Origin of the sequence: Streptomyces aurantiaciflavus (assembly GCF_049808595.1) — a bacterium.
GTDB lineage: Bacteria > Actinomycetota > Actinomycetes > Streptomycetales > Streptomycetaceae > Streptomyces.
The window spans coordinates 227,902-283,313 of sequence record NZ_JBNCAQ010000004.1 but is presented as its reverse complement, the minus strand read 5'-3'; the positions used below and the strand labels follow the sequence as shown (position 1 = coordinate 283,313).

Annotated in this window: 55 protein-coding genes (1 of these 55 running past the window's edge); 37 read left to right on the top strand and 18 right to left on the bottom strand. The window is 71.5% G+C overall.

Annotated elements, in window-relative coordinates; translation table 11 throughout:
• The first annotated feature begins 6 nt into the window (after positions 1-6).
• Positions 7-2,493 (top strand): galactose oxidase early set domain-containing protein, encoded by a 2,487-nt coding sequence (locus ACPT94_RS06280; RefSeq protein WP_425245301.1) that lies wholly within the window; start codon positions 7-9, stop codon positions 2,491-2,493.
• A gap of 2 nt (positions 2,494-2,495) precedes the next feature.
• On the opposite strand, the gene ACPT94_RS06275 is transcribed toward ACPT94_RS06280, so the two are convergent.
• The 4 genes from ACPT94_RS06275 to trhA all read right to left on the bottom strand — a co-directional run bounded on the left by ACPT94_RS06275 (position 2,496) and on the right by trhA (position 6,305).
• Positions 2,496-3,227: a Mut7-C RNAse domain-containing protein gene (locus tag ACPT94_RS06275; protein WP_425245300.1), complete on the bottom strand. Its 732-nt coding sequence runs from the start codon at positions 3,225-3,227 to the stop codon at positions 2,496-2,498.
• Between the two features lie 33 nt (positions 3,228-3,260).
• Positions 3,261-3,896: a TetR/AcrR family transcriptional regulator gene (locus tag ACPT94_RS06270; RefSeq protein ID WP_489686581.1), complete on the bottom strand. Its 636-nt coding sequence runs from the start codon at positions 3,894-3,896 to the stop codon at positions 3,261-3,263.
• 11 nt (positions 3,897-3,907) lie between these two features.
• The gene (locus tag ACPT94_RS06265; protein ID WP_425245298.1) at positions 3,908-5,467 is read right to left on the bottom strand and encodes an MFS transporter; all 1,560 of its coding nucleotides are present in this window, start codon (positions 5,465-5,467) and stop codon (positions 3,908-3,910) included.
• A gap of 124 nt (positions 5,468-5,591) precedes the next feature.
• Complete coding sequence (gene trhA, locus ACPT94_RS06260; RefSeq protein WP_360350749.1) at positions 5,592-6,305, bottom strand: PAQR family membrane homeostasis protein TrhA; 714 nt, start codon at positions 6,303-6,305, stop codon at positions 5,592-5,594.
• Positions 6,306-6,595: 290 nt separating this feature from the next.
• Between trhA and ACPT94_RS06255 the strand changes: the two genes are divergently transcribed.
• Positions 6,596-8,419, top strand: coding sequence for a phosphoenolpyruvate carboxykinase (GTP) (locus tag ACPT94_RS06255; protein WP_425245297.1), 1,824 nt, complete (start codon positions 6,596-6,598; stop codon positions 8,417-8,419).
• A gap of 132 nt (positions 8,420-8,551) precedes the next feature.
• Here the strand turns inward: ACPT94_RS06255 and ACPT94_RS06250 are convergent, their stop codons facing one another.
• Entirely contained in the window at positions 8,552-9,064 is a 513-nt protein-coding gene (locus ACPT94_RS06250; protein WP_360350744.1) for a GtrA family protein, read from the bottom strand.
• A gap of 148 nt (positions 9,065-9,212) precedes the next feature.
• Here ACPT94_RS06250 and ACPT94_RS06245 point away from each other — a divergent pair, with 148 nt between their 5' ends.
• Positions 9,213-10,211, top strand: a complete 999-nt coding sequence (locus ACPT94_RS06245; protein WP_360350741.1) for a glycosyltransferase family 2 protein — start codon at positions 9,213-9,215, stop codon at positions 10,209-10,211.
• 11 nt (positions 10,212-10,222) lie between these two features.
• On the opposite strand, the gene ACPT94_RS06240 is transcribed toward ACPT94_RS06245, so the two are convergent.
• The 4 genes from ACPT94_RS06240 to ACPT94_RS06225 form a co-directional block, all read right to left on the bottom strand.
• Positions 10,223-11,500: a glycosyltransferase 87 family protein gene (locus ACPT94_RS06240; protein WP_425245296.1), complete on the bottom strand. Its 1,278-nt coding sequence runs from the start codon at positions 11,498-11,500 to the stop codon at positions 10,223-10,225.
• The gene (locus tag ACPT94_RS06235; RefSeq protein ID WP_360350736.1) at positions 11,497-12,171 is read right to left on the bottom strand and encodes a tetratricopeptide repeat protein; all 675 of its coding nucleotides are present in this window, start codon (positions 12,169-12,171) and stop codon (positions 11,497-11,499) included. Before ACPT94_RS06235 ends, ACPT94_RS06240 begins: the two co-directional genes overlap by 4 nt.
• A gap of 233 nt (positions 12,172-12,404) precedes the next feature.
• Positions 12,405-12,830, bottom strand: coding sequence for an SCO4983 family protein (locus tag ACPT94_RS06230; protein WP_360350733.1), 426 nt, complete (start codon positions 12,828-12,830; stop codon positions 12,405-12,407).
• A gap of 103 nt (positions 12,831-12,933) precedes the next feature.
• The gene (locus ACPT94_RS06225) at positions 12,934-14,145 is read right to left on the bottom strand and encodes a pyridoxal phosphate-dependent aminotransferase (RefSeq protein WP_360350730.1); all 1,212 of its coding nucleotides are present in this window, start codon (positions 14,143-14,145) and stop codon (positions 12,934-12,936) included.
• Positions 14,146-15,016: 871 nt separating this feature from the next.
• Here ACPT94_RS06225 and ACPT94_RS06220 point away from each other — a divergent pair.
• A complete protein-coding gene (locus ACPT94_RS06220) occupies positions 15,017-15,889 on the top strand; it encodes a trypsin-like serine peptidase (protein WP_425245295.1) in 873 nt (290 codons plus the stop codon).
• Between the two features lie 22 nt (positions 15,890-15,911).
• On the opposite strand, the gene ACPT94_RS06215 is transcribed toward ACPT94_RS06220, so the two are convergent.
• Entirely contained in the window at positions 15,912-17,537 is a 1,626-nt protein-coding gene (locus ACPT94_RS06215) for an N-acyl-D-amino-acid deacylase family protein (protein WP_425245294.1), read from the bottom strand.
• Between the two features lie 85 nt (positions 17,538-17,622).
• On the bottom strand, positions 17,623-18,888 hold the full coding sequence (locus ACPT94_RS06210) for an amino acid deaminase (protein WP_360350722.1): 1,266 nt from the start codon (positions 18,886-18,888) through the stop codon (positions 17,623-17,625).
• 133 nt (positions 18,889-19,021) lie between these two features.
• Here ACPT94_RS06210 and ACPT94_RS06205 point away from each other — a divergent pair, with 133 nt between their 5' ends.
• From ACPT94_RS06205 to ACPT94_RS06190, 4 genes are all read left to right on the top strand, one after another.
• Positions 19,022-20,089, top strand: coding sequence for a sugar kinase (locus ACPT94_RS06205; protein WP_360350719.1), 1,068 nt, complete (start codon positions 19,022-19,024; stop codon positions 20,087-20,089).
• The gene (locus ACPT94_RS06200) at positions 20,086-20,850 is read left to right on the top strand and encodes an IclR family transcriptional regulator (RefSeq protein ID WP_360350716.1); all 765 of its coding nucleotides are present in this window, start codon (positions 20,086-20,088) and stop codon (positions 20,848-20,850) included. The genes ACPT94_RS06205 and ACPT94_RS06200 overlap by 4 nt, the downstream gene beginning before the upstream one ends.
• Positions 20,847-21,257 (top strand): RidA family protein, encoded by a 411-nt coding sequence (locus ACPT94_RS06195; RefSeq protein ID WP_360350713.1) that lies wholly within the window; start codon positions 20,847-20,849, stop codon positions 21,255-21,257. Before ACPT94_RS06200 ends, ACPT94_RS06195 begins: the two co-directional genes overlap by 4 nt.
• 95 nt (positions 21,258-21,352) lie before the next feature.
• Complete coding sequence (locus tag ACPT94_RS06190; protein ID WP_360350710.1) at positions 21,353-22,648, top strand: serine/threonine-protein kinase; 1,296 nt, start codon at positions 21,353-21,355, stop codon at positions 22,646-22,648.
• A gap of 55 nt (positions 22,649-22,703) precedes the next feature.
• Here ACPT94_RS06190 and ACPT94_RS06185 read toward each other — a convergent pair whose 3' ends face one another.
• Complete coding sequence (locus ACPT94_RS06185) at positions 22,704-24,737, bottom strand: serine/threonine protein kinase (RefSeq protein ID WP_425245293.1); 2,034 nt, start codon at positions 24,735-24,737, stop codon at positions 22,704-22,706.
• 359 nt (positions 24,738-25,096) lie between these two features.
• Here ACPT94_RS06185 and ACPT94_RS06180 point away from each other — a divergent pair, with 359 nt between their 5' ends.
• On the top strand, positions 25,097-25,696 hold the full coding sequence (locus tag ACPT94_RS06180) for a hypothetical protein (protein ID WP_360350705.1): 600 nt from the start codon (positions 25,097-25,099) through the stop codon (positions 25,694-25,696).
• 3 nt (positions 25,697-25,699) lie between these two features.
• On the opposite strand, the gene ACPT94_RS06175 is transcribed toward ACPT94_RS06180, so the two are convergent.
• Positions 25,700-27,070, bottom strand: a complete 1,371-nt coding sequence (locus tag ACPT94_RS06175; protein ID WP_425245292.1) for a M14 family metallopeptidase — start codon at positions 27,068-27,070, stop codon at positions 25,700-25,702.
• Between the two features lie 542 nt (positions 27,071-27,612).
• Between ACPT94_RS06175 and ACPT94_RS06170 the strand changes: the two genes are divergently transcribed.
• From ACPT94_RS06170 to ACPT94_RS06145, 6 genes are all read left to right on the top strand, one after another.
• A complete protein-coding gene (locus tag ACPT94_RS06170; protein WP_425245290.1) occupies positions 27,613-30,657 on the top strand; it encodes a LuxR C-terminal-related transcriptional regulator in 3,045 nt (1,014 codons plus the stop codon).
• Positions 30,654-30,785 carry a hypothetical protein gene (locus ACPT94_RS06165; protein WP_425245289.1) on the top strand — a complete coding sequence of 44 codons (132 nt, stop codon included), beginning with the start codon at positions 30,654-30,656 and terminating at the stop codon, positions 30,783-30,785. The genes ACPT94_RS06170 and ACPT94_RS06165 overlap by 4 nt, the downstream gene beginning before the upstream one ends.
• Positions 30,786-30,858: 73 nt before the next feature.
• Complete coding sequence (locus ACPT94_RS06160) at positions 30,859-31,770, top strand: anti-sigma factor RsbA family regulatory protein (protein WP_425245288.1); 912 nt, start codon at positions 30,859-30,861, stop codon at positions 31,768-31,770.
• 94 nt (positions 31,771-31,864) lie between these two features.
• Positions 31,865-32,347, top strand: a complete 483-nt coding sequence (locus ACPT94_RS06155) for an ATP-binding protein (protein ID WP_360348871.1) — start codon at positions 31,865-31,867, stop codon at positions 32,345-32,347.
• Between the two features lie 189 nt (positions 32,348-32,536).
• Complete coding sequence (locus tag ACPT94_RS06150; protein WP_425245287.1) at positions 32,537-33,862, top strand: Nramp family divalent metal transporter; 1,326 nt, start codon at positions 32,537-32,539, stop codon at positions 33,860-33,862.
• Positions 33,863-34,010: 148 nt separating this feature from the next.
• Positions 34,011-34,595 carry an isochorismatase family protein gene (locus ACPT94_RS06145; RefSeq protein ID WP_425245286.1) on the top strand — a complete coding sequence of 195 codons (585 nt, stop codon included), beginning with the start codon at positions 34,011-34,013 and terminating at the stop codon, positions 34,593-34,595.
• A gap of 28 nt (positions 34,596-34,623) precedes the next feature.
• Here ACPT94_RS06145 and ACPT94_RS06140 read toward each other — a convergent pair whose 3' ends face one another.
• Together ACPT94_RS06140 and ACPT94_RS06135 are read right to left on the bottom strand one after the other, a co-directional pair.
• Positions 34,624-35,898 (bottom strand): hypothetical protein, encoded by a 1,275-nt coding sequence (locus ACPT94_RS06140; RefSeq protein ID WP_425245285.1) that lies wholly within the window; start codon positions 35,896-35,898, stop codon positions 34,624-34,626.
• 113 nt (positions 35,899-36,011) lie between these two features.
• Entirely contained in the window at positions 36,012-36,521 is a 510-nt protein-coding gene (locus ACPT94_RS06135) for a SigE family RNA polymerase sigma factor (protein ID WP_360348859.1), read from the bottom strand.
• Between the two features lie 139 nt (positions 36,522-36,660).
• Between ACPT94_RS06135 and ACPT94_RS06130 the strand changes: the two genes are divergently transcribed.
• On the top strand, positions 36,661-37,038 hold the full coding sequence (locus ACPT94_RS06130) for a hypothetical protein (RefSeq protein WP_360348856.1): 378 nt from the start codon (positions 36,661-36,663) through the stop codon (positions 37,036-37,038).
• Between the two features lie 407 nt (positions 37,039-37,445).
• Positions 37,446-37,991: an LppU/SCO3897 family protein gene (locus ACPT94_RS06125; protein ID WP_425245284.1), complete on the top strand. Its 546-nt coding sequence runs from the start codon at positions 37,446-37,448 to the stop codon at positions 37,989-37,991.
• Positions 37,992-38,097: 106 nt separating this feature from the next.
• Here ACPT94_RS06125 and ACPT94_RS06120 read toward each other — a convergent pair whose 3' ends face one another.
• Complete coding sequence (locus ACPT94_RS06120; RefSeq protein WP_425245283.1) at positions 38,098-39,786, bottom strand: chitinase; 1,689 nt, start codon at positions 39,784-39,786, stop codon at positions 38,098-38,100.
• 239 nt (positions 39,787-40,025) lie between these two features.
• Here ACPT94_RS06120 and ACPT94_RS06115 point away from each other — a divergent pair, with 239 nt between their 5' ends.
• The 16 genes from ACPT94_RS06115 (at position 40,026) to ACPT94_RS06040 (ending at position 52,300) form a co-directional block, all read left to right on the top strand.
• The gene (locus ACPT94_RS06115) at positions 40,026-40,913 is read left to right on the top strand and encodes a hypothetical protein (RefSeq protein ID WP_360348847.1); all 888 of its coding nucleotides are present in this window, start codon (positions 40,026-40,028) and stop codon (positions 40,911-40,913) included.
• 66 nt (positions 40,914-40,979) lie between these two features.
• Positions 40,980-41,687 (top strand): Flp pilus assembly protein CpaB, encoded by a 708-nt coding sequence (cpaB, locus tag ACPT94_RS06110; protein ID WP_360348844.1) that lies wholly within the window; start codon positions 40,980-40,982, stop codon positions 41,685-41,687.
• Between the two features lie 13 nt (positions 41,688-41,700).
• Positions 41,701-42,951 (top strand): CpaE/TadZ family protein, encoded by a 1,251-nt coding sequence (locus ACPT94_RS06105; protein WP_360348841.1) that lies wholly within the window; start codon positions 41,701-41,703, stop codon positions 42,949-42,951.
• 89 nt (positions 42,952-43,040) lie between these two features.
• Entirely contained in the window at positions 43,041-43,364 is a 324-nt protein-coding gene (locus ACPT94_RS06100; protein ID WP_360348895.1) for a pilus assembly protein, read from the top strand.
• A complete protein-coding gene (locus tag ACPT94_RS06095) occupies positions 43,364-43,720 on the top strand; it encodes a TadE/TadG family type IV pilus assembly protein (protein WP_360348838.1) in 357 nt (118 codons plus the stop codon). The genes ACPT94_RS06100 and ACPT94_RS06095 overlap by 1 nt, the downstream gene beginning before the upstream one ends.
• 10 nt (positions 43,721-43,730) lie before the next feature.
• On the top strand, positions 43,731-45,068 hold the full coding sequence (locus tag ACPT94_RS06090) for a TadA family conjugal transfer-associated ATPase (RefSeq protein WP_360348835.1): 1,338 nt from the start codon (positions 43,731-43,733) through the stop codon (positions 45,066-45,068).
• A 145-nt stretch (positions 45,069-45,213) separates the two neighbouring features.
• On the top strand, positions 45,214-46,158 hold the full coding sequence (locus tag ACPT94_RS06085; RefSeq protein WP_360348832.1) for a type II secretion system F family protein: 945 nt from the start codon (positions 45,214-45,216) through the stop codon (positions 46,156-46,158).
• A gap of 17 nt (positions 46,159-46,175) precedes the next feature.
• On the top strand, positions 46,176-47,063 hold the full coding sequence (locus ACPT94_RS06080; protein WP_360348829.1) for a DUF5936 domain-containing protein: 888 nt from the start codon (positions 46,176-46,178) through the stop codon (positions 47,061-47,063).
• Positions 47,064-47,110: 47 nt separating this feature from the next.
• Entirely contained in the window at positions 47,111-48,592 is a 1,482-nt protein-coding gene (locus ACPT94_RS06075) for a sensor histidine kinase (RefSeq protein WP_425245328.1), read from the top strand.
• On the top strand, positions 48,589-49,344 hold the full coding sequence (locus ACPT94_RS06070) for a response regulator (protein ID WP_425245282.1): 756 nt from the start codon (positions 48,589-48,591) through the stop codon (positions 49,342-49,344). The genes ACPT94_RS06075 and ACPT94_RS06070 overlap by 4 nt, the downstream gene beginning before the upstream one ends.
• Positions 49,345-49,458: 114 nt before the next feature.
• Positions 49,459-49,665, top strand: a complete 207-nt coding sequence (locus ACPT94_RS06065; protein WP_360348820.1) for a hypothetical protein — start codon at positions 49,459-49,461, stop codon at positions 49,663-49,665.
• Positions 49,662-50,258: a pilus assembly protein TadG-related protein gene (locus ACPT94_RS06060; RefSeq protein WP_360348892.1), complete on the top strand. Its 597-nt coding sequence runs from the start codon at positions 49,662-49,664 to the stop codon at positions 50,256-50,258. Before ACPT94_RS06065 ends, ACPT94_RS06060 begins: the two co-directional genes overlap by 4 nt.
• 34 nt (positions 50,259-50,292) lie before the next feature.
• Entirely contained in the window at positions 50,293-50,880 is a 588-nt protein-coding gene (locus tag ACPT94_RS06055) for a hypothetical protein (RefSeq protein WP_360348817.1), read from the top strand.
• An 8-nt stretch (positions 50,881-50,888) separates the two neighbouring features.
• A complete protein-coding gene (locus tag ACPT94_RS06050; protein WP_360348814.1) occupies positions 50,889-51,509 on the top strand; it encodes an OmpA family protein in 621 nt (206 codons plus the stop codon).
• Between the two features lie 120 nt (positions 51,510-51,629).
• Complete coding sequence (locus ACPT94_RS06045) at positions 51,630-51,917, top strand: Arc family DNA-binding protein (RefSeq protein WP_360348811.1); 288 nt, start codon at positions 51,630-51,632, stop codon at positions 51,915-51,917.
• Positions 51,908-52,300 (top strand): PIN domain-containing protein, encoded by a 393-nt coding sequence (locus tag ACPT94_RS06040; RefSeq protein WP_425245281.1) that lies wholly within the window; start codon positions 51,908-51,910, stop codon positions 52,298-52,300. The genes ACPT94_RS06045 and ACPT94_RS06040 overlap by 10 nt, the downstream gene beginning before the upstream one ends.
• 139 nt (positions 52,301-52,439) lie before the next feature.
• Here the strand turns inward: ACPT94_RS06040 and ACPT94_RS06035 are convergent, their stop codons facing one another.
• The gene (locus tag ACPT94_RS06035; RefSeq protein WP_425245280.1) at positions 52,440-52,718 is read right to left on the bottom strand and encodes a GntR family transcriptional regulator; all 279 of its coding nucleotides are present in this window, start codon (positions 52,716-52,718) and stop codon (positions 52,440-52,442) included.
• Between the two features lie 161 nt (positions 52,719-52,879).
• Between ACPT94_RS06035 and ACPT94_RS06030 the strand changes: the two genes are divergently transcribed.
• The 3 genes from ACPT94_RS06030 to ACPT94_RS06020 all read left to right on the top strand — a co-directional run bounded on the left by ACPT94_RS06030 (position 52,880) and on the right by ACPT94_RS06020 (position 54,410).
• Complete coding sequence (locus tag ACPT94_RS06030) at positions 52,880-53,125, top strand: hypothetical protein (protein ID WP_360348802.1); 246 nt, start codon at positions 52,880-52,882, stop codon at positions 53,123-53,125.
• Positions 53,122-53,340 carry a hypothetical protein gene (locus ACPT94_RS06025; protein ID WP_425245279.1) on the top strand — a complete coding sequence of 73 codons (219 nt, stop codon included), beginning with the start codon at positions 53,122-53,124 and terminating at the stop codon, positions 53,338-53,340. Before ACPT94_RS06030 ends, ACPT94_RS06025 begins: the two co-directional genes overlap by 4 nt.
• Positions 53,341-54,110: 770 nt before the next feature.
• Positions 54,111-54,410 (top strand): hypothetical protein, encoded by a 300-nt coding sequence (locus ACPT94_RS06020; RefSeq protein ID WP_425245278.1) that lies wholly within the window; start codon positions 54,111-54,113, stop codon positions 54,408-54,410.
• A gap of 76 nt (positions 54,411-54,486) precedes the next feature.
• Here ACPT94_RS06020 and ACPT94_RS06015 read toward each other — a convergent pair whose 3' ends face one another.
• Complete coding sequence (locus ACPT94_RS06015) at positions 54,487-54,846, bottom strand: DUF192 domain-containing protein (RefSeq protein ID WP_425245277.1); 360 nt, start codon at positions 54,844-54,846, stop codon at positions 54,487-54,489.
• A 74-nt stretch (positions 54,847-54,920) separates the two neighbouring features.
• On the opposite strand from ACPT94_RS06015, the gene ACPT94_RS06010 reads away from it, so the two are divergent.
• On the top strand, positions 54,921-55,412 hold the 5' portion of the coding sequence (locus ACPT94_RS06010; protein WP_425245276.1) for a dihydrofolate reductase family protein. It continues 72 nt past the right edge of the window; the window shows 492 of its 564 coding nt (coding positions 1-492); the start codon lies at positions 54,921-54,923; the stop codon falls past the right edge of the window.

Genomic DNA, 55,412 nt, shown 5'->3' with positions numbered 1-55,412 from the left:
CTCACCATGTACCGAGCCCGAAGACCAGCACGGCGGCCTCTGCTGCCGCGCGGGAGAACACCGCGTCTGCTGCTGACAGCCCTCATGCTCTTCGCCGCCGCCCTCGGGCTCAGCCCGCTGGGCGCCCAACCCGCCACCGCCGCCGCCAATCTGGTGAAGAACCCGGGCCTGGAGATCCTCGACGGGCCCTCCCAGTTCCCCCAGTGCTTCGAGAAGTCGGGCTGGGGCGACAACGACCACACCTTCACCGTCACCGGCGACGCCCACAGCGGCAGCCGAGCCGTCCGTATCGAGCTGACGCGGCGCGGCGACGGCGACCGCAAGACGATGATGCTGGAGAACTCCTGCGCCCCGCAGGTCACTCCGGACCACCAGTACGACCTGTCGTTCTGGTACAAGTCCACGACGCCGAACGTGGCCTTCACCCTCTTCCGGCACGACACCCAGCTGGGCTGGGTCTACTGGACCGACCTCAAGACGCTGGAACCGTCGGCCGGCTGGACCCGCACCGAGGTCCGCACCCCGGTCATCCCGCCCCACACCGACCAGGTGACCTGGGGCGGCGCCCTCTACGGGGTGGGCGCCCTCACCACCGACGACTACGCCATGACGGACGCCACCGTCCCCTCCGGCCCCGACCCCTGCGCCACGGGCGGCACGGGACCGCAGTGCAAGGGCGAGTGGACCGTGCAGACCGCCCGGATGCCCGTGCGGGCGATGCACTCGGTGCTGCTGCGCACCGGCAAGGTCCTGCTGATCGCCGGCTCCGGCAACAACCTCGACATGTTCGAGGCCGGCACCTTCAAGACCTCGCTGTACGACCCCGTCACCGGCGGCTACACCGACATCCCGACGCCGGAGGACTTCTTCTGCGCCGGACACGTCCAGCTCCCCGACGGCCGTGTCCTGGTCGTGGGCGGCAACAAGGACTACGCCGCACCCGACGGCAGCGTCGGCTACAAGGGCCTGCGGACGAGCTACGTCTTCGACCCGGCGCAGAACAAGTACATCAAGGTCAACGACATGCTGGCGGGCCACTGGTACCCGTCGGCGACCGCGATGGGCAACGGCGACGTCATCTCGCTGGGCGGCCTCGCCGAGGACTCCTCGGGCACCGTCGTCAACGAGCACTTCTCCTACGCCCAGAACAAGTGGCTTCCGCTCGGCGAGGCCAAGCAGGCCTGGTCGTTCTGGGGCCTGTACCCGTCGATGATCCTGCTCCAGGACGGCCGCCTCTTCTACACCGGCAGCCATGTCTTCGGCAACGGTCTGCCCGGAACCGGCGCCTCCGTCTACGACTACGACGCCGGGACCATCGCCGAGGTGCCGGGCCTGCGCAAGAAGGACGAGCGGGACCAGTCCATGTCGGTGCTGCTGCCGCCGGCCCAGGACCAGAAGGTGATCACCATCGGCGGCGGCAACCACACCGTCTCGCCCGACGCGCACCGGCTCGTCGACCTGATCGACATGAAGGCCGGCTCACCGCAGTACGTGCCCGGGCCCGATCTGCCGCAGGGCCACTACAAGGACGGCACTCCGCAGACCGGCGGCCAGGGCAAGGTCTACGTCTCCGCGGTCATCCTCCCGGACGGCAAGGTCCTGGAGACCGGCGGCGCCCTGCACACCTACCGCGAGGACCCGGTCTTCGAGGCGTCGATGTACGACCCGGCGACCAACAGGTTCGAGCCGGGCCTGGCGACCGACCCGGTCCCGCGGACGTACCACTCGTCGTCCCTGCTGCTGCCCGACGGCCGTGTCCTCAGCGTCGGCGACAACCCGGGCGACGGCTCCTTCGACCAGCGCGTGTCCATCTACAAGCCGCCGTACCTGTTCAAGGGCGACCGGCCGCAGATCACCTCGGTGGCCGGCACCACCTGGGCGTACGGCACCACGCAGCGCATCACGGTCGACAAGCCGGTGGTGAAGGCGTCCCTGATCCGCCCGGCCGCCATCACCCACTCCTCCGACCCCAACCAGCGCTACGTCGACCTGCCGATGACGGTCGAGGGCAACACCATCGACCTCAGTCTGACCAGCAACCCGAACCTGGCACCGCCCGGCTGGTACATGCTGTCGGTGGTCGACGCAGGCGGCGTGCCGTCGGTGTCGAAGTGGGTGCGGATCGGCGCGGACGGCCAGGTCGCGGCGGCCCGGGTCCAGGCGTTCGCGGACGATCTCAAGGAGGTCCCCGCGAGCGAGACGAGCACGGTCAGCCCGGAGAGCAGCGCCCGCAGCGACCACCGCAACCACCAGGGCCACAAGGGCATGAAGATGCCCGCCGGCTTCGACGGCTGCGACCACTCCTACGGCGCCATCAGCCAGTGCGTGCCGTGGACCTTCCCGAAGAAGGCGAAACAGGTCGCCGAGCGGTGCGACTGGCTCCAGAAGCAGGGCTACGGCACCGGCCTGAAGGTCCACGGCCGTGACCGTCACGGCCTGGACCGGAACAAGGACGGCATCGCCTGCGGAAGGGGTGACGTGCGGAAGGAGTAGGGCTAACGCTCGCCCGTGAACTCCGCCAGGGCGCGCTCCACGATGGCCTCCAGCTGTTCGTGGTGCGCGCCCTTCCAGTACGCCCGCCCGCACTCCCGGCACTGCGCGAACACGTCGTACGACCGGTGCGTGCCGTGCTTCAACTGGTCGGCGACCTCGTCCTTCGTGGCCTCCTTCAGCAGTCCGTTGCAGGCGGTGCACCGCGTCCACGGGCGCAGCTCGGGCGCGAACCGGTCGAGGACGTCACGGAGTTGGTCGTCGGGGCGGGTGCTGTAGACGAACGCGCCGGCCCACAGCTCGCGGCGGCGCAGCAGGCCGCGGTCACGGCTGAGCATGACCCGCTTCTCGGCCGCGGAGCGGGCGGCGAGCGCGGGATCGCCGATGTCGGTCGACTCGTAGGCCGTGTCCACGCCGAGCAGCCGCAGCCGGCGGGCGAGGGTGCCGAGGTGGACGTCGAGGAGGAAGCGCAGCGGCGCGCCCGCGACCAGCTGGGGGCGGGCGACCGGGCGGACGCTGACCGACTCGCCGTGCGCGGGGATGTGCGAGACCGGCACCTCACGGCCGTCGACGACCAGGGCGCCGACCTCGGTCAGCGGGACGCCGAGCGACTCGACGACATGGCCGAGGGTGGAGACTCCGTCGACGGCGAGCGCGTGGGCGCCCCCGCGCCGGGTGTGCGGGACGAACAGGGCCAGCTCGGGGGCGACTTCCACGTGGATCTCGGGTGTGCTCACCCGGTCAGGATGTCACGGGCGAGGGCTGCGGCCTCAGGAGTTTTTCGGGGTGAGGCCGTGTTCCAGGACGTCCAGGGCCTGGTCCACGAGGCCGCGCAGGTCGCCCTCGCAGCCGTTCTCGGCCCAGTACATGTTGACTTCCATCAGGCCGCCGAGCAGGGACATCGCGTGGACGCGCACCTCAAGGCCCTCCGGGTCGAGGCCGGAGCGCTCGGCGATGGCGCCGCGCAGCAGCCGCGCGGTCTCCGACATGCTCTCGTAGATCCGGGAGCGGACGGCGGGGACCTGGATCGCGAGGTGCGCCCGCATCCGGACCGCCTCGGGGTCCTCCGCCATCAGCGCGTCGATGGCGATGTGCATCACGTGCCGCAGCGATTCCGTCCACGACTCGTCGGCGGGCCGGGAGCGCAACTCCTCGACCATCAGCGGGTCGTACTCGTCCGACAGGACGATGTCCTCCTTGGTCGGGAAGTACCGGAAGACGGTCGACGGCGACACCTCGGCCCGCTCGGCGATCTGCTCGATCGTCGTGGCGTCGTACCCCTGCTCCTTGATCAGCCCGTATGTCGCGGCGCGGATCGCCTCGCGGGTCTTGATCTTCTTGCGTTCGCGAAGTCCCAGCTGAGGGCGGTCGGCGGGGGAGGAGAAGGGGGAGCGTGCGGCCGTCATGGGGTTCATTGTCAGGCATCCTCCACGGCGGCGACCATGTCGGGGGCGGCACGGTCCGGGCGGCGCGCGGGTGTCGCCCTCGGCAGGAAGGCCGCCGCCAGCAGCGCGGAGACCAGGGCGGCGATGCCGCACACCAGCAGGACGACGCCCATGCCGTGGACGTACGCGCTGTCCGCGGAGGCGGCGAGGTGGGCCGCGTGGATCTGCTCGGCGATCAGGTGCGCGGCGACCACGGAGTCACCGGCGGTGTCGGCGGCCTGCGCGGGCACTCCCGTGACATCGAGCCGGTCGCGGAAGACACCGGCGAGCAGGCTGCCCAGCAGGGCGATGCCGATCGCGGCGCCGACCTGGCGCAGCGTCATCAGCAGCCCCGAGCCGCTGCCGGCCCGGTCACGGGGCAGGGTGCCGAGGGCGCCGTCCATCGCCGGCACGACGGAGAAGCCGAAGCCGACGCCGGCGATGGAGAGCCACAGCGCGGTGAAGCCGTAGCCGGAGTCGACCGTCGTACGGCTGCCGAGCAGCGCGGCGAAGGCCAGCACCACCAGGCCGGCGCTCACCACGGCACGCGGACCGAAGCGGGCGACGACCGGCTGCGCGCCCCGCGCGGCGACCATCAGACCGCCCATCATCGGCAGCAGGCGCAGACCGGTGCCGAAGGCGTCGTGGCCGAGGACGGCCTGGAGGTACGGGGGCAGCACGAACAGCAGGCCGGACAGGACGAACATCACCAGGGTCGCGGCGAGCGTGTTGAACAGGAAGCCGCGCTGGGCCAGCAGCGTCATGTCGAGCATGGGGCGTTCGGCCCGCCGCTCGCGCAGCACCAGGGCGGTGAGCAGGACGACGGCCGCGGCGAACGTCCCCAGGACGAGCCCGTCGCCCCAGCCGCGCTCGGGGGCCTCGATGATCGCGTAGATGAGGGCGCCGAGGCCGGTCGCGGTGAGCGCGGTGGACAGGACGTCGACCCTGGGGGAGGCGGGGTCGCTGGTTTCGGGGAGCAGGAAGACGCAGGCCGCGATGCCGATCGCGGCCATCGGGACGTTGACCAGGAAGACCGAGCCCCACCAGAAGTGGTTCAGCAGCCAGCCGCCGATGATCGGGCCGAGCGGCAGGCCGAGCGCGGAGGCGGCGGAGATGACGCCGACGGCCTTGGTGCGCTCGTCGGGGCCGAAGAGCGAGGGCAGCACGGAGAGCGCGAGCGGGGTGACCAGCGCGCCGCCGACGCCCATGAACGCCCGGGCCGCGACGACCCAGTTCACGTCTCCTGCCAGCGCTCCCACCACCGAGCCCGCGAGGAAGATCCCGAGCCCGGTGATCAGCATCCGGCGCCGCCCGAACCGGTCGCCGAGGAGGCCCGAGGGGAGCATCAGCGCCGCGAAGACGACGACGTAGGCGTCCGCCATCCACTGCTGTTCCCCGGTGGTGGCGCCCAGGTCGCGCGCCATCGTCGGCAGCGCCACGTTGAGGATCGTCATGTCGAAGCCGAGCGTGAGCATGCTCGCGACCAGGGCGCCGAGGGCCCACCAGCGGCGGGGGTCGCGCCCCGCCTCGGAAGCGTTCGTGACAGTAACCATGAAGTGAGAGTAGCTCTCAAAATTGAGAGACTGTTAACTGATGGTGGCTCTTGGGGGCGGGAATCGGACATGCAAAAGGGCCACGGCGTGCAGCCGTGGCCCGAAAGGTGGCGGAAAAGTGTCGCTACGCGTGCTGGTACGCCACCAGCGAGATGCCGACGTAGTGGACGACGAACGCGGCGAGGGTGAAGGAGTGGAAGACCTCGTGGAAGCCGAACCAGCGCGGTGACGGGTTCGGCCGCTTGATGCCGTAGATCACGCCGCCCGCGCTGTAGAGGAGACCGCCGACGACCACCAGGACGAGCACGGCGATGCCGCCGGTGCGCATGAAGTCCGGCAGGAAGAAGACGGCCGCCCAGCCCATCGCGATGTAGCAGGGGGTGTAGAGCCAGCGCGGGGCGCCGACCCAGAAGACCCGGAAGGCGATGCCCGCGAGCGCCGCGCCCCAGATGCCCCACAGCAGCCACTGTCCCTTGGTGTCCGGCAGGAGCAGCAGGGTGAGCGGCGTGTAGGTGCCCGCGATGATCAGGAAGATGTTCGCGTGGTCCAGGCGGCGCAGGATGCCGTCCATGCGCGGGGTCCAGTCGCCCCGGTGGTACAGCGCGCTCACGCCGAACAACAGGCAGGCGGTCAGGGCGTAGATACCGCAGGCGATACGGCCTCTGGCGGAGTCGGCCAGCGCGGTGAGCACGAGGCCTGCGATGAGGGCGGCCGGGAACATCCCGAGGTGCAGCCAGCCGCGGAGCTTGGGCTTGACCGGATGCGGCAGGGAGAGCGCGACGGGACCGCGGCCGTCGGCCGGCGTGTCCGTGGGCGCGTCAGGGGCGGACGCAGTCATGCACCAAATCGTACCTACGGAACCGTAAGTTACGCCCCCATCAGGCGAGATGACGGGCGAAGAGTGGCCATCATCTCACGCCCGGCCGTGGTCACGGAGCGGGTCCGGGTGAACACGTGGCGAGCCTCACCCTGCTCATCTGTGACGTCCTCTGGACAGATGCGCTCATGCGTCGGATGATCAAATGAGTGCAGTCGGCACCGGATGAGCGCTCAGCAGCTCGCTGCGAAGTATCCGGGCCGCGGCCCCCACGGGGCAGACAGAACAAAATCCCTCACTTAGGAGCGAACGTGGCGCGCGACATCGCGGCTCCCCCCGTCATCCCCACCCAGCATCAGGAACTGATCTCGTGGGTCAACGAGATCGCCGAACTGACCCAGCCGGACAACGTGGTCTGGTGTGACGGATCCGAGGCCGAGTACGAGCGACTGTGCGAGGAGCTCGTCCAGAAGGGCACCTTCCGGAAACTCGACCCGATCAAGCGCCCCAACTCCTACTACGCGGCCTCCGACCCGACCGACGTCGCTCGCGTCGAGGACCGCACCTTCATCTGCTCCGAGCAGGAGCAGGACGCGGGCCCGACCAACCACTGGAAGGACCCCGCGGAGATGCGGGAGATCTTCACCGGTGAGAAGGGCGTCTTCCGCGGCTCCATGAAGGGCCGGACGATGTACGTCGTCCCGTTCTGCATGGGCCCGCTGGGCTCGGACCTCTCCGCGATCGGCGTGGAGATCACCGACTCCGCCTACGTCGCCGTGTCCATGCGCACCATGACCCGCATGGGACAGCCCGTCCTCGACGAGCTCGGCTCCGACGGCTTCTTCGTGCGTGCCGTGCACACGCTCGGAGCGCCGCTGGAGGAGGGTCAGGAGGACGTCCCCTGGCCGTGCAACAGCACCAAGTACATCTCCCACTTCCCGGAGACCCGGGAGATCTGGTCCTACGGCTCCGGCTACGGCGGCAACGCGCTGCTCGGCAAGAAGTGCTACGCCCTGCGCATCGCCTCCGTCATGGCCCGGGACGAGGGCTGGCTCGCCGAGCACATGCTGGTCCTCAAACTGACGCCCCCGCAGGGCGAGTCCAAGTACGTCGCCGCGGCCTTCCCCAGCGCCTGCGGAAAGACGAACCTCGCCATGCTGGAGCCGACGATCTCCGGCTGGACGGTCGAGACGATCGGCGACGACATCGCCTGGATGCGCTTCGGCGAGGACGGCCGTCTCTACGCCATCAACCCCGAGGCCGGCTTCTTCGGCGTCGCGCCCGGCACCGGTGAGCACACCAACGCCAACGCGATGAAGACGCTGTGGGGCAACTCCGTCTTCACCAACGTCGCCCTCACCGACGACGACGACATCTGGTGGGAGGGCATGACGGAGGAGACCCCGGCCCACCTGACGGACTGGAAGGGCAACGACTGGACGCCCGAGTCCGAGGCCCCGGCCGCCCACCCCAACGCCCGCTTCACCGTCCCCGCCTCGCAGTGCCCGATCATCGCGCCCGAGTGGGAGGACCCCCGGGGCGTGCCGATCTCGGCGATCCTCTTCGGCGGGCGGCGCGCCACCGCCGTACCGCTGGTGACGGAGTCCTTCGACTGGAACCACGGCGTGTTCCTCGGCGCCAACGTGGCCTCCGAGAAGACCGCCGCCGCCGAGGGCAAGGTCGGTGAGCTGCGCCGCGACCCGTTCGCCATGCTGCCGTTCTGCGGCTACAACATGGGCGACTACATGGGCCACTGGATCGACGTCGCCAAGGACAAGGACCCGGCCAAGCTGCCGAAGATCTACTACGTCAACTGGTTCCGCAAGGACGCCGAGGGCAGGTTCGTCTGGCCCGGCTTCGGCGAGAACAGCCGCGTCCTGAAGTGGATCGTGGAACGCCTGGAGGGCAGGGCCGAGGGCGTCGAGACGCCGATCGGCATCCTGCCGACCAAGGACGCCCTCGACACCAACGGCCTCGAACTCGCCGACTCCGACCTGGAGTTCCTGCTCACGGTCGACAAGGGGGTCTGGCGCGAGGAGGCCGCCCTGGTCCCCGAGCACCTCAACACCTTCGGCGACCACACGCCCAAGGAGCTGTGGGACGAGTACCGCGCACTGGTGCAGCGCCTGGGCTGAGCACGCCCCCCAAGACGCCGCGGCCGGCTCCGATCGTGCCCTGACCAGCAACATCGTCACGGTCGGCCGCGGTGACAGCACCACGGACCGGCGAGGCCCCGCACAACGGCGTGTGGGGCCCTGGGCCTGTCGTCACCGCTCCCCGTCCGCCCCGACGGGAGGGATGACGGCAGGCCCTCGCCTGTTCGGGACCTTGTCGCCGGCGGGTCTCGGTTCCGCGAACACCCACAGCCGCAGCAGCGTGAAGCGCAGCGCCGTCGCGGCGGCGTTGGCCACGATCAGCGCGCCGATCTCCACGCGCGGCGCGTCCGACAGGGTCCGGTGCGCCACGGCGAGGGCGCCGCTGCTCAGCGCGAGCCCGGCGACGAAGGCCACCAGCCCCTGGAGGTGGTGCCGGGCGGCCCCCTCCGCGCCCTGCACCCGGAAGGTGAACCGGCGGTTGGCGGCGGTGTTCGCCACAGCGGTGACCAGCAGCGCGACCAGATTGGCGGGCTGGGCGTCGAGCGCGGTCCGCAGCGCCGCGTACAGGCCGAGATAGGCGGCGGTGGACAGCAGCCCGATGACCGCGAAGACCGGCAGCTGCCGGGTGACCCGGGCGCGGCGGGGCGTGCGGGCGTGCCGGACGGGCTCGGTGGGATTCGGCATCGGTTACGGCACCCGGGGTTCGTAGGAGGTGTGTCGGTACGCGGCACGTGTGTCTGTGCGTGCTGAAACAGCCTCAGATTATATGGTAACTGGGTAATTCGGGCGCATTGCTGCGCCCGGCCGTTCCAGAATGAGCTGGGATCGCCGAATGATCGATGTGGACCACGACCCGACCGACCGGATCGAGTCGTCCGTTGAGTTGTCGGTCGTCATTCCGATGTTCAACGAGGAAGAGGCGCTGCCGGCGCTGGTGGAGCGGCTGCGGCCGGTGCTGGACGCGACAGGAGAGGAGTACGAGGTCGTCGCGGTGGACGACGGATCCACGGACGGGACGGCCGAACAGCTGGCGCAGCTGCGGGCCGCCTGGCCACAGCTGCGGCTGGTGCGACTGCGCCGCAACAGCGGACACCAGGCCGCGTTGACCGCGGGCCTGCACAGCGCCCGCGGCGCCTACGCGGTGAGTCTCGACGCCGACCTCCAGGACCCCCCGGAGAAGATCCCCGAGATGCTGGCCCTCGCCCGCTCCCGGCACCTTGACATCGTCTACGGCGTACGCGCCAACCGCTCCAGCGACACCGGCTTCAAGCGCCACACCGCCGGCGCGTACTACTGGCTCATGCGCCGGCTGGTCGGCACCCATGTCTGCGCCCAGGCCGGCGACTTCCGCCTGCTGTCGCGCAACGTCCTCGACGCCCTGAAGGCCCTGCCCGACCAGCCGCAGGTGTACCGGCTCCTCATGCCCTGGTTCGGCTTCCCCAGCGGGGAGGTCACCTACCGCCGCGACCCACGCGTCGCCGGTCGTACCAAGTACCCCCTGCGCAAGATGATCCTGCTGGCGGTCGACAGCATCATCGGCTTCTCCGTCGCCCCGCTGCGGCTGGCCATCTGGCTCGGCGCCCTCGCCTTCTGCGTCTGCCTCGGGATGCTCGTGTACACCCTCGGCGTGCACGCGGCGGGGGACACCGCCCCCGGCTGGACCTCCCTGATCATCGCCGTCCTCTTCGTGGGAGCGGTCCAGCTCCTCTGCCTGGGTGTGGTCGGCGAGTACATCGGCCGCATCTACACCGCCGCCCAGCGACGCCCGACCTACTTCGTCGCCGACGACAGCGGCATGGCCATCGCGAGGCAGGCCCGCAAGACGCTGTGACGGAGGGGCCGTCACGTCCTGGCCGGCTCGGCCGTGTTCCCGTCGGCGGCCCGCCGGCCGGGCACGGCCGGCGCCTGCGGTCCGCGGCGCAGCTCACCGGCGGTCGTCCGCAGCAGGGACAGCAGCGCGAGCAGCATCAGCGCACTGTGCGCCGGCATCGACAGATACGGCGCCAGGCTCGCGGAGACGCACTTCAGGTAGCTGCCGAACGAGGCGAGCTGCACCAGCACCGGCACGTACCAGAGCCGCCGGGGCAGTGCGAACGCCGTGATCACGGTGAGCACGTCCGCGACGTAGAAGTACCGCTCGTGCATCGAGGGCAGCAGGAACGGCACCACGACCGCGGAGCAGGCGGCCAGCAGCACGATCCGGGTGTCCGTCAGTCCCGGCACCCCGGGACCGCAGTCCGGCGCGCCGGTCCGGCCGCGCCGCAGGAACCAAACGGCCAGTCCGGTCAGGAGCGACACGATCGCCGCCGCGACCAGCACGCCCGCGGTGCGGACGCCGTCGGTCTCACCGGGCACTGACACGAACTCGTAGAGGGACGGCGCCTGGAGGGACAGGAGCTTGTACGTGTCCGTCTGCCGGGCGTAGACCGTCAGCAGCGGCCACGGGTCGGCGCCGAGCAGGAGGGCCGGGACGTCGAGGGCGAGGTACGCCCCCGGAACGGCGAGCAGGCACCGCCACGGCACCCGTCCCACCAGCACCAGGACGAGCAGGAAGGGGAAGAGGAAAACGGCCTGGAACTTGACCGCCAGCGCGATCCCGAAGAAGGCGCACGCCCACCACGACCGCCGGCGCAGCACATGGTGGATCCCACCGGCCAGGAAGGCAGCGTAGATGCTGTCGCACTGTCCCCACCATCCGCTGTTGGTGACGACGGTGGGCAGGAAGAGCACCACCGCGGCCGCGCCGAGGGCCGCCCAGGAGGGCGTGGGCCGGAGCCGGGACACGATCCGGAAGGTGTAGTACGCCAGCACCAGGTCGAACAGGATCGAGACGCACTTGATGCCCGTCAGCGCCGGCAGCGGCAGATAGGTCAGCGCGGACAGCACGTAGAGGTAGGGGACGTTGTAGTCCGAGAAGCCGGGCTCGGCGAGGGCGCGGAACCCGCCCTGGCTCGCGATGTGGCGGTACCAGGGGTCGAGAAAGGTGAGGTAGTCCCCCGACTCGTCGGGCATCAGGAGGACGCGCGTCGAAAGGGCTGCCACCACCGTGGTGTACACGGTCAGCGCCATCACCGTCGGATCGGCCGTGGGCCGGCGTGGGGCCTCGGTGCTCGACGTCATCTGGTGCTCCCTGCCGGGCTCGATTCGGGTGAGGGGTCGCGTGAGAGGTCGGGTGAAGGGTCGCGTGGGGGATTCAGGGAATCCCGGAAGGATTCCGGCACGAGAGAACGCAGCGAGGGATCGCCCGCGACGGCACGGCGGTATTCGTCCGCGGCCTCCTCGTCGCGGTCCTTCCGCGCCCAGATGTCTCCGAGATGCAGATGTGCCGTGTTCGCTTGTGGATCGATGCCGAGGGTGCGTTCCAGGAGCCCCATGGCGCGGTCGGGATCGCTCGATTTCAGCAGGATCGCCTCGTTGAAGAGAGCCGACTCGAATGACGGGTCGATCTTCAGGGACTTCTCATAGGCCGAAAGGGCTTCGTCCGTGCGGCCGTCCTCGTGCGCGATGACTCCCAGGTTGTACCAGGCGAACTTGTTCCGCGGGTCCAGTTCCAGCACGCGCCGGTAGGTTTGGACAGCCCCCTTGGAATCGCGGTTCTGCTGCTGCAGAATGCCGGCCTGCAGGAGTACGTCGACATTCTCGGGCTTCTGGTCCGCCGAGTTCTCGGCTGCCGCCGTCCGCGCCTCGGATTCCGGGGCCGCCGCCGAGGCGGAATGAATCGCCCACGCCATCGTTCCGGTGGCTGCCGCGGCCGCACCGGAGAGCACCACCAACAATCGCCTACGTTTCACCGTGTCACGTTACGAAGCCGTGTCGACGGCGTCGCCGCTCGGCGGGCACGCGAGATACGCGGTCCACCTGAATGCACGCACGGAAACCACCTGAATGCACGCAGGGAAATGCCCGAATGTATGCAGGGAAATACGCGGATGTGCGCAGGGAAAGGAGAGAAAAAATGGCGCCCGGTCCGCGCGTCGCTGCGGGTGCACGCGGACCGGGGCCGTTCACGGGACCCCGGCAGGGGTCAGCCGGCGGCGGTCAGTTCCTGCTCCGCCAGCGCGGCGGCGTGCGCGTCCATGCGCTCCGCCGTCAGGATCGCCGCGGCCGTGTCCGCGCGGGACGCCGCGACGACGAGCGCGCGGCCCGCCAGGGTGTGCGCCCGCTCGTGGAGGGCCGCCGGCGGCGGCTCGGTCCGGTCGGCGGCCGGGGTCGTACGGACCGGCGTCCGCCCTCCCCGCAGCCGGGCCACCTGCTGCGCGAGCCGTTCGGCCGCGGTGTCCAGATCGGTGGACGGTGCCAGCGCGCGCAACTCGTCGGTGACGGCGAGCAGCGCCGCGAGATGCCCCGCGAGCTGGATGTCCAGCTCCTCCTCGCGGGACCGGTGGGGGAAGTCGGAGGTGGTGCCGGCCATCGTGCTGTGGACCGACTTGGTACGGATCGGTTCGTACATGAGGATGGCCTCCCGTGCTCTGACAGGAAGCCATCCTAGCTTGGATTTCGTCTAAAGTTGAGCGGATCGCAAATCCGGACCGGTCCATCACCGGCCGTGAGCGTCAGGGCTGGCTGTAGCCGTCCAGGAAGCGCGCGATCCGGCCCATCGCGTCCCGCAGGTCCGTCACCGTCGGCAGCGTCACCACCCGGAAGTGGTCCGGTTCCGGCCAGTTGAAGCCGGTGCCCTGCACGACCATGATCTTCTCCCGCCGCAGCAGGTCCAGGACCATCCGCCGGTCGTCCTTGATCTTGAACACCGTCGGGTCGAGACGCGGGAAGAGGTACAGCGCACCCTTCGGCCGGACGCAGGTCACACCCGGGATCCGCGTCAGCAGCTCGTACGCCGTGTCCATCTGCTCCTTGAGCCGCCCGCCGGGCAGCACCAGGTCGTTGATGGACTGCCGTCCGGTGAGCGCGGCCACCACGCCGTGCTGGCCCGGCATGTTCGCGCACAGGCGCATGTTCGCCAGGATCGTCAGACCCTCGATGTAGGAGTCGGCGTGCGCGCGCGGGCCGGAGATGGACATCCAGCCGACCCGGTAGCCCGCCGCCCGGTACGCCTTCGACATGCCGTTGAAGGTGAGGGTGAGCAGGTCGGGGGCGACCTTCGCGGTCGGAGTGTGGGTGGCGCCGTCGTAGAGGATCTTGTCGTAGATCTCGTCCGAGCAGACGAGGAGGTTGTGGCGGCGGGCGATGTCGGTCAGACCCCTGATCATCGCCTCGTCGTAGACCGCGCCCGTCGGGTTGTTCGGGTTGATGATGACGATCGCCTTGGTGCGGTCGGTGACCTTGCGCTCGACGTCGGCGAGGTCCGGCATCCAGTCGGACTGCTCGTCGCAGCGGTAGTGGACGGCCGTGCCGCCGGAGAGGGAGACGGCGGCGGTCCACAGGGGGTAGTCCGGCGCCGGGACGAGGACCTCGTCCCCGTCGTCCAGGAGCCCCTGCATCGCCATCACGATCAGCTCGGAGACGCCGTTGCCGACGAAGACGTGCTCGACGTCGGTCTCGATGCCCAGGGTCTGGTTGTGCATGACCACCGCCCGGCGCGCGGCCAGCAGGCCCTTCGCGTCGCCGTAGCCGTGCGCCGACGAGACGTTGCGGAGGATGTCCTCCAGGATCTCCGGAGGGCACTCGAAGCCGAACGCGGCCGGGTTTCCGGTGTTCAGCTTGAGGATGCGGTGCCCCGCCGCTTCCAGGCGCATCGCCTCCTCGAGAACCGGGCCCCGGATCTCGTAACAGACATTGGCGAGCTTGGTCGACTGGATCACCTGCATGTCTGGGAGCTTAGGGCTCGCCGACGCGTCCCGGGGGGTGTTTTCCGCCACGTGAGACGCCTGCTTTGGGGGGATATCGGCGTCCGCTGTCCCAGGCGCCCCACGGGTATCTACAATCCGCGGCCATGTCCAGGCCAGGTGAGAGTGGGATCCCCCGGGTGCAGCCGAACGTGTACCTCCCGGACGAGGGGGCCGCGCCGGCGTACGAGGCGTACGCGGATCCGGCCGCCGCGCACGGCTGGCAGAACGCGTACGACGAGACGACGAGGTTGCCCCGGGTCACGGAGGCCGGCGCCGACGGTGCGGGGGGTGGCCGTGCGAGCCGTCGGCGCGCGGCTCGCCGGCCGCGCCGCGTGGCGTTCGCCGTGGGGACGGTGGGGGTCGTCTCCGTGGCGGCGGTGATCGCGGGGGTGGCCTTCTCCGGGGGCTCCGACGAGGAACGGCAGGGGCGGCAGGGAGGTGCGCGGCCGGCGTCGGGGGAGCCGGCCGAGTCCACCCCCGCGTCCGTGTCCCCGTCCCCGTCCGTCTCCGCGTCCGGGGGTGCGGACACGGGTCCGGCGCGTGGTGCGTCGTCCGGGGCGACCCCTTCGGCGGGGGCCACGGCGTCCAGGGCGCCCGTGGCCACGTCCTCGGCCGGTCCGCCTCCGAGTTCCGCCCCGGCCGCTGTGAGCTCTGCTCCTGACGCGGGCTCCGGCAAGGGCAACGGCAGGGGGCGTGGACAGGGGGCTTCCAAAGGGCCTCGGTAGGTGAGTGGCGCCGGTGGCCGAAACATGATCCTTGTCCTCCCCTCTACTCGCGTTGAGAATGTGCATGACAAATCAGTGGCGGCCGGAAGATCTCCGGTCGCCTTGTCGTAAGAGGGGACCCCCACATGAGAAAGCCTCTCGTTGCCGCGTTCTTCGCCCTGGCGATCGCCGGGGCCGGCGCGGCGCCCGCGGTCGCGGCGCCCGTGAGCGCGGCTCCCGCGGCGGCGGAGAAGGCGGACGCCCAGGCCGTCTCGCCGAAGCTCCAGGCCGTGACCCTCGCCGGGACGGTCGCGCTCAGCAACTGTTCCGGCTCCGTCGTGCGCTTCCCGAACTCCCTGGACACCGCCCCGGCGCTCGTGCTGACCAACGGGCACTGCCTGGAGACCGGCTTCCCGGCGCCCGGCCAGGTGATCGTCAACCGGGCCTCCAGCCGTACCTTCGGCCTGCTCAACTCCGCCGGCACGCGGGTGGCGACCCTGCGCGCGAACAAGATCGCCTACTCGACGATGACCGACACGGACGCCACGATCTACCAGCTCACCACCACCTACGCCGCGATCCGCAACTCCTACGGCATCAACGCGCTGACCGTGCAGGACACGCACCCCACCGCCGGAACCGCGATCACCGTCGCCTCCGGGTACTGGAAGCGGCTCTACAGCTGCAACATCGACGGATTCGTGTACCGCATGAAGGAGGGCGACTGGACCTGGAAGGACTCGGTCCGTTACACCTCCTCCTGCAACACCATCGGCGGCACCTCCGGCTCGCCCGTCGTCGACCAGGCCACCGGCAAGGTCGTCGCCGTCAACAACACCGGCAACGAGGACGGCGAGAGCTGCACGGTGAACAACCCGTGCGAGGTCGACGCGAGCGGCAACGTCACCGTCCGCCAGGGCATCAACTACGCCCAGGAGACCTACCAGTTCCCGGCCTGCTTCACGACCGGCAACCAGCTCAACCTGAGCGCGAGCGGGTGCGTCCTGCCCAAGCCGTGAGGCGACGCGGAGGGGTGGTCCGTCACACGGGACTGCGACGGACCGCCCGCCCCGCCAGCACGTCCGTCCGCCGCCCGTCCTCGATCACGAAACGGCCGTCGATCAGGACGTGCGGGATGCCGCTGGGGAGCGTGCGCGGGGCGTCGTAGGTGGAGCCCGCCGCGACCGTCCGTGGGTCGAACAGCACCAGGTCCGCGCGGTAGCCCTCCCGGACCAGGCCCCGGTCCGGCAGCCGGAGGCGCGCGGCCGGGCGCCCGGTGAGATGAGCGACGCACTCCTCCAGCGACAGGACCCCCAACTCCCGCACATAGCGGCCGAGGTAGTGCGGGAACGTGCCGTACGCGCGCGGGTGCGGCTTGGCGCCCTGGAGGATCCCGTCCGAGCCGCCCGTGTGGACGCGGTGGCGCATGATCGTGCGGACGTTCTCCTCGTGGCCCACGTGCTGGAGGATCGTCGGGGCCAGCCGGTCCTCCAGGAGCAGGCGACGGGCCGTCGTCCAGGGGGTCTCGCCGCGCAGCGCCGCCGACTGGCGGACCGTACGGCCGACGTGGTCCGCCAGCCGCTGGTCGCCGACGCCCGAGATCTCGATCGTGTCCCAGTCCACCGGCACGCCGTGGCAGCCGTCGGCGCCGGTCACCTCGAGGTCGTGGCGGACGCGTTCCGCCGTCTGCTCGTCGGCGAGGCGGGCGAGGACCGCCTCCGGGCCGCCCTCGCTCGCCCAGCTCGGCAGCAGCGCGACGAGCGTCGTACAGCCGGGGGTGTAGGGGTAGGTGTCGAGGGTGATGTCGGCGCCCGCCGCCAGCGCGTCGTCCAGGAGGGCCAGCAGCTCGGGCGCCCGGCCCTCGTTCACCCCGAAGTTCATGGTGGCGTGGGCGAGATGGAGGGAGCAGCCGGCCTCCCGGGTCAGCTGCACCATCTCCTCGTACGCCTCCAGCGCCCCGGCTCCGTACGAGCGGTGATGCGGGCAGTAGTACCCCCCGTACCGCGCCACCACCCGGCACAGCTCGGTCAGTTCGGCGTCCCCGGCGTACATGCCGGGCGTGTAGGTCAGCCCGGACGACAGGCCGACCGCGCCCTGCTCCATCCCCTCCGCGACCAGGCGCCGCATCCGGTCCAGCTCCCCGGGTGTCGCCTCGCGGTCCTCCCAGCCGACGGCGAGCGCGCGGACCGTGCCCTGGGGGACGAGGTAGGCGGCGTTCACCGCGATCCCCCGGCCCTCGAAACCGAAGTCCAGGCGGTCCAGGTACTCGCCCACCGACCGCCAGTCGAAGTCGATGTCGTCGCCGTGGCCGTTCCACCCGGCGATCGCCCGGCGCACCCCCACCAGGGTGCGGTCGTCGACCGGGGCGTACGACAGGCCGTCCTGGCCCAGGACCTCCAGGGTCACGCCCTGGGCCGCCTTCGCGCTGTGGTCGGGATCGCGCAGGAGGGCGAGGTCGCTGTGGGCGTGCATGTCGACGAAGCCGGGCGAGAGGACGAGCCCCTCGGCATCCAGCTCCCTTGTCGCCGTGGGGCGTTGGCAGCCCGCCGCCGCGGCCTCCTGGACGATCGCGACGATCCTGCCGTCGTCGATCACCACATCGGCGCGGTACGACGGTCCGCCGGTGCCGTCGACGACGTCCGCGTCCCGGATGACGAGGTCTTCCATGCCGGTGCCCCCTTGCCGCCTCCAGGGCGTGTTTCGAAAGTCCCGTGGTCCCGTGGGGCCCTCGAAGCGGCGTTAGAAAACCCCCTTAGAAAAAAGTGCGGATGTAGTCCACGACCGTGCCGTCCGCCCGCACCAGCGGAATCAGCTGCCACTTGTCGAAGGACGTGCACGGATGGGACAGACCCAGGCCGACCCAGTCGCCCACCTCCAGGTCCGCCTCGCCCGTCGTGCGCAGCCAGGCGTGCTGGTCGGACAGGGCGGTGACCGAGACACCGGTGGCGGGACGCTCCGTGCCGTCCCGGCGGATCACCTGGGCGAAGGGCAGATCGAGGTCGTGGGCCGCGTCGCGCTTGCCCGCGTTGACGAAGGCCTGGTCGGGCGCGGGACGGGAGACGACCTGGCTCCACAGCCGGAACGCCGGCTCCAGGGCGCCCTCCTCGGGGACCCGGTTGAAGGGGGTCAGCCTGCGGTAGTGACCGTCGTCGTGCGAGACGTAGGCGCCCGAGCGCAGCAACTTCAGGACCGGGCGGGAGAGTGCGGGGATGTCGGCGAAGACGTCGGCCACCGCGTCGAACCACTCGCTGCCGCCCGCGCTGACCACGATCTCGTCCGCACCGGAGAAGCGCCCCGCCTTGTCGAAGTCGGCGGCGAGGCCGACCAGCCGCCGTAGCCAGGCTCGCACGCGCTCCGGCGACGCCTCCGGAACCGAGGCCTCGTAGCCCGCGACCCCGACCAGCCGCAGGGTCGCCGCCGCGGCCACCGCGTCCGCGACCGCCGCGCACTCCTCCTCCGTACGGACCCCGGTACGGGCCCCCTCGCCGGCGGCGAGCTCGACGACGACGTCCACCGGGCGGGCGGCGCCGTGCAGCGCCGCGTCCATCAGCTCCACCCCGCGCACGGAGTCGACGTAGCAGACGAGGCGGAAGTCCGGGTCGGCGGAGAGCTCCGCCGCGATCCAGCGCAGGGCCGCCGGGTCCACCAGTTCGTTCGCGAGGAAGACGCGCTGGACGCCGAAGGCGCGGGCCACCCGTACCTGGTGCGGGACGGCGAGGGTGATGCCCCAGGCGCCGTGGTCGATCTGCCGCTGGAAGAGCTGGGGCGCCATGGTGGTCTTGCCGTGCGGGGCGAAGGCGAGGCCGTGGCGGGTCGCGTACGTCTCCATGAGCCGGAGGTTGTGTTCCAGGCGCTCGGCGGAGAGGGCGAGGACCGGGGTGGTGAAGCCGTCGGTGAAGAGGTTGCGGCCCTGGGCGGCCAGCTCGCCGACCGTGCGGCCGTCGGCGTCCGGCGGGAGGCCCTTGAAACGGTGGTCGACGCGTTCCTCGGCCAGGCGGGCGAGCGCTTCGCTGCTCATCAAGAGCCTCCTGATCCCAGTCTGTTGCACACTTTGCAACGTCCATTGCGTATGTTGCTGGATGCTGTCTAACATCTCGGCCGACGCGGGGTCAACGAGGCCGCCGCGACCCCACCGAGGAGCTACGACCATCGTGACCGCCACCGGAGCCCGCGACGCTCCTGACGTCGTCGACGTCGTCGCGCTCGGCGAGTCCATGGTCGCCTTCCTGCCCACCCGGCCCGGCCGCCTCGCCGACGTTCCCTCCTTCGACCGGGCCATCGGCGGCGCGGAGTCCAACGTCGCGTGCGCGCTCGCGGCGGCCGGGCATGCGGCGCGGTGGGTCAGCCGGGTGGGAGCCGACGGGTTCGGCGACCACCTGGTCGAGGCGGTCGGCGGTCACGGCGTGGACGTCTCCGCCGTTCGCAGGGACCCCGAGCGACCGACCGGCGTCTACTTCCGCACCGCCGGCGACCGGGCGACCGACGCCCACGAGGTGGCGTACTACCGGGCGGGGTCGGCCGCCTCGGCGATGTCGGCGGACACGGTGGATCTGGCGGCGGTGCACGCGGGTCGTGTCCTGCACCTGTCGGGAATCACGGCGGCGCTGTCCGACGACTGCCTCGCCCTCCTGCGGGAGCTGACCGCGCCCCGGCCCGGGCGGCCGCTCGTCTCCTTCGACGTCAACCACCGGCCGGGGCTGTGGCCCGACGCCGACGGCCCGCGCGTCCTGCTCGACCTGGCCCGCGGCGCCGACATCGTCTTCGTCGGCGCCGACGAGGCACGCGCCGCCTGGGGGCTGCACGGCCCGGCCGCGATCCGGGCCGCGCTGCCCGAGCCGGAGCTCGTGGTCGTGAAGCTGGGCAGGGCCGGAGCCGTCGCGTTCGACAAGGACACGGAGGGCCTCGAGGACGCCGACGGCACCGCCACCGTCGTCCGCGCCCTCCGCGTCGACGTCGTCGCCGCCGTCGGCGCCGGGGACGCCTTCGCCGCCGGGTTCCTCTCCGCCACCCTGCGCGGGCTGCCCGTACGGCAGCGGTTGCGCCACGGCCACCTCATGGCCGCCGCCGCCCTCACCGTCCCCGGCGACCTCGCCGTCCCCCCGTCCCGTGACCACGCCGACCGCCTCGCCGACCTGGACGACGACGCGTGGGGGAGACTTCGACTGGGCCCCGGCTGGACACGAGCCGCAGCGGCCCCGGAGGAGGTACGCACCCCATGAGCCAGACCGTCGACCGCGCCCTGAGCATCCTGCCCCTGCTCGCCGAGGGCCCCGCCGACCTCGGACAGGTCGCCGGCCGCCTCGGCGTCCACAAGTCCACGGCCCTGCGCCTCCTGCGCACCCTCCACGAGCACGGGCTCGTCTACCGGCAGTCCGACCAGCGCTACCGCCTCGGCGCCCGCCTCTTCGCCCTCGCCCAGGAGGCCATGGAGAACCTCGACATCCGCGAGATCGCCCACCCCCACCTCGTCCGCCTCAACGAGCGGTGCGGACACACCGTCCACCTCGCCGTGTACGAGGAGGGCGAGGTCCTCTACATCGACAAGGTGGAGAGCCGCTACCCGGTGCGGATGTACTCGCGGATCGGCAAGCCGGTCGCCCTCACCGTCGCCGCCGTCGCCAAGCTGCTCCTCGCCGATCTGCCCGAGCCCGAGCGGCGGGCGGTCGCCGAGAAGCTCGACTACCCCCTGTACACCGCCCGCTCCACACCCAACGCCCCCGCCTTCCTGCGGGAGTTGGAGAAGGCGCGTGAACAGGGCTGGGCCACCGACCTCGGTGGCCACGAGGAGTCCGTCAACTGCGTCGCCGCACCGATCCGCGGCGCCGACGGCCGGGTGGTCGCCGCGATGTCGGTGTCCGCGCCGAACGTCGTCGTCACCGCCGACGAACTCCTCACCCTGCTCCCGCAGGTGCGCCGCACCGCGGACGACATCAGCGGCGAGTACTCCGGCAGGACACCGATCAAGGAAGCCACCTCATGACCGAGAAGATCGCGCTCACCCCGAAGACCCACACCACCCCACCCGCGAAGTTCTCCCACGGGGTCCGCAAGGGCAACATCCTCCAGGTCGCCGGCCAGGTCGGCTTCCTCCCGGCCGAGGAGGGCAAGTCCCCCACGCCCGCCGGCCCCACCCTGCGCGAGCAGACCCTCCAGACCCTCTCCAACGTCAGGGCGATCCTCGAGGAGGGCGGCGCGAGCTGGGACGACGTGATGATGATCCGCGTCTACCTCACGGACGTCGACCACTTCGCCGAGATGAACGAGATCTACAACGCGTACTTCGCGGAGCAGGCGCTCACCGCCCCGCCCGCCGCCCGCACGACGGTCTACGTCGGCCTTCCCGCCGGGCTCCTCATCGAGATCGACGCCCTCGCCGTGCTCGGCTGAGCGCCTGACGGCCCCTCGACCCCGGCACGCCGAGCACGGGCATACTGTGGGCGCCGCCCTGCCACCCGCAGCCGGGCGGCAGGGGGGAGGGCGTCGTGACCGCCGTGCGGATCGGGCCGTACGTCGTCGAGCGTGAACTCGGGGCCGGTGGGATGGGGACCGTCTACCTGGCGCGGTCGCGCGCCGGACGGCCCGTCGCGGTGAAGGTGGCGCGGCCCGAGCTCGCGGCCGATCCGTCGTTCCGGGCCCGGTTCCGCGCCGAGATCGAGGCGGCCCGCCGGGTCGGCGGTTTCCACACGGCGCCGGTCGTGGACGCCGACCCCGACGGCACCCCGCCCTGGCTGGCCACCGCATACGTGCCCGGTCCCACCCTCGCCGCCCGGCTGGAGGCCGAAGGGCCCATGGGAGAAGGCGAGTTGAGAAGGCTCGGGGCCGCGCTCGCCGAGGCCCTGCAGGCCATCCACGGGTGCGGGCTGGTCCACCGGGACCTGAAGCCGGGCAACATCGTCATGGCCGCCGACGGCCCCCGCGTCCTCGACTTCGGTATCGCGCGGGCCGTGGAGAACACCCGTCTGACGGCCACCGGTCACGCCTTCGGCACGCCCGGCTTCCTCGCTCCCGAGCAGGCCGTGGGCCGGGACGTGACCGGGGCCGCCGACGTCTTCGCCCTCGGCGCGGTCCTGGTCGCGGCCGCCGGCGGCCGGCCGTTCGGGGACGGGACCCCCATGGCCCTCATGTACCGCTCGGTGCACGAGGAGGCGGACGTCACGGCCCTGCCCGCCGCGCTGCGGGACGTGGTGGCCGCCTGCCTCGCCAAGGACCCGGCGGACCGGCCCACCCCCGGCGGCCTCCTGGACCTGCTGACCGCACCCGCACCAGCGGGCGCCCCTCCCGCGTACCCACCCAAGCGGTACGCGCCGCGGCAGGAGCCGTGGGGCGCGGGTCCCCGGCCGGCACCTCCCGAAGGCCCGGCGGGTCCCGGCGGCCCGGCGGATCCCCGAGTCGCGTCCCCGACGCCCGCACCCCCGGCCGTCGCACCTTCCGCTCCCACACCCTCGGCTCCCGCACCCTCCGCTCCCACACCCTCGGCTGCCGAGCGGGCGCGGGCCGACTCGCTGCGTACGTTCACGGTGGCCGACGGCCGCCAGGGCGTGGCCGTGTACGAGACCGGCGTCCTTCTGCAAGTCGGCGAGGTCGAGGTCGAGTTCGCCTGGGGGGAGATCGCCGCCGTGATCACGACCGCCTCGGGCTTCGGCCGGGGTTTCGCCGTGACCGTACGCCCGTACGAAGGGGACGACTGTTCCGTGGACGTCCGCGCCCCCACCCGCCGCATCCGCGACCAATGGCTCGCCCGGCTGGACCTCGTCCTGGCGCGCTATCTCGACGAGTAGCCGGAACTACGGGCGGCCGGGGCCGGGAGTCCGCGGAGCGTGCGCCCGGCCGTTCTCACACCGCGACCAGGCAGACGTATCCCTGACCGCCGTACACGCTCGACGTCCAGTAGCGGGTCGACACCGGACACCTGCCGTTCGAGCCCTCGTGGACGCCGGTGATCTGGAGGATGTACTGGTAGCCGGACGGCACCGTGTCCGCCCCGCAGTTCCACACCCGCAGCAGGTCGAGCCGGATGCCGCCGCCGTCCGTGCCCTGGGCGGGCACGCACTGCCCGATGCGGAACTGGCGTTCCAGACACAGGACGGTGTGGCCCGAGACGCCGCCGTGATGGGACCAGTAGCTTCGGCCCGCCGAGTTGGGGCAGTCGAAGCCCCAGTCCTCGGACGTGGACGTCACCCGCACGAAGGCGTCCGCCGCGTCGCAGTCGACCCGCTTCGGCACCTCGGTGCTCCACTGACCGACGTAACCGGTCCCGTAGGCGTTCAGGCAGTCCCCCGCGCGTACGGCGGTGAACGCCTGCTCCGTCGGGTCCGGGGTGGGGGAGTACACCGAGACGGGTCTGCTCGGCGCGTTCGAGGGCGTGGTGAGGGAGGAGCCGCCCGAACTCTTCGCATCATCGGTCTGCGTGTTCAACCACCAGAGCCCGAACAGGACGATCAACGGCACCGCCCACCAGGCGCTGGAGGACTTCTTCCGCGCCGGCTGCACCGGCTGCGGCGGCTGGGGCGGCGCGGGAGCGGCCGCCGGGATCGCGGCAGGGGCGTGCGCGTCGTTCCGGCCAGGGCGCGGGCGCGTCCCTGCCCTGGCCCGATCGCCCGCGGGGGATCCGGCACTCGCCCGGCCCTGGCCACTCGTAAGGCCCTGGCCCTGCGCCGGGTTGCGGCCACGCGTACGGTCCTGGCCACTCGCCCGTTCTCGGGCGCCCGCACGGGCCGAGGCGGCGCCGGGTCTCCCGGAGTCGCCGGGTGGCGCGGAGCCGCCGGGCGCCGAGGAGGCCGCGGACCGGACCCTGGTGTACGGGCGGGTCGCGTCCGGCGCCGGAACGGGCCGCGTCCGCAGGTCCTGCGTGGGGGTGCTGTCCGGCCCGGCCGGCGGTGAGCTCCCGTCCCGTTCCGCCGGGGCGGAGCCGTCGCCCGCTCGGCCGGACGAACGCCGGGCGGCCGGGGCGGGGGCCGGTCCCGGCGGGTGCGCTTCCAGCAGGGCGCGCCCTTCCGCCTCGTACGACCGGATGAGCCGCAGCCACGGCACGGGCAGCCAGTCCGCGCCGCCGGACGTGCCCTGCCGGGCGGAGACGACCGGGGCCAGCTCGTCGAGCAACTCGGCGGGCCCGGGGCGCCGTTCGGGGGTGTCGCGCAGGCAGGCGGTGACCAGCGGAGCCAGCTCGGGCGGCAGCCCGGCCAGGTCGAGGTCGCCACGCGAGACCTGGGCGAGCAGCCGCAGGGTGTCACCGGTGTCCCGGTACGGCGGGCGGCCGGTGGCGAGGTGGAAGAGGGTGGCGCCGAGGGAGTAGACGTCGGACGCGGCCGTCGACTCCTCGCCGCGGGCCTGCTCCGGAGAGGTGTAGGCGATCGTGCCGAGCGTGAGGGTGGTGCGGGTGATGTCGACGGCGTGCGAGATGCCGAAGTCGATCAGGCGGGGGCCGTCCGGGGGCAGCAGGATGTTCCCCGGCTTGACGTCCCGGTGCACGACCCCGGCGTCGTGGAGCGTGAGCAGCGCCTCCGCCGCCCCGGCCGCCACCCAGGGCACCGCGTCGGGAGGCAGCGGCCCGCAGGCGCTCACCAGCTCGTCGAGCGCCGGAGCGGCGATGAACTCGGTGGCCAGCCGCGGCCGTTCGGCGTCCGGGTCGGCGTCGACGACGTTCGCCGTGCAGACGCCGCCCACCCGCCGGGCCAGGCTCACCTCGCGCGCGAACCGCCTGCGGTCCGCGTCGCTCACCGGCCCCTCGGCGAGCAGCGTCTTGACGGCGACGAGCCGTCCGCCGGGCGACCGCGCGACATGGACGCGTCCCATACCGCCCGCCCCGAGCCGCCCGAGAACGCGGTACGGACCGATGGCGGCCGGGTCCTCGCCCCGGGGAGGCGACACCCGTGTGTTCCGGTCCGGGCCTCGCTCCCCGCCTCCACGCTCCCCCACGCTCGAACAACCTGGTGCGGGAGCATCCCCATCGCCGCCGCTCACGGTCCCCCCGATGTCCCTGACATCCCTGATGCTCGCGCTTCGTGTCCATGCCACACGACGCTTCCCGACGGCACCTGGTTCCCGGCAGGGGCATGGGCAGCAGGGCCGCGACACGGGCGTTGAGGGGCCATTGCGGCACGGGGCCCCACGACGGGCGTTGAGGGGCCATTGCCGCATGGGGCCCCACGACGGCCGATGAGGGCCATTGACGGGCATTGACCGGCCCCACTGTTCTCGGCACAGGATCGTCGACCATACTGCCCGCTGTGGAGCAGCGCATAGGTTCGAGCAGCAAGCCCCTGGAGGGCGCCGGATTCGACCCGGCATTCATCCCCGGGCTCACCTCGCCCGTGACCACCGAGCCGGAGGACGCGAAGGCGGAAGACGCGCAGGCGGAGGATGCGAAGGCGGCGGACGCGAAGGCGGCGGACGACGAGGCGGTCGTCCGGAAGGACGCCGACTCCGACGCCGAACCGGCCGACGCCGACGAGGAGCAGGCGGAGGAGGAGATCCCGGACGGTCCCGTCTTCGAGGCCGCCGACCGCCGGGCGCGGATCGTCGCCGACGCCCGGGGCGTCCGCCTCCGCCTCGACGAGGAGGAGTGCGAGTTCCGCTGGGACGAGATCGGCGCCGTCGAGACCGAGTCCCCGCGCTTCGGCAAGCGGTTCACCATCACGGTGCACACCCCTGACCGCCGTTGGTACCCGATCGAGATCGAGGCGACGGCCAGGGGGCGCTTCAAGGAGTGGGACGAGCAGCTGGACGCGGTGCTGGACGCCTACTTCGAGGACGAAGCCGAGGACGTCGACGACACCAAGGACGCCGACGGCACCGAGAAGGCCGAGGACACCGCGAAGGCCGACTAGGTCCTAGCTGCAGTACTGGGCCTGCTTGCCGATGGACCGGTACATGCAGTCCGCGTTCTCCAGAAGCTGGAGCACCGCGTCCCTGTTCCGGGCGGTCTCCCGCTCGATGACCTCGTCGGGCGGGTAGAACCCACCCCCGGAGGCCGAGCCCGGGTACATCTCGAAGGTGTACGAGAAGATCTTGTGCGTACCCCAGAGATAGTCGTCGATCGACCCGTCCGTGATGTACAGGTCGCTCGCCTGCTCGGGCGTGTAACCGTTGCTCGCGGCCATCGAACGGCCCACTGTCGCGAAGGCGTTGCGGTCGTCCGCCGTCATCCCGGTGGTGGTGTCGGCGGTGGTGTACCCGAAGGGCCACAGCACCAGCTCGCTGTACGTGTGGAAGTCGATCCCGGCCTTGATCTGCTGCTTGCCGCCGACGACCCGGCTGCGCACGAAGTCCGCGACGACCTTCACCTCGGGCGCCGACTCGGCGGCCGCGCCCCGGTAGGTCTCGGAGGACGTCGAGCCGGAGGAGCCGCCGCAGCAGCCCCACCGGTAGGCCCAGTTGCGGTTGAGGTCCGTACCGACGTACGAGGAACCGGAGTTGGGCTGGCGGTTCTTGCGCCACGAACGGTAGGAGCCGGTGGCGACGTCGTACTCGCCGCCGTCCGGGTTGAGGTCCGGGACGATCCAGATCTCGCGGTTGTTCACCATGCTGGTGATGCGGGAGTCGGTGCCGTAGCCGGCGCCCAGCTCGCGGATCAGGTACAGCGCCATCTCCACGGTCAGGTGCTCACGGGCGTGCTGATGGTGTGTGAACAGCACCTCGGGCTCGGCCTCGTCCGTGCCGACGTTGTCGCTGACCTTGATGGCGACGATGTCCCGGCCCTGGTACGACTTGCCGATCACCCGCTTGCTGATGATGCTCGGGTAGGCCGCGATGCGCTGGTCGATCTCCGCGGTCATCTCGGCGTAGTTGTGGTACCGCGAGTCGGCCGACGGGAAGTCGTGCAGCCGCACCTCGCCCTCGGCGGTGCGGTCCGGCGCGGCGCCCACCGGCGCGACCTCGTAGCCCTGCGCGCGCAGCTTCCTGATCTGGTCCGCGCGGCCGGAGACGACGACGGTCTCCTCGTTGGCCTCGTCGACGCTCACGCCGGACGCGGCGATCGCCGTGCGCGACTGGGGCGTGCTGTGGGGGACGTGGATCTCGTACTGGCGGATGTCGTCGACGCCGGCGGCCGCCTTCGGGGCGCTGCCCGCCGCCGCGTTCGTGGCCGTCGCCGAGACCGGTGCCGCGAGGGCGAGGGCCATGAGGGCGGCGAGGGCGGCGGTTCGTCTGCCGCCGCGGGCGCCTGAGCCGCGGGTGCCTGAGCCGCGTATGCGGAGTCGCATGAGAGATCTCCTCGGTTCTCCAGATGTCCGGGGTCGCCGGACGTGTGGGGAGTGGAGCGGGGGGTGGTGCTTTCGTGCGACGTGCTGTCCGCTTGCTGGTGCTGCGCTTGCCATGTCTGCGCGCTTCGCTCGTGCAGCCGCGCTTGCCGTGTCTGTGCGCCTTGCTGTCGCACGCGCGCCTGCCGTGTTCGTGCGCCTTGCTCGTGCCTGCGCACCTGCCGTGTCTGTGCGCCTGCTGTGCCGGGCGTGCGGGGTGCCGCTCATCGTCGGCTCATGACATGGTCAGGTCAAGAGTCGGCGAGGAGTCGGTGGCTGGAATCGTGCGGAACGTGGCCGGGTGGCCGAGGAGTTGCCCGTGGTCGCGGGCGGCCGGGCAGTGTACGCGCGACCGCCGCCTGCGACGCGGACCTCGCCAAAGCTCACCCACGGGTGTGAGGCGGGCGTGCATATATGTACGGCCCGGGGAAGGCTGAGGGTCCGCACAACAAGAGGAGCCGCACCCTCCGGCTGCCTCGACCACACCCCCAGAGGACTGGCTGATCATGGGCGGATCAGCGCCAAGACGGGACTGCCACCTGCCGGTGGAGACGACCAGCTTCGTCGACCGGCGGAGTGAACTGGCCGAAGGGCGCGAGCTGTTGGCCAGGGCCCGGCTGGTCACCCTGACCGGCCCCGGCGGCGTGGGCAAGACGCGCCTGGCCGGGCGGATCGCGGCACGGGTCGCCCGCGCCTTCCCCGACGGCGTGCGCTTCGTCCACCTCTCCGGCCTGCGCGACCCGGCCCTCGTCCCGTTCACCGTCGCCGCCGCGCTCGGCCTGCACGACTACTCCGACCGGCCGGCGCTGGACACCCTGGCGGAACGCCTCCGGGACCGGCGACTGCTCCTCGTCGTCGACAACTGCGAGCACCTGCTGCGGGCCTGCGCCGACCTCGCCGCCGCCCTGCTGCACGGCACCACCGGCGTCCGTCTCCTCACCACCAGCCGCCACCGGCTCGGCCTCACCGAGGAACACCTCCTGGACGTACGGCCCCTGCCCGTCCCCGACCCGGACGGCGACCTCTCCGCCGCCGACGGCTACCCGGCCCTCGCCCTCTTCGCCGACCGCGCCGCCGCCGTAGTCCCCGGCTTCCGGCTCACCGCCGCGAACCGTGCCGCCGTCGCCCGCCTGTGCCGCCGCCTCGACGGCCTTCCGCTCGCCATCGAACTGGCCGCCGTCCGGATGCGGGTCCTGGACGTCGACCAGCTCCTCCAACGCCTCGACGACCGCTACCACCTCCTCACCTCCGGCAGCCCCACGGTCCCGCTCCGCCACCAGACCCTGCGGGCGGCGGTCGACTGGAGCCACGAACTGTGCGACGAGGTCGAGCAGGCGGTGTGGGCCCGGCTGTCGGTCCTGCCGGGCAGCTTCGACCTGGAGACGGCGGAGGCGGTGTGCGGGGACGCGGGCGAGGGGCCGGGCGTGCGGCCCGGGCGGTGTCCCGCCCCCGCCGCCCCTGCCCTTCCCGTCCCCGGGGGCTCCGCCCCCAGCCCCCCGCCCTTCGCCCACTTACGACCCGCCTCGCTGCCCCAAGACGTGCCCGACCGTGCCGAGACCCACCTCTCGCCTGACGGAGTCGGGAGCCACGACGCCCGCTCCTCGGCCGCCCGAGGAAACGGGAACGACGAGGCTCACCTCTCGCCTGACGGAGTCGGGAGCGAGGCCCGCTTCTCGGCCGACCGAGCCGACAGCCGCGAGGCGTGCTTCGCAGCCGACCGGGCCGGGAGCTGCGAGGCCCACCTCTCGGCCCACCGAGTCGGGCGGTGGGTGGGCGAAGGCCTGGGGGTCCAGGGGGCGGAGCCCCCTGGCGGGGTGGCAGGGGCGGAGCCCCTGGCCGGGGTCGAAGAGGCGGAGCCCCTGGAGGTGGGACGGGAAAGGGCGGCGGGGGCGCACCCCACCCCGCCCCTGCACCCGCACGACGTCCTGGAAGCCGTCGCCGGCCTGGTCGACAAGTCCGTCCTCAGCCGCGAGACCGGCCCCGCCGGCACCGTCCGCTACCGCATGCTCGACACCCTCCGGGACTACGGCCTGGAGCGGCTCAAGGCGCGCCCCGGCGAGGCACGCGCCACCCGCATCCGCCTCCGCGACTGGATGCAACAACGGGCCGCCACCTGCGAGCGGGAGTGGTTCGGCCCCGGCCAGCCCGAGATCGTCGCCCGCCTGAGAGCCGATCAGGACAACCTCCGTGCCGCGCTCGACTTCAGCCTCACCGCCCCCGGCGAGGCCCTCGCCGGCCTCCGCCTGGCCGGCACCCTGTGGTTCCACTGGCACGCCTGCGGAGCCCCCCGCGAGGGCCGCTACTGGCTCGACCGTGCCCTCGAGGCCAACCCCGCGCCCACCCGCGAACGCGCCCGCGCCCTGTGGGTCGCGGCCCTCCTCGCCGGCTGCCCGGAGGACCTCACCCGCGGCCGCCGCCGCGCCGAACAGGCCCGCGACCTGGCCCACCGCCTCGGCGACGCGGCCGAGGTGGCCCACGCCGAGTATGTCGTCGGCGTCATCCGCCTCTTCAGCGACGACCTCACCGGCGCCCTGGACCACTTCCGCGCCGGCGTCGACCGCGGCGGCGTCCCCGGCCAGCACCTCAGCCTCATCGGCCTCGACCGCGTCGAACTCGCCTGCGCGCTGTGCTTCCTGGGCCGCGCCGACGAGGCGATCGCGGTCTGCGAGGAGACCCGCCGGCTCTGCGCCGAGCACGGCGAGCGGTGGGTGCTGTCGTACGTCGAACGGATGCTGGCCCTCGCGCACACCGTCAAGGGCGACTGGCGGCAGGCGGAGCGGCACGGCCGGGAGGCGCTGCGCCTGAAACTCGCGGTGCACGACGTCCTCGGCATGGGCCTCACCCTCGACCTGCTGGCCCGGATCGCCGCCGAGCGCGGCGCCCACGACCACGCGGCCCTCCTCCTCGGCGGCGCCGACCGCGCCTGGGCCGACATCGACCGCAGCCGCTGGGGCTCGGCGGCCCTCAACTCCACCCGCCGCGGCAGCGAGGAACGGGCCCGCCGCGCCCTGGGCCGCACCGCCTTCCGCCGGGCCTACGACCGCGGCGCCGCGCTCGCCCTCACGGACCTCGTCGCCCACGCCCTGAGCGACAAGGCCTTACCCCGCTGCCCGGCATCTCCCTCGCGCGAGCCGGACCCGCGCCCGGCGTCCGCGACGCACAGCCCGGCCGACGCGCCCACGGCCCCCGGCCGCGCGCACCCGCCGCACGGACCGGCCGCCGGCTCCCCGCCCCCGCCGCACGGCACGGCCGCGAGCCTCCCGTCCTCGCCGCACGGGCCGTCCGCGAGCCCGCCGTCCGCCCCGCACGCACCGGCCGGCAGCCCCCCACCGCGCAGCTCGTTCATGGCCGGACCACCGGACGCCGTCCGCCTCACCCGCCGCGAGGCCCAGGTCGCCGAACTCGTCGCCGAGGGCCTCGCCAACCAGCAGATCGCCGACCGCCTGGTGATCTCCCGCCGTACCGCCGAGGGCCACGTCGAACGCATCCTCAGCAAGCTCGGCTTCAGCAACCGCAGTCAGATCGCCGCCTGGGTGACAGCCCAACGGTGACACCCCGCAGGACCCGCCCACGCACGCCCGCCGACGCGGACCCGCCCACGCGGGACCCGCCCACGCACCACTCGTCCCCGTACGACCCGTATGACCCGTACGACCCGTACGACCCGTACGACCCCTGAACCGTACGACCCGTACACGCAACCACAAACACATCACCGCGCACCCGACACGCACACCACAGATGGGGGACCAATGACCGCTCAACCCGCCCACACCCCAGGCGCGTTCGACCATCGCATGGCCGCCCCCGCCACGGACGAGGCCTTCCTGGCCGCTGCCCTGCCCTTCCTCGCCGAAGGACTCGCGGCCCCCGACGAGCCGCCGCCCGTGGCCATCGCCGCCCCCGCCAAACTGGACCTCCTGCGCGACGCCCTCGGCGGCGACGCCAAGGAGGTCGGCCTCGTCCCGCACACCGACTGGTACACCGGCTCCGCCGCCAACGCCGTCGCCCGGGCCGCCGGTCACCTGGCCGCGCACGCCGGCCCGGGCGGCCGTATCCACCTCCTCATGGAGCCGGTGTGGAACGGCCGGGCCGGACGCTCGCCGCGTGAGAGCGCCGAATGGATCCGCTACGAGGCCCTCGCGAACCTCCTCTTCGCCCCCACGGCCACCACCGCCCTGTGCGTCTACGACACCCGCACCGCCGGCTCCGTCCTCGTCGCCGCCGCCCGCCGGGCCCACCCCGACACCGGGGTGTACGAGGACCCGGTGCGGCTCGCGGCCGAGCTGGACGCCGTACCGCTGCCCCCGCCCCCGGCGGACGCGCGACAGCTCACCGGGGAGCCCGGGCCGGACACCGTGCGCGTCTGGGCGGCCGGGCGCGGACTGGGCGCCGCCGACGCCGAGCTGTTCGCGGCGGCCGTCACCGAGGCGGCCTCCCTGGGCCGGGTCACCGGCGCCCTGCTGTGGGGCGAGGCCCCCGGCTGCGTCTGCGAACTCACCCTGGCCGACCGCGTCGACGACCCCCTCGCCGGCTTCGTCCCACCGCCCGGCCCCGGACCGGAGCCCGGCCAGGGCCTGTGGTTCGCCCGCCAGGTCTGCGCGTACGTCGACCTCCGCGACGCCCAGGGCGGAGGTACGTCCGTACGTCTCCAGTACGAATGACCCGTAGACCCGGCAGGTATCCCGGGTACCTACAGGTACGGAATCGGGTAGTCCTCCCCGTGTACGGGGAGTACCGGGCGGTCACCCTGAAGTCATGCTGGAACTCTCCGGGGGGCGCCTTTCGGACCCCGACCCTCCGTACGGCGCCTGTCTTCAACCGCCCCTCGGGGCGGGCCACCTGAGCGTCGGGTACGACCCCCGGCCGTCCGCGGTCGGCGAGGCCCGCGCCGAAGTGCGCCGGCAGCTGGAGGGGTGGGGGCTGGCCGACCAGGGCGATCTGGCGGACACGGCCGTCCTGCTCGTCAGCGAGCTGGCCACCAACGCCCTGCTCCACTCCGCGAGCCACTTCCGCCTCACGCTGTCCGCAGCGCACGGCCTCCTGCGCTGCGAGGTGACCGACACCGGCCGCCGCACCCCGCAGGTCCTCCAGGCGGGCTGCGCGGAGAGCGGCCGCGGGATATTCCTGGTCGACGCGCTCGCCCGGCGCTGGGGCTGCCACCAGGACGCGTCGGGCAAGACCGTGTGGTTCGAGCTCGACACGTGCGGATGCGAAGGCTGTGGTCCGCGACAGCCGTAGGAAGCACGGCGGTTCGGGAGCCCGGTCGGCGTACGCCCGCAACCGCGGCCCGGGCCCCGACGGCCCGCCCGGCAGCCGGGGCCCGCTCCTCCGCCCGTAGCAGGGTGTTCGACCAGTACATGAGCACATCGGGTGGAGAACGCGCGGGCCCTCTTGCCGGACCGGCTCCTTTGGGCTTTCTTGACCTTCATGGCGGAAACCACGGGAAACCCCACGGACACCGAGGCATCATCCGGCAGCGACAACTCCTCCCCCCACAAGTCCAGTTGGCGCTACATCGGCCCTGGCATCGTCGTCGCCGCGACCGGCGTCGGCGCCGGCGACCTGGTCGCCACCCTCATCGCCGGCAGCAACTTCGGCTACACGCTGCTGTGGGCGGCGATCCTCGGCTGCCTGGTGAAGATCTCCCTCGCGGAGGCGGCCGGCCGCTGGCACCTGTCCACCGGCCGCACCCTGTTCGACGGCTGGGCGAGCCTGGGCCGCTGGACCACGTACTTCTTCGTCGTCTACGCCGTGATCTGGGGCTTCGTCTACGGCGCCGCGGCGATGTCGTCCAGCGCGCTGCCCCTCCAGGCGCTGTTCCCCGACGTGATGGACCTCAAGTGGTGGGCCGTCGCCTGCGGGGTGGCCGGCCTCGTCTTCGTCTGGTTCAACAAGTACGAGGTCTTCGAGAAGGTCATGACGGTCCTGGTGGGCGTCATGTTCGCGGTGACGGTGTACCTGGCGATCCGGGTCACCCCGAACCTCCCGGACGCCTTCGCCGGCCTCCTGCCCGTCCTCCCCGACGAGAAGGACTCGATCCTCAACACCCTCGGCCTGATCGGCGGCGTCGGCGGCACCATCACCCTCGCGGCCTACGGGTACTGGGTGAACGCCAAGGGCTGGACCAACACCGGCTGGATGAAGGTGATGCGCCTGGACAACCGCGTCGCCTACGCCACCACCGGCATCTTCGTCATCGCGATGCTCTTCGTCGGCGCGGAGCTGCTGCACTCGGCGAACGTGGCCATCGCCGGCGGCGACAAGGGCCTCGTCCAGCTCGGAGACATCCTGGAGGCCGAGTACGGCAGCGCCACCGCCAAGTTCTTCCTCATCGGCTTCTTCGCCACCTCCTACACCTCCCTGATCGGCGTCTGGCACGGCGTGAGCCTGATGTTCGCGGACTTCGTCGCCCGCTATCGCAGCCGAGACGAGACCACCGGCGAGGAGGTCGCCTCCGGCGCACGCGAGCGCTCCTGGCCCTTCCGCGCCTACCTGCTCTGGCTGACCTTCCCGCCGATCGTCCTGCTCTTCCAGGGCCAGCCCTTCCGCCTGATCATCCTCTACGGCGTGCTGGGCGCGGCCTTCCTGCCGTTCCTCGCGGTGACCCTGATCTGGCTCCTCAACTCCGAGCGCACGCCGAGGGAGTGGCGCAACGGATGGGTGAGCAACGGGATGCTCGCGGCTGCGGGGCTGCTGTTCCTGGTGCTGTGCGTGAAGCAGGTCTGGGACCAGCCGTGGTCGGAGTTCTTCTGAGTCCCGGATTCCCTCGGCCCCGGAGCCCCCAGGTCGCTGAGGGCACCGCAGGGCAGGAAGCTTGAGTCGCGCAAGGAATTGATTTTGGCAAGTACCTCTCCTAGGGTGCTGCTCCCCCAGGAGAGCCGCTCGGAGAGGTGCTCGCGCCGTGGCCGTGACCGTGCTGGACGACAGGACCGCGCTCGTGCTGATCGATCTCCAGGCCGGCACGCTCGCCGCTCCCACCCGGCTCTACCCGGCCGCCGACGTGGTGGCCCGCGCCGCCGAACTGGCCGACGCCTTCCGTGCCGCCGGCGCCCCCGTGGTGCTGGTGCGCATGGCCACCTCGTCGGACGGCGCCGACGCGGCACCCGGCCGCAGCGAGGCCGCCCGCCTGGCCGGCGGCCGCTCCCGCCCGTACGACCTGGGGCCCGTCGTCAAGCCGCTCACCGGCCACGACGGGGACGTCCTGGTCACCAAGCGGACGTGGGGCGCCTTCCACGGCACCGACCTCGACCTGCACCTGCGTCGCCGGGGCGTCACGCAGATCGTGCTCGGGGGCATCGCGACCAGCCTCGGCGTCGAGTCGACCGCCCGAGCCGCCCACGAGCACGGCTACCACGTCACGTTCGCGGTCGACGCGATGACCGACATCGACGAGGACGCCCACCGGCACAGCGTCTCGTACCTCTTCCCGCTGATCGGCGAGCCCGGCACGACGAAGGAGATCCTCGACCTGCTGGCCCGCCGCTGAGGGTCGGTCGGTCACCGGGCACCGTCCGTCAGCCCACCCTCAGCCACGTCGGGCTGAGGGCGATCTCGCGCAACTGGGCGATGGTGAGGGCGGGTTCGGGCCGGGTCGCGGCCGTCTCCTGGCTGCCCGAGTTGAAGGCGCTGATCACCACACGCTTGCCGTCCTTGCGCAGCGTGTCGACGGTCCACATCACGACCCCCTCACCGCCCTTCTCGCCCGGCTTCTGGTGCGTCGCGACGCGGGTGCCGTCGGGGAGGGTCTCGGAGCCGGAGCCGTAGAGCTGGTCGGCGACATCGGCCATGTTCGGCTGCACGTTGACCTCCACGAGGCTCTTCCCCCTGCCGTCGTCCACGACGAGATACGCGTACTCCGTCTCCTGGTGGCCGCGCGAGACGACCTTCAGGCCGGCGGGCAGCGAGGTGGCGAGCACCCGCTCGACCACCCTGCCGGAGGCGGCCCGGGGAGCGGCGGACGTCCGGGTCGTCGAAGGCGTCGGCATGCGGCTCTGCTCGGGCAGGGTGTCGATGATCGTCCGCCACTCCGTCGCGGCGGCCAGAGCCTTCAACTGAGCGGGGTTCAAAGGCGGTTCAGGACGACTGACCGGCTGCCCCTTCTCGGCGGGGGCGTTCCACTCGCTCACCCCGACGCGCTGCCCGTCCGGCGTGACCAGGTCCGCGCCCCACGCCTTGGTCTCCTCGCGGCGGTCGGGGTACTCGTAGCCCTGGAAGACCGTGACGACGGACCCGTCGGGCAGTTTCTCGGTCTCGCAGCTGTCGAACGCGGACTGCGCGCCCGCCTCCTTCTTCGGGCACGGCATCACGAGCCTGGCCGGATCGAAGCCGTTGTCGCCCGTCACGGCGCTCAGGTCGATCCGTTCCAGGATCACCGAGACGGCGGCGGCACCCTTGCCGTCGTCGTACACGACGTTCGCGTACGGCGGCAGGTCGCTGTGCGTGCCCCGCCCCTCCTGACTGTGGAACTTCCCCTTGGGAAGCAGCTTCTCGAGCGTCCTGATCACGTCGTCGGCGGAGAAGGACGCCCGCTTGGCGGTCCCGTCCGTGGCGACGGAGGAGGTCTCCTCCGAGGCGCTCCCGTCCGACGGCATCAGCAGCGCCCCGCCCACCCCCACGAGGACGAGGCTCGCCGCGCTCCCCGCGACGGCGAGCCGCCGCAGCCGCAGCCGGCGCCCGTGCGCCTGGTCGGCGGCGGCGAGGGCGGCGCGGTTGGTGTCGAAGGTGCCGCCGGCCTGGCGCAGGGCGGCGGAGAGGCGGTCCTCGAAGGGGTCGTGCTGGTCAACGGGCATGGCACACCACCGTGTTCGGCTCGAAACGAAAGAAGTCGAGGGGACGAGGGGAACGAGGGGAGTCAGGGAGTGAGAGGAAGCCGGGGCAGCGGATCGAGCGGATCCAGCGGATCTCAGGGGCGGGCGTACTCGTCGATGTCCTCGCCCAGCAGCTCCCGCAGCCGTCCGAGGGCCCGTACGCAACGCGTCCGTACGGCGGCGGAGCTGGCGTTCATGGCGCCCGCGGTCTCCTCGATGGACCGGTCCTCCCAGTACCGCAGGACGAGCACGGCCCGGTCCTTGGCGGGCAGCCGGGCGAGGGCCTGGAGCAACGTGAGCCGCAGCGGTACGTCCGTGCCGGCGGTGTCGGCCCGCTCCGGGACGACGTCCACGGCACGCTCACCGCTGCTGCGTCGCCGCTGGTGCGCGAGGAACGTGCGGGTGAGGACGGTCTGCGCGTACCCGGCGGGGTTGTCGGCGCGGGAGACACGCCCCCAACGGAGGTACAGCCTGCCGAGGGTCTCCTGAACCAGATCCTCGGCGAGGTGCGTGTCTCCCGCGGTGAGCAGGCACGCGGACCGGTACAACTGCCCGGTCCGCGCCGCAGCGAACTCCGCGTACTCGTCCGCGCGGGCCTGCCTCATGTGCTCCCCCAGTTCGTGTTGTCCGTCCGCACTGCGCTGTCCTCACCCCATTGATGGGGCGGGGCGGGGGAAATGTTTCAACGAGGACGGAAAGAATGTGCACAGACTCCGTTTCGCCCCGACACACGAGGACCCCCGGATGACCCACCAGCCACCACCCCCGGGCTTCGGCCCACCCCCACCCCAGTACGCCCCCACACCTCACTACGCCCCCACCGCCCCCCAACCCGCCCCTCCGTCCCCCGAGTTCCTGGCGGTCGACAAGAACAACTCGATCGTCGTCGACGCCTCGGGCATCGCCTTCGAGATGTACGGCGTGTCGGCGGACTTCGACTGGCCGGAGATCCGCAGCGTCCACTACAAGGCGAGCCCCAACGGCAAGGCCCTGATGGTGGCGGTGGTCCACCTGGACGGCCAGGTCTACGAGGCGGTGGTGGACGCGAGGCCGCGAGGGCTGCTGCCGGGCTGGTTCGCGCAGTTGGCATGGGTGTTGGGCTACTACCGGCCGATGGGGTAGCGCGAGGGGACCGGCCGGATAGAGTGCTGCACCGGCTTTGGATCACCGACGGAGACTTCGTGAGCACACCACCGCCCCCCTACCAGCCTCCCGCCGGTCACCCGGCACAAGTGCCCACGCCGTACCCGCAGTCCGGCCCGCCGCCTGCGCCGACGCCGTACCCCCAGTCAGGTCCAGCCCCCGCGCCGTACCCGCAGCCCGGCCCGGCACCCACCCCGTACCCCCAGCCCGGCCCGGCGCCTGTGCCCGCCCCCTACCCGCAGGGCGGCCCGGCGCCGATGGGCGCACCGGTGGGCGCACAGATGGGCGCGCCGATGGGCGCCCCACCCGCCCTGGCGTGCCAGATATGCGGGGCCGCACCCGCCGCGTCGGTGACTGTCCGAGGCCATCAGGGCATGATCGTGGTCATGCGCTCCCTGCGGCGGCAGGGCGCGTTCTGCCGCAGCTGCGGGCTGGCCGTCTTCCGTGAGATGCAGGCGAGCACGATGCTGGCGGGCTGGTGGGGCCCGCTGTCGGTGATCATCACCCCGATCACCCTGCTGCTGAACCTCGGCGCCCGGTCCACCCTCCTTCGCCTCCCCGAGCCCACGACCTGGGGCGGACGGCCGCCGCTCGACCCGGGCAAGCCCATCATGAAACGCCCGGCAGGCATCATCGCCCTCGTACCCCTGGTACTGCTCGGCCTGGCCGTCATCGCCCTCCCCCTGCTGATGATCATCGGCTTCACGATGGGCGACGGCAGTACGAAGCCGCTCACCGTCGGCTCGTGCGCCCGCAACGACGGTTCCTGGAGCGACCAGGACCTGAAGACCGTGCCCTGCGGTTCGTCGGACGCGCAGTACCAGGTCTCCGACCCCGGGACGGGGGAGTGCGAGCAGGGCGACTACATCGCCGACCTGAAGTACAGCAAGGACGGCACGACTTCCTTGTGCCTGCATCCGCTGGACGGCTGAACCCGACTGTCCGCCTGACGCGCGCCCTCGGGCGTGGCGGGAAGCCGACGCCTGGTCCCGGGGGCCGCTGGGAACCAGGCGTCGACCACTCACACCCCGCGACGCCTCACGGCAGCGCGTGGACGTGCGGGCCCACCGCGCTCGACCACGCGTTGCCCGCCGTCGCGTCCCAGTTCGTCGACCACGTCATGGCGCCCCGCAGAGCGGGGTACGTCCGCGGCGGCTTGAACGAACCGCAGCCGGTGCCCTTCGTCAGGCAGTCCAGGGCGTTGTTGACGACGGTCGGTGAGACGTATCCGCTGCCCGCGCCCCGCGTCGAGGCCGGCAGGCCGAGGCCCACCTGGGACGGGGACAGGCCGCCTTCCAGTTGGATGCAGGCCAGGGCGGTCAGGAAGTCGACCGAGCCCTGGCTGTAGACCTTGCCGTCGCAGCCCAGCATGGAACCGCTGTTGTAGTACTGCATGTTGACGACGGTCAGGATGTCCTTCACGTTCAGCGCGGTCTGGAAGTACGCGTTCGACGTCGACTGCATGTCGATCGTCTGCGGGGCCATCGTGAGGATCAGCGACGGGCCCGCCTTCGCCGACAGCGCCCGCAGCGCCTGTGTCATGTACGTCGTGTTGAGGCCGTTCTCGAGGTCGATGTCGACGCCGTCGAAGCCGTACGTCTGCATCAGCGCGTACACGGAGTTCGCGAAGTTGGCCGCGGAGGCCGCGTCGTTCACCGTGACCGTGCCGCGCTCGCCGCCGACCGAGACGATGACCTTCTTGCCGGCCGCCTGCTTGGCTTTGACGTCCGCCTTGAACTGGTCGACCGTGTAGCCGTTCAGGCCGGCGGAGTCCAGGTTGAACGTCACCGCGCCCGGTGTGGTCGTCGCGTCCGCGAAGGCCACGGCGATGATGTCGTACTGGGCGGAGACGTCCGAGACGCGCTGCACCGTCGCGCCGTTGTTGAAGTTCTGCCAGTAACCCGTCACGGCGTGCCGGGGCAGTGTGCCCCCGCCGCCACCCGTGGGCGCCGTCGTCGCCGTCACCGCCGCCGACCTCGGCGACTCGCCCGCCGCGTTCGTCGCCGTGACCTGGAAGGAGTACGACGTCGACGCCGCGAGCCCGGTCACCGTGGCGGAGGTGCCGGTCACCGCCGTCACCTTCGTACCGGCGCGGTAGACGGTGTAGCCCGTCGCGGTCGGGGCGGCGTTCCAGGAGAGGGAGACCGAGGAGGAGGTCGTCCCGGAGACCGCCAGGCCCGTCGGCGCGGACGGGATCGTCGGGTCCGGGTCGCCGCCTGAGCCGCCGTCCGGGCCGTACACCGAGACGTCGTCGGCGTAGTACGCGGCCTGGCCGTACCAGCCGTGGGTGTACACGGTCACCGATGTCGTCGAGGAGCCTGTGGTGAAGCTCGTCGACAGCTGTTTCCAGGAGGACGAGTCGGGCGTCCACGTCGACACGTCCGTCGTGCCCGTGCCGGTCACGCCCAGGTAGGTGTAGCCGCCCTGGACCCATGCGCTCAGCGTGTACGTCGAGTTGGGCCTGACGGCCACCGTCTGGGCGCATCTGGCGTTGTCCTGGCCGGCCGGCGTCGCCTTCAGCGCGGCCGTGCCGCCGTGCACGGGGGAGGGGACCGTCGTACCGCTCGACGCCGAGCAGGTCCAGTTGGTCAGGCCGGACTCGAAGCCGGCGTTCTTCGCGTTGTTGAGGTCCGCGGCGGACGCCTGAGCCGCGCCCGCCAGGGACAGGGTGAGGGCGGCGGCCGCCGCTCCCGACCAGAGCCGTATCCATCGTTTGTGTGGGGACATGACAACAAGTTGGTCCAGACCAATTGTGTTGTCAAGGTATCCGCTTGTGGAGGCCCTGTGTGCGTAACCTGCCCTGGTTTGGGCTGACTTGAGCGTAGAGGAGTTGTTGCTCAGCCACGGAAAGTGGTTCTCCGGCCACAGGGGCGTGGATACAGTGCTGAGGTAGTCACGCAATGAAGTCACCTCGGTGCACCGGAGTAACGCCGGTGGGCCGGACCGCGGGAATCGGGGAGCTGCGCGTGCCAACTGCCGTTGCCGTGACCGGCGCCGATCTGGCGCTGCCGCCGCAGGACGAGCGGACCCTGCCCGCCGCCGTCCTCGACGGCCTGGACCGCCGGCCCCTCGACCAGGCCGTCACCGCCGTCCAGACGCTGATCGAGCAGCACGGGCACGTGGTCGTCGTGTACTCGCGGGCCGTCCCCGCGGCCGTCGAACACCGGCTGCACACCATCCGCTCCCTCCTGGAGAGCGACCGCATCGCGTTGTTCCGCCCCGAGTTACCCCCGCTCGGAGTCGCCGTCCTGGCCCGCCAGTTACGCCAGCTCGCCTCCTGCGACCTCAGCCCCGGCGTCCTCGCCTCGGCCGGCCGGCTCCTCACCCACTACATCCACACGGGCGCGCTCCTCGCCTCCGTCGCCCGTCTCGACCGGGTCCCCGTAGGCCTGAAGTCGCACGCCAGGTCATGGGTGCCGGGCAGTCAGTTCGGCGTACTCGCCCATCCGCAGCCCCACCTGGTGAAGGCCGCCCCCGACACCACCCTGCCGGGCCCCGAGTTCGGCACTTGGATGCTGGTCGCCAAAGGGCAGCTCCAGTCCGACTGGGTCACCGCCACCCTCGCCCCCGCCTGGAAGGCCCAGGGCCTGCGCGAGACGGACCTGCCCGCCGAGTCCGCCGACTGGTGGGGAACCGGCAAGCTCATCGAGTTCTGCGCCTACCTGCCCGACCTGTCGGTCCTCTACCAACTGGTCACCTCCGTACGCCAGACCGTCTGCCACTGGTGCGGCATCGACGTCATCGGCGACCGCTGCGTGTTCTGCTCCGCCACCCCGCCGCCCGCCCACGAGACCACCCGCCCCGCGCTCACCGGGGGCGGCCGCCACAGCCGCGCGCTGACCACCGGCGGCTGAACAGGCCCACCGCCCCGCCCGCTTCCGTCCGCCCGCCCCGACCCCCAACGAGGTTGCACGGTTCTCATGAACTCCCGTCAGCGCCGCGGCGTGATCCTCCTGCTCCTGTCGGTTCTGTGCGCCCTCGGCGCCTTCGCCGGCGTCCTCTCCGTCATCGACGACGTGGAGTCCAAGGTCGGCCCCGAGGTCGCCGCGTACCGGCTGAAGGCCGACGTCGCGCCGTACACCCCGCTCACCACGGCCCAGTTCGAGAAGATCGAGATGCCCGAGCGCTGGCTCTCCGAGAACGCGGTGACCGATCTCGCCGCCATCCGCGGCAAGATCGCCGTGACGACCCTCAAGGAGGGGTCGCTGCTGCAGAGCGACATGATCGTCGACCAGCCGGCCCTCCAGCCGGGCCAGCAGGAGGTCGCCATCATGGTCGACGCGGCGACCGGCGTCGCAGGCAAGATCACCCCGGGCTCCTCGGTCAACGTCTACGCCACCTTCGAGGGCGTGAAGGAAGGCGACCCCGACCAGTCGAAGATCATCGTCACCAACGCCCGCGTCCTCGACGTCGGCGAGCTGACCGCCCTCAAACCCGACGCCGACGACCGCGGCCGGGAGCCCACCGACGCGGTCCCCATCACCTTCGCGCTGTCCACCCTCGACGCCCAGCGCATCACCTACGCCGAGTCGTTCGCCAAGCGCGTCCGCCTCGCCCTGGTGGCGCCCGGCACCCCCACCACGGTCCCCGACCAGGACCGTACGTACGAACTCGCCACGGACAAGTGAGAGGCCGCCCGCCATGCCCACGAGGATCCTCCCGGCCGTCGGCGACGCGGACGCGGTCCGCTCCCTCACCACCTTGCTCAGCCAGCTCCCCGACGCCGAACCGGTCACCCCCGTCGCCGACTCCACCCAGCTCGTCGACACCCTCGCACGCCTCGCCGCCGAGTCGGTCGACGAACTGCCCGAGGTCGTGATCGTCCACGAACGCATCGGGCCCGTACCGGCGCTGGAGCTGGTCCGCGAGGTCGCGCTGCGCTTCCCGGCCGTCGGCGTCATCCTCCTCACCACCGACGCGAGCCCCGGCCTCTTCTCCGCCGCCATGGACTCCGGCGCCCGCGGCCTGGTCGCCCTGCCCCTCAACTACGAGGAGCTGGCCAGCCGCGTCCAGGCGGTCGCCCAGTGGTCGGTCGGCGTACGACGCCATCTCGGCCACGGCGGCGACGTGTTCACCGGCGTCGGCGGCACCGTCGTCACCGTCAGCGGCGCCAAGGGAGGCGTCGGCGCCACCCTCACGGCCGTCCAGCTCGCCCTCGCCGCCCAGGCGTCCGGTCGCCCCACCGCCCTGGTCGACATGGACCTCCAGGCCGGTGACATCGCCTCCTACCTGGACGTCCAGTTCCGCCGCTCGGTCGTCGACCTCGCCGCCATCGCCGACATCTCGCCCCGCATCCTCGCCGAGGCCGTCTTCCGCCACGACACCGGCGTGGCCCTCCTCCTCGCCCCCGGCGAGGGCGAACGCGGCGAGGAGGTCACCGACCGCGCCGCCCGGCAGATCGTCAGCGCCCTGCGCTCCCGCTACGAGGTCGTCGTCGTCGACTGCGGCGCCCAGCTCGGCGGCGCCGGCGCGGCGGCGGTGGAGATGGCGGACACCGCCCTGCTGGTGACCACCCCCGACGTCGTCGCCGTCCGCGGCGCCAAACGCACCGTCCGCATGTGGGACCGCCTCCAGATCCGCAAGGCCGAGGAGACCACGGTCGTCGTCAACCGCAACAGCCGCGTCTCCGAGATCCAGCCCGCGCTCATCCAGAAGATCGCCGGCACCGCCATCGCCACGACCGCGATCCCCGCCAACTTCAAGGAACTCCAGGCCGCGGTCGACGCCGGCCGGGTCCACGCCCTCGACGGCAAGGGCACCGTCCGTCAGGCGATGTGGGCGCTCGCCGGCGAGCTGGGCCTGGTGAAGGCACCGGAGGGCGCGGAACGCCGGGGCGGCCGCGCACGGGGCGGCGACCGGGGCCCGGCCGGATTCCGGCGGAGGAGGGACTGACAGTGCCTTCACCAGCCGTACGCGGAGCGCGGCCGAGAGGCGTGCGCGGCGCCCGGGACCGGGGCCAGGTCACCATCGAGTTCCTCGGCATGACCCCGCTGATCATCCTGACCTTGGTGCTGATGTGGCAGTTCGTGCTGCTGGGATACACGTACACGCTCGCGGGGAACGCTGCCGACGAGGCGGTGCGGGCGGCGACGGCGGTTCCGGCGGGGGAGCGGCAGGGGGCGTGCGTACAGGCGGGTCTGGACAAGCTGCCGGACGCGTGGGACGGCCAGGTCGAGTGCGGCACGGCGGGCGGTTACGTCACGGCCGACGTCAGGCTCCAGGTCCCCGTGCTCTTCCCCGGCTCCATCGGCTTCCCCTTCGAGGTCGAGGGCCACGCGGGTGCCGTCGAGGAGGTGAAGGACTGATGCCGTACGACGGCAGGGGCCGCGACCGGGGCCAGGTCGCCCTGGAGTACCTCGGGTTCGTCCCGCTCCTGATCCTCGTCGCGCTGGCGGGCGCGCAGATCGGTCTCATCGCGTACACCGCCCAGCAGGCGGGGACGGCGGCCCGGGCGGGGGCACGCGCCGCCTCGATCGACGAGGACGCCCAGGAGGGCTGCCAGAACGCGGTCAGCGGATGGCTGGCCGACCAGACGCAGTGCTCCGCCGCGTGGGGCGCCGACGAGGTCACGGTCACCGCCAGCATCGCGATCCCGCAGATCGTCCCCGGCTGGGACTTCGGAGACGCCCAGAAGACCGCCACCATGCCGTTAGACCACTGAGGAAGCGCCCATGAGCCTGCGGTCACGCATCAACTCACCCGAAGAGAACGGCAGCCGGGGCGAGGACGGCCACCTGGTCGCCTCCTATCGCGCCAAGCTGCTGGAGGAGATCGACCTCGCGGAGATGAGTTCGCTGGCGGCGGCCGAGCGCCGGGCCCGCCTGGAACGGGTGCTGGGGCACATCATCAGCCGCGAGGGCCCGGTGCTGTCGACCGTGGAGCGCTCCCAGCTGATCCGCAGGGTGGTCGACGAGGCCCTAGGCCTCGGCATCCTGGAACCGCTCCTCGAGGACGCCTCCATCACGGAGATCATGGTGAACGGCCCCGACGCGATCTTCGTCGAACGGGCGGGCCGCGTGGAACAGCTCCCGATCCGCTTCGCCTCCAACGACCAGCTGATGCAGACGATCGAACGCATCGTCTCCACGGTCAACCGCCGCGTGGACGAGACCAACCCGATGGTCGACGCGCGACTGCCCTCGGGCGAACGCGTCAACGTCATCATCCCGCCCCTGTCCCTGACCGGCCCCATCCTCACCATCCGCCGCTTCCCCCGCTCCTTCACCCTCCACGAGCTGATCGGCTTCGGCTCGCTCGACGAGCACATGGTGTACCTGCTGGCGGGCCTGGTGCAGGCGAAGTTCAACGTGATCGTCTCGGGCGCGACGGGCACCGGGAAGACGACCCTCCTGAACGCTCTGTCGGGCCTGATCCCGGAGGGCGAACGCATCATCACCATCGAGGACTCGGCGGAACTCCAGCTCCAGCAGTCGCATGTGATCCGCCTGGAGTCCCGCCCCCCGAACGTGGAGGGCAAGGGCCGCATCACCATCCGCGACCTGGTCCGCAACTCGCTGCGCATGCGCCCGGACCGGATCGTGGTCGGTGAGGTCCGGGGCGGGGAGTCGCTCGACATGCTCCAGGCGATGTCGACGGGCCACGACGGCTCCCTGGCCACGGTCCACGCGAACAGCGCCGAGGACGCGTTGATGCGCCTGCAGACCCTGGCGTCGATGTCGGACGTGGAGATCCCCTTCGTCGCCCTCCACGACCAGATCAACAGCGCGGTGGACGTCATCATCCAGCTCACCCGCTTCGCGGACGGGGTGCGGCGGGTGACGGAGATCGCGTTGCTCGACAGCCACGGCGGAGAGCCGTACCGCCTCGCGACCATCGCCCGCTTCGACGCCCAGCCGATGGCGGCGGACGGCCGTATCCACGGCGCCTTCCAGTACTTCCCGCTCCCACGCCGCACCGCCGACCGCCTCCACATGGCGAGCCAGCCCATCCCCCAGGCCTTCGGAGTGGCCCGCACACTCGACGACCTGACCACCCGGGAAGCCAGGTAGACCCTCGCGGCCAGGACACCCAGGACACCCAGGACACCCAGGACACCCAGGACACCCAGGACAGACAGAACAGCCAGGACAGACGGAAAAGCGAAACGCACGGAAAAGCGGAACAGACGGAAGACAGGACAGGCAGGACACCCCCATGGATCTCCAGAACCTGATCACCCTCACCACCGGCGTGGCCCTGCTGACCTGCGTGCTGGCCGTCGCGGGCCTGCACACCTACGCGCGCGGCCGCGCCCAGCGGGCGGCCCTCGTCGACCGGCTCTCCGCCACCGGCCAACCCGTCCTCACCGGGCGCCGGCGCCGCTTCCGCACCCTCGACCGCCGCCTGCGCCGTACGAACCTCGGCCGCAGACTCGAACTGAAGCTGACGGCGACGGGCCTGGACGTGACACCGGGCGAGTTCTTCGCCTACATGCTGGCGACGGTCGCCGCCCTGTGGCTGATCGGCCAGGCCACCCTGGCCCCCTTCTTCGGCCCCCTGGCCGGCCTCCTCGGCGTCTGGGCGGCCGTCCAGTTCCTCAACTGGCAACGCCAGAAACGCATCGAACGCTTCATCAACCAACTCCCCGAACTGGCCCGCATCCTCGCCAACGCCACCCACGCCGGCCTCGCCCTGCGCACGGCCATCAGCATGGCGGCGGAGGAGCTGGAGGCGCCGGCGGGGGAGGAACTGGCGAAGGTGGCCGACCAGTTGGCGATCGGCCAGTCCTTGGACGACGCGTTGGGGGAGCTGGCGGAGCGGCTGCCGTCGCGGGAGCTGGTCGTGCTGGTGACGACGCTGGTGCTGTCGAACCGGGCCGGCGGGCAGGTGGTGGGGGCCCTGCGCAACCTGACCGAGACGCTCGAGGAACGCAAGGAGACGCGACGTGAGATCCGCACCCAGCTCTCCCAGGTGAGCATGACGTCGTACGCCGTTCCCGCCCTGGGCGTCGGCTCGTTGTTCCTGATGAACGGGGTCAAGGACGGCGCCCTGGACCGTATGACCGGATCCCCGCTCGGCCAGGGGGCGGTCATCATCGCGTTCGCCCTTTACGCCGTCGGGTTCGTCCTCATCCGCCGTATGTCCCGCATCGACGTCTGAGCAGGAGGTATCTGGTGATGGGCCTGCTGCTCGCACTGGTCATGGGCCTCAGCGTCTGGGGCGTCTTCGCCGGCGTCCGCATGTACCGGGCGGACGCGAAACTCCCCGCCGACCTCGCGCTGGCCCTGGAGGTCGGGTCCACCCGCACGGGCGCGATGGACTCACTCGTCGACCGCATGGGCATGCGGTACGCGCCCGCCGTACTGCGGCTGATGGGGCCCAGGCAGGTCGCCAAGTACCGCCGCAGAATCGACCTGGCGGGCAATCCGGGCGGCCTGACGATCGACCGGTACGCGGCCCGCCGGGCGGTGTACGGCGCGCTCGGCGTCGTGGGCGCTCTGGTGTTCGCGCTGCGGGGCGACTGGTTGGTGGCACTGCTGATGCTGGCCTTCGGGGCGTTGTGGACGGAGGTCGGCATCTGGTCGGCGATCCGGGTGCGCAAGGACGTGATCGAGCGGACGCTGCCGGACTTCCTCGACGTCCTGGCGGTGGTGGTCAGCGCGGGCCTGGGCTTCCGCCAGGCACTCGACCGGGTGGCGACGCGGTACGAGGGCCCCTGGGCGGACGAGATCCGCATCACCCTCCGCCAGATGGACCTCGGCGTGAGCCGCCGCCAGGCCTTCGCGGAGCTGCGCCGCCGCAACGACTCCGAGCAGGTCGCCATGTTCGTGACGGCCCTGCAGCAGGGCGAGGAGCTGGGCGCGCCGATCGTCGACACGCTCGTCTCCATCGCCAAGGACATGCGCCGTACGGACGCGCAGAACGCCCGCCGGAAGGCGGCGCGCGCGGTTCCCCGGGCGACCTTGATGATCACCACGTTCATGGTCCCGGCGACGATGCTGCTGCTCGGCGCGGGATTGCTGCTGGGGTCCGGGACGGACTTCGGCACGATCACCGGGAAGTAGGGGCGGGGCGTGTGGCTACGACGGTGGGCACGGCCGGGGTGGCGCGGATGACGGCTGGGATGACGGGGGTGGCGGCGGGCACAGCGGGCACGGCGGGGATGACGGGGGTGGCGGCGGCCACAGCGGGCACGGCGGGGATGACGGGGGTGGCGGCGGGGACTGGGATGGCTGCGGGGACTGGGATGGCTGCGGGGACGACGGGGGTGGTGACGGGGATGACGGGAGGGAGGCGGCTGAGGGCGGCGGTGTTCGGGCGCCGGGCGACATCTCGCGGTCCCGTGACCGGTCCGCCGCTCGCCCTCCAGGTCAACGCCCTCCAGGCGATGTGCCGCCAGGTCTTCGGCTTCCGCCTGGCGATGATCGCGCTCGCCGCCCCGGCGGCCCTGCTGAACGCGTCCCCCGGCCTGGGCGCCCGACTCGTGGGCGCGGCGGTCGTCGTCACCTTCATGGTGTCGTACGCCCTGTTCCGCGACTGGGAACGCTTCGGCCCCCTCCTCCTCCGCCACCCCACGCTCCTGGCGGCGGACACCCTCTTCGGCTCGCTGCTGCTGATCTCGGCGGGCCCGGACACGACCCTCGCCTACGTCAGCGTCTGCACCCCCCTGCTCGCGGGCATCGTCTACGGCTGGCGCGGCGCCGCCTGCTTCGCCTCCCTCCAGTCGCTGATCCTGCTGCTGGTGTACGCGACGACGCAGGAGGCGCAGCCGCTCGAGACACACGCGAGCCTGGCCGAACGGCTGCTGCTGCCGGGCTTCTGCGTCATCACGGGCGCCGTGGGCTCGACACTGCGGGGCCTGACGCTCCGCTTCGGCGAGGCGACGCAGGCCCTGACGACGACCCAGGCCCGCCTGGCCGCCAGGGAGGCCACCGACGCCGAACGGGCCCGCCTGGCCCGCGAGATGCACGACTCGGTGGCCAAGACCCTGCACGGCGTGGCCCTCGCGGCAGAGGCACTGGCCCGCACGGCCAACGCCCCCGACACCCACCCGGAGCGGTTGCGCGAACAGGCGGACCTGGTGGCACGTGCGGCACGGCGGGCGGCGGCGGAGTCGCGGGAGTTACTGAGGGACCTGAGGGCCGAGCCGACGACGGCGAAGGAGATCCTGTCGGAACTCCGGTCCAGTGCAAGGGACTTCGCCCGACGCACGGGACTGCCGACGGAGTACCACTCCGTGGGTACGACGACGGAGGTACGGGTCCCCTCCGGGGTGGCCCGCCACATCCTCACGATCACCGAGGAGGCGATGGAGAACGCCCACCGCCACGCCGACGCCACCCACGTCGACGTACACGCGGGCGTACGCGACGACCGCCTCCACGTCACCGTCCACGACGACGGCAGAGGACTGCCGCCATCCGTGTCCCTGGAACACCTCCGCCGCGCGGGCCACTTCGGCCTGCTGGGAATGGTGGAGCGGGCGGCTTCGATGGACGCGCGGATCGAGATCGGCAGGGGCGAGCGGGATCGGGGCACGCAGGTACGCCTGGAACTCCCTTTGCCCCGTAGGGGATCGGAGGCCACCGAATGACACAGCTGCGGGTTGTGGTCGCCGACGACAACCCGGTGGTCCGCGCCGGTCTGACGGCCCTGCTCTCCGGCCGCGACGACATCTCGGTCGTGGCGGAAGCGGCGAACGGACACGAGGCCTGCGAGGTCACCGCCCGCCACCGCCCCGACGTGGTCCTCCTGGACGTCCGCATGCCCGTCATGGACGGCCTCGCGGCACTCCCGTACCTGGCGAGCATCGCCCCGGTCATGATGCTCACCTACAGCGGCGAGTCGGAGACCGTCCAGGAGGCGCTGCGCCGGGGGGCCGGTGGCTACCTGGTGCACGGCGAGTTCACGGTGGAACAACTGATCGCGGCGGTACGGGACATCGGGGCCGGCCGCGCCCATCTGACGCCGACGGCGGCGGGGGCGCTGGTGGCGCACTTGAGGGCGACGGGGGCGGCGAAGGGGGCGACGGAGGCGATGAGCTCGGATGCGGATGCGGATGCGAACGCACATAGCGACTCGGAAGTCCCTTACGATCAAAGGCCAGTTACCTCTCCAAAGCCTTCACAATTGCAATCAAATATGGGACAGTCAAGGTTCCAGCTCAGTGGGAGGGAGGCGGAGATCATGGACCTCATCGCATCCGGGATGAACAACCAGCAGATCGCCGCCACCTGCTTCATCAGCGAGAAGACGGTCAAGAACCACATCAACCGCATCTTCGCCAAGCTCCACAGCACCAATCGCGCGGAAGCGGCTGCCAAGTGGCTGGGGGCAGCGGGATGAACACACGCGTAGGCCTGAATTGGGCCCGGAAATGGGCCCTGGGACCCTCGGCCGCCCACCCCACCACGGCGTACCGTGCACGCGCCGGCAGCGCGACCAGCGGAGGGGAACCCCATGAGCAACTGGATCAACACCACCGCCGCGTCCCTCAGGACCCGGGCTGCCCGGGCCGGGCGGGGGGACCGGGGGCAGACGGCGGTGGAGTACTTGGGGATCATCGCGGTGGTGGTGGCGATTGTGCTGGCTATTACGGGGACGGACATCGGTCAGACGATCTACAACGCCATCACGGACAAGATCACCGAAGTCACGGGCGGCTGACGCCGACCCGTAGGCGTGGCGACGCGGGGCAGGCTTTTCCCATCTACATCACGGTGGTGGCGGGACTGCTCTTTCTTGCGTTCGCTTACCTGGCGGTCGGCCAGGCGGCGGCGAACAGGAACGGGGCTCAGACAGCAGCGGACGCGGCGGCGCTCGCGGCAGCTCAGGACACCCGGGACCAGTTGGCGGGCGAGTGGGTGAAGAACGTACGCGACCCGACGGTGTGGCGGCGCATCTTCGACGGAGACGCGGAAGGGATCGTCGACTCGTGCTGGCGGGCGTACGAACTCGCCGCGCAGAACGGCGCAGGTGTGGACGGGTGCGACCCTGACGGTCTCCTCGGTTACACGGTCGCCGTCACCACCAACAAGAGCGTCGGGGACTCCATCGTTCCCGGAACCGAAAGCATCAGATCCACTGCGACCGCATCCGCCGTGATCGAGCCGCTCTGCGAACTCCCCAGTGAGGGGGCGGAGGAGGGCGAGCTTCCCCAGCTCACCTGCGAGGACGGCGTCATCTGGACCCTGGATCCGGAAGACCTGACCGACCTCCCGGAGCCTCAGGACCTCTTCGACGTCCACCTGGCCGACTGACAAGCGAACGACGAACGACGAAGGAAGCAGAGGCATGAGCATTCGGTTCACGACGAAGGCCCTAAGGGGGATGGTCGCGTGCGCGGTCGCGGCCGGTCTGGCTCTCGGAGTGGCCGGCTGTGGCGGTGGCGGCGGCGGTGACGAAAGCGACAAGCCGAAGAGTTCGGCGTCCGCGTCGAAGGGCGATGGCTCCCAACCGAGCCCTCAGGAGGGGCAGTCGGGTGACCCGCTGGCGGAGCTGAAGGGGCCCGAAGGCCTGTTGCTGCAGATCACCACCGCCCAACGCGACTCGGGCGGCTTCGTCACGGTGAACGGGAACCTCAAGAACGAGGGCAGCAAGACGGCCAACGTGCCTGCCCAGCTGAGCGGCAACGAGACCGAGATCATCCGGAACGGCCGATCTCTCGGCGGGGCCACCCTGGTGGACGCCAAGGGGAAGAAGCGCTACTACGTGCTGCGCGACACCGACGGGCGCCCGCTGACCACCACCAATTTCCCTGCGCTCAAGGCTGGCGAAACCCTGCCCGTCTTCATGCAGTTCCCGGCGCCTCCGGCCGGAACCACGGAGGTGGCCTTCCAGCTGCCCATGTTCCCGTCGGCCACCATCGGCATCTCCGGGTGAGGCCCACCATGACCTCTCCCCGAACCGCCTTGGCCGTGGCGACGGTGATGGCCGCCACCTGCCTGCTCGGGAACCCCGCGGCCCATGCCGACGACTCACCCAGCGTCCCCCCGGGCACCGAACCCACCGCCACCGCCCCCGTGGAGGTCGACCCCAACGACCCCGACCTCAAGCTCCCCGAAGGCGGCACTCTCGCCGAAGCCAAGGTCCTCGACATCAAGCAGGTCGTGGAGGACCAGGCCGGCGAGGAGCGCCGTGAGGACACCAACGCGGACGTGACGTTCGCCCTTCAGGCGGAGGTGCTGTTCGGCAAGGACAGCGCCAGGCTGAGCGCGGTGTCGAAGGCGCGCATCGGAGGTATCGCCGAGGAGATCAAGAAGCAGAACGCCACGAGGATCCGCGTCTTCGGCTTCACGGACAACCTGGGCTCCTCCGCCCACGGCGACGTCCTGTCCCGCCAGCGCGCCAACGCCGTACAGGCCGCTCTGGACGACGAACTGAACGACCCGAACGTCACCTTCGACGTACGCGGCTACGGCGAGCAGTACCCCATCGCCGACAACTCGACCGAGGCCGGCCGCAAGAAGAACCGACGGGTGGAGGTCACGTTCCCGCGGACCGGGAGCTGACCGCCCGCCGGTCCCATGACTTCGGCCGGATTACGGACCTCCACCCTGCTGGCCCTCGGGCGGGCATCGGGCGGCGGCGGACACTCGGCACTAGGCGTATACGTCACGTATACTCGCTCCATGTCAGATGTCATGATCCGCGTGCCCGCCGAAGTCCGTGACCAGCTCGCAGCCGTGGCGGAGGCGCGTGGGACCAGTCTTCGGGCGCTGATGCGGGAGATAGCCGCTCAGACTCTGACCCCCGACCAGATCATGGAGCGGGCTGATCACACTCGTGCGCTGCTCGTCGAGCGGTTCGGGCACTACGTTACGGACGAGGAGTCCGCGGAGATGCGGCGCAAAATGCGGGAGGCCACGGCGGCTCACCGGGCCGCGCTCGCCGAGGCGGAGCGATCCCGTTGTACCTGACCGAACACTACGTCGTCGACACGCCCACGCTCCTGGCCATGGGCGGCAACAAGCAGGTCTCCGGCCTGATCCACGCTGCGGCGGCCAGCGACGACGTCCGTTTGTGGACGCCCGTCCTGTGCCTGCTGGAGGCTGAACGGGAACGCCCGGGGATCGTCGGGCACGCCGGTGTGCTGCTGGACGTTCTCCGCCTGATCGACGACGACTACGCCATGGCCGTGACCGTTGCCGAACTGCGCCGAGACGACGTCCCCTTCGGCGTCGCGGCGGCCGTCCACGTCGCCCGACCGAACGCGATGCTCCCCGAAGGGGGACTGGTCGCCACCGTCACGCCGGACGCCTACGACAGGTTTGGGGTCGGGATCATGGACCTGAACTGCTGACAGTCCCTCCCAACGGCGGGTCGAAAGGCGGGGCGGCACCGGCCACCTGCAACACGGTAGCCGCCGGAATCGTTGATCGTCATCACAAAGGGTGACCACCCTCGCCCGGGGCATCTCGTGCGGCCTGTGGACATGCCCCTCAGCCGGTGGCCTCGTCGCTCGCGGAGGTGGAGGAGGGCATGGCGATGACGAACACTCCCTTGCCCTGCACTCCCTGAACGATCCCCTCGGCTTGCAGCGCCTCGATGGCGGACTTGATGGTTCGACGGCTGACCGCCCCGCCCGTCTCTTGCTCCAACTCGTGGTGAGAAGGGATACGTCGGCCGACCGGGATCTCGCCGCGTCGGATGCGCTCGCGCAGGGCGGAGGCCAACTGCACATACATAGGGATGATGCTCTCCCGGTCGATCTCTATCATGCCCTGGAGCGTAAAAGGCCAGCTCAACCCAGCATAGGGCGGCTTTGGACGTGAAGAGACGTACCAAGACGTACTAAGTTGGCGTACAGTCGATGCCAGCAGAAGACCCCCGCGACGGTGGGCGCCGTCCGGGGGCATGGCCACCAACCCTGTGGAGGTTGATGACAGTGAGCATTATCCACGCGCTGCTGCGCTGGGCCCTGGGCGTGTGCGCGCCCGGCACCGGCAGGCGGAGGGCGGGCGCGCGCCCTGTCGTACCGGTCCCCGCCCGCGACCCGGAGGTGCCTGCCCCGGTTGCCGTACGGCTCCCCGCCCACCGCTCCCCGTACGGGCTGCCGGTGTTACTCGATGGCGCCTCCACCGCCCCGGTCCGTCCATACGTGCTCGCGGCGGAGAGGGCGGCGTGATGAGGATGGGGGACAAGGCGCCTCGCCCGCCCGTGCGGATGTGCGTGCGCTGCGAGGTGACCACCGAGACTCCGGTCGTGGTCGCCGTCGTGCACCAGAACTCCGGGCCCGGCTTCGTCGTGTACGCGTGCCAGGCATGCGCCGCGCACTACCCGCCGCAGCCGGACGTCCTCACCGTCCTGCCGCCGTCACGCCGGGCCGGGGACGAGCGGTGAACGCTCTGGACCTGTCCCCAGAGTGCACGCTGGCGCGCCGGCCGGGATACGAGGACGTACACAGCACGTGCCGCCGCCTGCGGGACATCCCGCTGCCACACAGCGGGGGCCGCCTCCCACTGATGCGCCGCTGCGGCTGCGCCTGTCACCGCCCACTGGTGGGGGAGGGGGAACAGTGAACGTCGGCACTCCGCCGGAGCCGGGCTCCTCCCGGCTGACGCTGCGCACTTACCGCGTTGACGGGGACGGACGGCGCGTCAGCCAGGCCCGGATCAGCGTCCACGGCGGAGGCGGTGACGCGACCGACCTGTGGGACGCCCTGTCGTGGCCGCCCTGCCGCTGTTTCCGTTGCCGAGAAGGCGAGGGCTCGGCGGGCCGATGAACCCCGGGTGTCCGGTGCGCTCGGACATGGACCAGCCCTGCGCACCGGACATTCACAGGCTCAGCGGATCACCGCGCCATGGGAGAGGCTCTCAGGCCGTAGCCACAGAGGAGGCCGGGCGTTTCTGATCGCCCAGCACTCAAGTGGCCGGTGTGGCCGGAGGCGGCGGCGGGAAAGGTGGCCGGGGTGGCACCCGCGGCTGGGCCGGCCCTGCGACGGGTGGCGGAGGAGGCGGCTCATCGGGCACCTGGAATCGCTGTCGGGGCGGAAGCGGGGGCCCTACTGGGGGCGGCGGAGGGGGTGGCGGGGGTGGAGCTTCCTCGATTTCCGGCAGCACCGGGCCGCCCGCGCGCAGTCGGTGGATGGTCCGCTCGGCCCGGCGGCGGGCGTGGGGAGCGTCGTCGCGTTCGCAGCGGAGCCGAGTGCCGGCGAGGCCCAAATTCTCAATAGAGAGCAGTCGGTAACCGAGCTCGTGGATGATCTGCTCGATCCGACGCTTCCGTGGCGCATCGAAGCGGCCGACCAGCAGCTCGACCCGGCCCCGGCCGTCGAAGTGCCTGACAATCTCCTCGTCCTTCACCAGCGTGCTCCTCTCAATCGTCCTCATAGCGAGGCAGTTCCGCGGGAGATCACGGACTCCTGGCGCTCCGCCAGCTTGTGGGTTGGCTTCTCTGCCGATCGGCTGTGAGCCTGCGCCTGCGACAGCGCTGGAGAGACCGCCGTCGCCGGCGGTTTCCTCCTGCGGCTGAGTATCAGTACGGTCCTCAGCCCACGGTCTCGACCTCGACCTCGACCCCAGCCCCCATCCCCCACCCCGCCATGACCCCTGCCCCCGCCTCCAGCACATGCCGAGCCCGCAGCCGGGGCATCCCCAGCCGTCCGGGCGGCATGGTGTGCACGGCGAGGACCTTCATGCGCCGATCGAGGTACGCGACGTCGATCGGTATGCGCATCCCGAAGGTGTGCACGCTGTTGGCGGGGGACAGCAGCATCGCCCCGTCCACGGAATGCCGCCCGAGCAACCCCTTCCTCCGAGCCCGGTACGAGGTGGCGATTTCCAGCGGAACCCGCACCCCTTCCCCACCCACCACGAGCTCCCCCCACCCGTCACGCCAGCGCGCCATGCCCTGTCTCCCCTCGGCCGTGTGGCTACCCTCTGCACCGTAGCGAGCCGGGACACGAAGAGGTGGGCCGTCGTATGCGGAAGATCGTCCTGATGATGTCGGTATCCCTCGACGGATATATCGAAGGCCCCGACCACGACATTTCCTGGCACTGTGTCGACGAGGAACTCCACCAGCACTTCAACGACACCATCCGGCAGATGGGTGGCCTGATCAGTGGCCGGGTCACCTACGACCTCATGGCCGCGTTCTGGCCCACGGCCGACGCCGACCCCGAAGTCACCCCGCCGGAGGCAGAGTTCGCCGCGATCTGGAGGGACATCCCGAAGCACGTCTACTCCCGTACGCTCGAGCACGCCGACTGGAACACCACCGTCATGCGGCAAGTTCTTCCGGAGGAGGTCCGGGCCCTCAAGGAGCAACCCGGTGGCGATCTGGGTCTCGGCGGTGCCGACCTCGCCGCCGCGTTCCTCCGCCACGGCCTCGTGGACGAGATCCGTCTCTACGTCCATCCGGTCCTCATCGGCCGAGGCAAGCCCCTCTTTCCGCAGACCGACACGACGACC

What these genes read in the sequence shown, in the direction of transcription:
- ACPT94_RS06095 (WP_360348838.1), top strand. Translation starts at nt 43,364, where the DNA reads ATGCCGTACGACGGCAGGGGCCGCGACCGGGGCCAGGTCGCCCTGGAG.
- ACPT94_RS06195 (WP_360350713.1), top strand. Translation starts at nt 20,847, where the DNA reads ATGACCGAGAAGATCGCGCTCACCCCGAAGACCCACACCACCCCACCC.
- ACPT94_RS06220 (WP_425245295.1), top strand. Translation starts at nt 15,017, where the DNA reads ATGAGAAAGCCTCTCGTTGCCGCGTTCTTCGCCCTGGCGATCGCCGGG.
- ACPT94_RS06065 (WP_360348820.1), top strand. Translation starts at nt 49,459, where the DNA reads ATGAGCAACTGGATCAACACCACCGCCGCGTCCCTCAGGACCCGGGCT.
- ACPT94_RS06080 (WP_360348829.1), top strand. Translation starts at nt 46,176, where the DNA reads ATGGGCCTGCTGCTCGCACTGGTCATGGGCCTCAGCGTCTGGGGCGTC.
- ACPT94_RS06150 (WP_425245287.1), top strand. Translation starts at nt 32,537, where the DNA reads ATGGCGGAAACCACGGGAAACCCCACGGACACCGAGGCATCATCCGGC.
- ACPT94_RS06135 (WP_360348859.1), bottom strand. Translation starts at nt 36,521, where the DNA reads ATGAGGCAGGCCCGCGCGGACGAGTACGCGGAGTTCGCTGCGGCGCGG.
- ACPT94_RS06250 (WP_360350744.1), bottom strand. Translation starts at nt 9,064, where the DNA reads ATGCCGAATCCCACCGAGCCCGTCCGGCACGCCCGCACGCCCCGCCGC.
- ACPT94_RS06100 (WP_360348895.1), top strand. Translation starts at nt 43,041, where the DNA reads ATGACCCCGCTGATCATCCTGACCTTGGTGCTGATGTGGCAGTTCGTG.
- ACPT94_RS06160 (WP_425245288.1), top strand. Translation starts at nt 30,859, where the DNA reads ATGACCGCTCAACCCGCCCACACCCCAGGCGCGTTCGACCATCGCATG.
- ACPT94_RS06270 (WP_489686581.1), bottom strand. Translation starts at nt 3,896, where the DNA reads ATGACGGCCGCACGCTCCCCCTTCTCCTCCCCCGCCGACCGCCCTCAG.
- ACPT94_RS06225 (WP_360350730.1), bottom strand. Translation starts at nt 14,145, where the DNA reads ATGCAGGTGATCCAGTCGACCAAGCTCGCCAATGTCTGTTACGAGATC.
- ACPT94_RS06070 (WP_425245282.1), top strand. Translation starts at nt 48,589, where the DNA reads ATGACACAGCTGCGGGTTGTGGTCGCCGACGACAACCCGGTGGTCCGC.
- cpaB (WP_360348844.1), top strand. Translation starts at nt 40,980, where the DNA reads ATGAACTCCCGTCAGCGCCGCGGCGTGATCCTCCTGCTCCTGTCGGTT.
- ACPT94_RS06085 (WP_360348832.1), top strand. Translation starts at nt 45,214, where the DNA reads ATGGATCTCCAGAACCTGATCACCCTCACCACCGGCGTGGCCCTGCTG.
- ACPT94_RS06215 (WP_425245294.1), bottom strand. Translation starts at nt 17,537, where the DNA reads ATGGAAGACCTCGTCATCCGGGACGCGGACGTCGTCGACGGCACCGGC.
- ACPT94_RS06200 (WP_360350716.1), top strand. Translation starts at nt 20,086, where the DNA reads ATGAGCCAGACCGTCGACCGCGCCCTGAGCATCCTGCCCCTGCTCGCC.
- ACPT94_RS06170 (WP_425245290.1), top strand. Translation starts at nt 27,613, where the DNA reads ATGGGCGGATCAGCGCCAAGACGGGACTGCCACCTGCCGGTGGAGACG.
- ACPT94_RS06015 (WP_425245277.1), bottom strand. Translation starts at nt 54,846, where the DNA reads ATGGCGCGCTGGCGTGACGGGTGGGGGGAGCTCGTGGTGGGTGGGGAA.
- ACPT94_RS06155 (WP_360348871.1), top strand. Translation starts at nt 31,865, where the DNA reads ATGCTGGAACTCTCCGGGGGGCGCCTTTCGGACCCCGACCCTCCGTAC.
- ACPT94_RS06035 (WP_425245280.1), bottom strand. Translation starts at nt 52,718, where the DNA reads ATGATAGAGATCGACCGGGAGAGCATCATCCCTATGTATGTGCAGTTG.
- ACPT94_RS06140 (WP_425245285.1), bottom strand. Translation starts at nt 35,898, where the DNA reads ATGCCCGTTGACCAGCACGACCCCTTCGAGGACCGCCTCTCCGCCGCC.
- ACPT94_RS06240 (WP_425245296.1), bottom strand. Translation starts at nt 11,500, where the DNA reads ATGACGTCGAGCACCGAGGCCCCACGCCGGCCCACGGCCGATCCGACG.
- ACPT94_RS06105 (WP_360348841.1), top strand. Translation starts at nt 41,701, where the DNA reads ATGCCCACGAGGATCCTCCCGGCCGTCGGCGACGCGGACGCGGTCCGC.
- ACPT94_RS06210 (WP_360350722.1), bottom strand. Translation starts at nt 18,888, where the DNA reads ATGAGCAGCGAAGCGCTCGCCCGCCTGGCCGAGGAACGCGTCGACCAC.
- ACPT94_RS06075 (WP_425245328.1), top strand. Translation starts at nt 47,111, where the DNA reads ATGACGGCTGGGATGACGGGGGTGGCGGCGGGCACAGCGGGCACGGCG.
- ACPT94_RS06055 (WP_360348817.1), top strand. Translation starts at nt 50,293, where the DNA reads ATGAGCATTCGGTTCACGACGAAGGCCCTAAGGGGGATGGTCGCGTGC.
- ACPT94_RS06175 (WP_425245292.1), bottom strand. Translation starts at nt 27,070, where the DNA reads ATGCGACTCCGCATACGCGGCTCAGGCACCCGCGGCTCAGGCGCCCGC.
- trhA (WP_360350749.1), bottom strand. Translation starts at nt 6,305, where the DNA reads ATGACTGCGTCCGCCCCTGACGCGCCCACGGACACGCCGGCCGACGGC.
- ACPT94_RS06090 (WP_360348835.1), top strand. Translation starts at nt 43,731, where the DNA reads ATGAGCCTGCGGTCACGCATCAACTCACCCGAAGAGAACGGCAGCCGG.
- ACPT94_RS06125 (WP_425245284.1), top strand. Translation starts at nt 37,446, where the DNA reads ATGCGCTCCCTGCGGCGGCAGGGCGCGTTCTGCCGCAGCTGCGGGCTG.
- ACPT94_RS06120 (WP_425245283.1), bottom strand. Translation starts at nt 39,786, where the DNA reads ATGTCCCCACACAAACGATGGATACGGCTCTGGTCGGGAGCGGCGGCC.
- ACPT94_RS06050 (WP_360348814.1), top strand. Translation starts at nt 50,889, where the DNA reads ATGACCTCTCCCCGAACCGCCTTGGCCGTGGCGACGGTGATGGCCGCC.
- ACPT94_RS06280 (WP_425245301.1), top strand. Translation starts at nt 7, where the DNA reads ATGTACCGAGCCCGAAGACCAGCACGGCGGCCTCTGCTGCCGCGCGGG.
- ACPT94_RS06030 (WP_360348802.1), top strand. Translation starts at nt 52,880, where the DNA reads ATGACAGTGAGCATTATCCACGCGCTGCTGCGCTGGGCCCTGGGCGTG.
- ACPT94_RS06130 (WP_360348856.1), top strand. Translation starts at nt 36,661, where the DNA reads ATGACCCACCAGCCACCACCCCCGGGCTTCGGCCCACCCCCACCCCAG.
- ACPT94_RS06245 (WP_360350741.1), top strand. Translation starts at nt 9,213, where the DNA reads ATGATCGATGTGGACCACGACCCGACCGACCGGATCGAGTCGTCCGTT.
- ACPT94_RS06045 (WP_360348811.1), top strand. Translation starts at nt 51,630, where the DNA reads ATGTCAGATGTCATGATCCGCGTGCCCGCCGAAGTCCGTGACCAGCTC.
- ACPT94_RS06230 (WP_360350733.1), bottom strand. Translation starts at nt 12,830, where the DNA reads ATGTACGAACCGATCCGTACCAAGTCGGTCCACAGCACGATGGCCGGC.
- ACPT94_RS06265 (WP_425245298.1), bottom strand. Translation starts at nt 5,467, where the DNA reads ATGGTTACTGTCACGAACGCTTCCGAGGCGGGGCGCGACCCCCGCCGC.